This is a genomic window from Devosia sp. (assembly GCF_048261455.1).
Lineage (GTDB): Bacteria > Pseudomonadota > Alphaproteobacteria > Rhizobiales > Devosiaceae > Devosia_A.
Genome location: NZ_JBLXGA010000006.1, coordinates 54,136 through 95,080 on the forward strand (window position 1 = coordinate 54,136; position 40,945 = coordinate 95,080).

45 protein-coding genes (1 of these 45 cut by a window edge) are annotated in these 40,945 nt (G+C 65.7%); 24 read left to right on the plus strand and 21 right to left on the minus strand.

The features are described 5' to 3' along the window. The 5 genes in view from ACN0TK_RS08410 to coaA are tightly spaced (each overlapping or abutting the next) and all read left to right on the plus strand, a layout consistent with a single transcriptional unit that may run on beyond the window. Window positions 1-124: the 3' portion of a hypothetical protein gene (locus tag ACN0TK_RS08410; protein WP_417309028.1), read on the plus strand. Its footprint begins 101 nt before the window's first position; the window shows 124 of its 225 coding nt (coding positions 102-225); the start codon falls outside the window, past its left edge; it ends in the stop codon at window positions 122-124. Next, window positions 121-441: a hypothetical protein gene (locus ACN0TK_RS08415; RefSeq protein ID WP_417309029.1), complete on the plus strand. Its 321-nt coding sequence runs from the start codon at window positions 121-123 to the stop codon at window positions 439-441. Before ACN0TK_RS08410 ends, ACN0TK_RS08415 begins: the two co-directional genes overlap by 4 nt. Then, window positions 438-1,256 (plus strand): imidazole glycerol phosphate synthase subunit HisF, encoded by an 819-nt coding sequence (gene hisF / locus ACN0TK_RS08420; protein ID WP_417309030.1) that lies wholly within the window; start codon window positions 438-440, stop codon window positions 1,254-1,256. The genes ACN0TK_RS08415 and hisF overlap by 4 nt, the downstream gene beginning before the upstream one ends. After that, window positions 1,256-1,585, plus strand: a complete 330-nt coding sequence (locus tag ACN0TK_RS08425) for a phosphoribosyl-ATP diphosphatase (protein WP_417309031.1) — start codon at window positions 1,256-1,258, stop codon at window positions 1,583-1,585. The genes hisF and ACN0TK_RS08425 overlap by 1 nt, the downstream gene beginning before the upstream one ends. Further along, the gene (gene coaA / locus ACN0TK_RS08430; RefSeq protein ID WP_417309032.1) at window positions 1,582-2,526 is read left to right on the plus strand and encodes a type I pantothenate kinase; all 945 of its coding nucleotides are present in this window, start codon (window positions 1,582-1,584) and stop codon (window positions 2,524-2,526) included. Before ACN0TK_RS08425 ends, coaA begins: the two co-directional genes overlap by 4 nt. A gap of 2 nt (window positions 2,527-2,528) precedes the next feature. Here coaA and ACN0TK_RS08435 read toward each other — a convergent pair whose 3' ends face one another. Both ACN0TK_RS08435 and ACN0TK_RS08440 read right to left on the minus strand, forming a co-directional pair. Further along, the gene (locus tag ACN0TK_RS08435) at window positions 2,529-3,530 is read right to left on the minus strand and encodes an adenosine kinase (RefSeq protein WP_417309033.1); all 1,002 of its coding nucleotides are present in this window, start codon (window positions 3,528-3,530) and stop codon (window positions 2,529-2,531) included. 70 nt (window positions 3,531-3,600) lie between these two features. Next, window positions 3,601-4,185 (minus strand): TetR/AcrR family transcriptional regulator, encoded by a 585-nt coding sequence (locus ACN0TK_RS08440; RefSeq protein WP_417309034.1) that lies wholly within the window; start codon window positions 4,183-4,185, stop codon window positions 3,601-3,603. A 73-nt stretch (window positions 4,186-4,258) separates the two neighbouring features. On the opposite strand from ACN0TK_RS08440, the gene ACN0TK_RS08445 reads away from it, so the two are divergent. Beyond that, window positions 4,259-4,708: a DUF2214 family protein gene (locus ACN0TK_RS08445; RefSeq protein ID WP_417309035.1), complete on the plus strand. Its 450-nt coding sequence runs from the start codon at window positions 4,259-4,261 to the stop codon at window positions 4,706-4,708. On the opposite strand, the gene nth is transcribed toward ACN0TK_RS08445, so the two are convergent. After that, window positions 4,696-5,370: an endonuclease III gene (nth, locus tag ACN0TK_RS08450; RefSeq protein ID WP_417309036.1), complete on the minus strand. Its 675-nt coding sequence runs from the start codon at window positions 5,368-5,370 to the stop codon at window positions 4,696-4,698. The two genes, ACN0TK_RS08445 and nth, sit on opposite strands and share 13 nt — an antisense overlap. 63 nt (window positions 5,371-5,433) lie before the next feature. On the opposite strand from nth, the gene ACN0TK_RS08455 reads away from it, so the two are divergent. Both ACN0TK_RS08455 and ACN0TK_RS08460 read left to right on the plus strand, forming a co-directional pair. Continuing rightward, window positions 5,434-5,913 carry a DUF2244 domain-containing protein gene (locus ACN0TK_RS08455; RefSeq protein ID WP_417309037.1) on the plus strand — a complete coding sequence of 160 codons (480 nt, stop codon included), beginning with the start codon at window positions 5,434-5,436 and terminating at the stop codon, window positions 5,911-5,913. Window positions 5,914-5,977: 64 nt separating this feature from the next. Further along, a complete protein-coding gene (locus ACN0TK_RS08460; protein WP_417309038.1) occupies window positions 5,978-6,841 on the plus strand; it encodes a methylated-DNA--[protein]-cysteine S-methyltransferase in 864 nt (287 codons plus the stop codon). Window positions 6,842-6,845: 4 nt separating this feature from the next. On the opposite strand, the gene ACN0TK_RS08465 is transcribed toward ACN0TK_RS08460, so the two are convergent. From ACN0TK_RS08465 to pyrF, 3 genes are all read right to left on the minus strand, one after another. Beyond that, window positions 6,846-7,460, minus strand: coding sequence for a 2,3-bisphosphoglycerate-dependent phosphoglycerate mutase (locus ACN0TK_RS08465; RefSeq protein WP_417309039.1), 615 nt, complete (start codon window positions 7,458-7,460; stop codon window positions 6,846-6,848). After that, window positions 7,460-8,281: a 4-hydroxy-tetrahydrodipicolinate reductase gene (gene dapB, locus ACN0TK_RS08470; protein WP_417309040.1), complete on the minus strand. Its 822-nt coding sequence runs from the start codon at window positions 8,279-8,281 to the stop codon at window positions 7,460-7,462. The genes ACN0TK_RS08465 and dapB overlap by 1 nt, the downstream gene beginning before the upstream one ends. A 65-nt stretch (window positions 8,282-8,346) precedes the next feature. Beyond that, the gene (gene pyrF / locus ACN0TK_RS08475; RefSeq protein ID WP_417309041.1) at window positions 8,347-9,048 is read right to left on the minus strand and encodes an orotidine-5'-phosphate decarboxylase; all 702 of its coding nucleotides are present in this window, start codon (window positions 9,046-9,048) and stop codon (window positions 8,347-8,349) included. A 110-nt stretch (window positions 9,049-9,158) separates the two neighbouring features. Between pyrF and ACN0TK_RS08480 the strand changes: the two genes are divergently transcribed. Further along, a complete protein-coding gene (locus ACN0TK_RS08480; RefSeq protein WP_417309042.1) occupies window positions 9,159-9,617 on the plus strand; it encodes a MarR family winged helix-turn-helix transcriptional regulator in 459 nt (152 codons plus the stop codon). Window positions 9,618-9,672: 55 nt separating this feature from the next. Here the strand turns inward: ACN0TK_RS08480 and ACN0TK_RS08485 are convergent, their stop codons facing one another. Further along, window positions 9,673-10,233: a type 1 glutamine amidotransferase domain-containing protein gene (locus ACN0TK_RS08485; protein ID WP_417309043.1), complete on the minus strand. Its 561-nt coding sequence runs from the start codon at window positions 10,231-10,233 to the stop codon at window positions 9,673-9,675. A 349-nt stretch (window positions 10,234-10,582) separates the two neighbouring features. Beyond that, window positions 10,583-11,131 carry an NADPH-dependent FMN reductase gene (locus tag ACN0TK_RS08490; protein WP_417309044.1) on the minus strand — a complete coding sequence of 183 codons (549 nt, stop codon included), beginning with the start codon at window positions 11,129-11,131 and terminating at the stop codon, window positions 10,583-10,585. 137 nt (window positions 11,132-11,268) lie between these two features. On the opposite strand from ACN0TK_RS08490, the gene ACN0TK_RS08495 reads away from it, so the two are divergent. Next, the gene (locus ACN0TK_RS08495; protein WP_417309045.1) at window positions 11,269-12,075 is read left to right on the plus strand and encodes a protein phosphatase 2C domain-containing protein; all 807 of its coding nucleotides are present in this window, start codon (window positions 11,269-11,271) and stop codon (window positions 12,073-12,075) included. A 7-nt stretch (window positions 12,076-12,082) separates the two neighbouring features. Here ACN0TK_RS08495 and dnaJ read toward each other — a convergent pair whose 3' ends face one another. The 3 genes from dnaJ to dnaK all read right to left on the minus strand — a co-directional run bounded on the left by dnaJ (window position 12,083) and on the right by dnaK (window position 16,597). Then, complete coding sequence (gene dnaJ, locus ACN0TK_RS08500) at window positions 12,083-13,219, minus strand: molecular chaperone DnaJ (RefSeq protein ID WP_417309046.1); 1,137 nt, start codon at window positions 13,217-13,219, stop codon at window positions 12,083-12,085. Window positions 13,220-13,360: 141 nt separating this feature from the next. Continuing rightward, a complete protein-coding gene (locus tag ACN0TK_RS08505; RefSeq protein ID WP_417309047.1) occupies window positions 13,361-14,413 on the minus strand; it encodes an alpha/beta hydrolase in 1,053 nt (350 codons plus the stop codon). Window positions 14,414-14,680: 267 nt separating this feature from the next. After that, window positions 14,681-16,597: a molecular chaperone DnaK gene (dnaK, locus tag ACN0TK_RS08510; protein WP_417309048.1), complete on the minus strand. Its 1,917-nt coding sequence runs from the start codon at window positions 16,595-16,597 to the stop codon at window positions 14,681-14,683. 291 nt (window positions 16,598-16,888) lie between these two features. Here dnaK and ACN0TK_RS08515 point away from each other — a divergent pair, with 291 nt between their 5' ends. The 3 genes from ACN0TK_RS08515 to ACN0TK_RS08525 are packed head-to-tail and all read left to right on the plus strand — an operon-like array spanning window position 16,889 to window position 18,344. Next, on the plus strand, window positions 16,889-17,254 hold the full coding sequence (locus ACN0TK_RS08515; protein WP_417309049.1) for a hypothetical protein: 366 nt from the start codon (window positions 16,889-16,891) through the stop codon (window positions 17,252-17,254). A gap of 25 nt (window positions 17,255-17,279) precedes the next feature. Beyond that, a complete protein-coding gene (pncA, locus tag ACN0TK_RS08520; protein WP_417309050.1) occupies window positions 17,280-17,912 on the plus strand; it encodes a bifunctional nicotinamidase/pyrazinamidase in 633 nt (210 codons plus the stop codon). Then, window positions 17,913-18,344 carry a hypothetical protein gene (locus tag ACN0TK_RS08525; RefSeq protein ID WP_417309051.1) on the plus strand — a complete coding sequence of 144 codons (432 nt, stop codon included), beginning with the start codon at window positions 17,913-17,915 and terminating at the stop codon, window positions 18,342-18,344. A gap of 1 nt (window position 18,345) precedes the next feature. On the opposite strand, the gene ACN0TK_RS08530 is transcribed toward ACN0TK_RS08525, so the two are convergent. The 3 genes from ACN0TK_RS08530 to hrcA all read right to left on the minus strand — a co-directional run bounded on the left by ACN0TK_RS08530 (window position 18,346) and on the right by hrcA (window position 21,002). Beyond that, window positions 18,346-19,092 (minus strand): class I SAM-dependent methyltransferase, encoded by a 747-nt coding sequence (locus ACN0TK_RS08530; RefSeq protein ID WP_417309052.1) that lies wholly within the window; start codon window positions 19,090-19,092, stop codon window positions 18,346-18,348. 92 nt (window positions 19,093-19,184) lie between these two features. Beyond that, window positions 19,185-19,835 (minus strand): nucleotide exchange factor GrpE, encoded by a 651-nt coding sequence (gene grpE, locus ACN0TK_RS08535; protein ID WP_417309053.1) that lies wholly within the window; start codon window positions 19,833-19,835, stop codon window positions 19,185-19,187. Window positions 19,836-19,925: 90 nt separating this feature from the next. After that, the gene (gene hrcA, locus ACN0TK_RS08540) at window positions 19,926-21,002 is read right to left on the minus strand and encodes a heat-inducible transcriptional repressor HrcA (RefSeq protein WP_417309054.1); all 1,077 of its coding nucleotides are present in this window, start codon (window positions 21,000-21,002) and stop codon (window positions 19,926-19,928) included. Between the two features lie 124 nt (window positions 21,003-21,126). On the opposite strand from hrcA, the gene rph reads away from it, so the two are divergent. Genes rph through hemW form a run of 3 tightly spaced genes read left to right on the plus strand, consistent with a single transcriptional unit; the run spans window position 21,127 to window position 23,652 of the window. Further along, window positions 21,127-21,840 carry a ribonuclease PH gene (gene rph / locus ACN0TK_RS08545; protein ID WP_417309055.1) on the plus strand — a complete coding sequence of 238 codons (714 nt, stop codon included), beginning with the start codon at window positions 21,127-21,129 and terminating at the stop codon, window positions 21,838-21,840. After that, window positions 21,840-22,481, plus strand: coding sequence for an RdgB/HAM1 family non-canonical purine NTP pyrophosphatase (gene rdgB / locus ACN0TK_RS08550; RefSeq protein WP_417309056.1), 642 nt, complete (start codon window positions 21,840-21,842; stop codon window positions 22,479-22,481). Before rph ends, rdgB begins: the two co-directional genes overlap by 1 nt. Then, window positions 22,471-23,652, plus strand: coding sequence for a radical SAM family heme chaperone HemW (gene hemW, locus ACN0TK_RS08555; RefSeq protein ID WP_417309057.1), 1,182 nt, complete (start codon window positions 22,471-22,473; stop codon window positions 23,650-23,652). Before rdgB ends, hemW begins: the two co-directional genes overlap by 11 nt. 9 nt (window positions 23,653-23,661) lie before the next feature. Here the strand turns inward: hemW and ACN0TK_RS08560 are convergent, their stop codons facing one another. The 3 genes from ACN0TK_RS08560 to ACN0TK_RS08570 all read right to left on the minus strand — a co-directional run bounded on the left by ACN0TK_RS08560 (window position 23,662) and on the right by ACN0TK_RS08570 (window position 26,455). After that, on the minus strand, window positions 23,662-24,423 hold the full coding sequence (locus tag ACN0TK_RS08560; protein ID WP_417309058.1) for an ABC transporter ATP-binding protein: 762 nt from the start codon (window positions 24,421-24,423) through the stop codon (window positions 23,662-23,664). Further along, window positions 24,423-25,391: a FecCD family ABC transporter permease gene (locus tag ACN0TK_RS08565; RefSeq protein ID WP_417309190.1), complete on the minus strand. Its 969-nt coding sequence runs from the start codon at window positions 25,389-25,391 to the stop codon at window positions 24,423-24,425. Before ACN0TK_RS08565 ends, ACN0TK_RS08560 begins: the two co-directional genes overlap by 1 nt. Before the next feature lie 65 nt (window positions 25,392-25,456). Continuing rightward, on the minus strand, window positions 25,457-26,455 hold the full coding sequence (locus ACN0TK_RS08570; RefSeq protein WP_417309191.1) for an ABC transporter substrate-binding protein: 999 nt from the start codon (window positions 26,453-26,455) through the stop codon (window positions 25,457-25,459). 266 nt (window positions 26,456-26,721) lie between these two features. On the opposite strand from ACN0TK_RS08570, the gene ACN0TK_RS08575 reads away from it, so the two are divergent. The 6 genes from ACN0TK_RS08575 (at window position 26,722) to ACN0TK_RS08600 (ending at window position 32,277) form a co-directional block, all read left to right on the plus strand. After that, window positions 26,722-27,291, plus strand: a complete 570-nt coding sequence (locus ACN0TK_RS08575) for a nucleoside 2-deoxyribosyltransferase (protein WP_417309059.1) — start codon at window positions 26,722-26,724, stop codon at window positions 27,289-27,291. Between the two features lie 239 nt (window positions 27,292-27,530). Beyond that, window positions 27,531-28,682 carry an extracellular solute-binding protein gene (locus ACN0TK_RS08580; protein ID WP_417309060.1) on the plus strand — a complete coding sequence of 384 codons (1,152 nt, stop codon included), beginning with the start codon at window positions 27,531-27,533 and terminating at the stop codon, window positions 28,680-28,682. Further along, window positions 28,682-29,554: an ABC transporter permease gene (locus ACN0TK_RS08585; protein ID WP_417309061.1), complete on the plus strand. Its 873-nt coding sequence runs from the start codon at window positions 28,682-28,684 to the stop codon at window positions 29,552-29,554. The genes ACN0TK_RS08580 and ACN0TK_RS08585 overlap by 1 nt, the downstream gene beginning before the upstream one ends. Next, window positions 29,554-30,372, plus strand: a complete 819-nt coding sequence (locus ACN0TK_RS08590) for an ABC transporter permease (protein ID WP_417309062.1) — start codon at window positions 29,554-29,556, stop codon at window positions 30,370-30,372. Before ACN0TK_RS08585 ends, ACN0TK_RS08590 begins: the two co-directional genes overlap by 1 nt. 10 nt (window positions 30,373-30,382) lie before the next feature. Then, entirely contained in the window at window positions 30,383-31,429 is a 1,047-nt protein-coding gene (locus tag ACN0TK_RS08595; protein WP_417309063.1) for an ABC transporter ATP-binding protein, read from the plus strand. Window positions 31,430-31,434: 5 nt separating this feature from the next. Further along, window positions 31,435-32,277, plus strand: a complete 843-nt coding sequence (locus tag ACN0TK_RS08600) for a glycerophosphodiester phosphodiesterase (RefSeq protein WP_417309064.1) — start codon at window positions 31,435-31,437, stop codon at window positions 32,275-32,277. A 24-nt stretch (window positions 32,278-32,301) separates the two neighbouring features. Here ACN0TK_RS08600 and ACN0TK_RS08605 read toward each other — a convergent pair whose 3' ends face one another. Further along, a complete protein-coding gene (locus tag ACN0TK_RS08605) occupies window positions 32,302-33,117 on the minus strand; it encodes an inositol monophosphatase family protein (RefSeq protein ID WP_417309065.1) in 816 nt (271 codons plus the stop codon). A 215-nt stretch (window positions 33,118-33,332) separates the two neighbouring features. Between ACN0TK_RS08605 and ACN0TK_RS08610 the strand changes: the two genes are divergently transcribed. Together ACN0TK_RS08610 and ACN0TK_RS08615 are read left to right on the plus strand one after the other, a co-directional pair. Then, on the plus strand, window positions 33,333-34,457 hold the full coding sequence (locus ACN0TK_RS08610) for a metallophosphoesterase family protein (protein WP_417309066.1): 1,125 nt from the start codon (window positions 33,333-33,335) through the stop codon (window positions 34,455-34,457). Then, on the plus strand, window positions 34,454-37,087 hold the full coding sequence (locus ACN0TK_RS08615; RefSeq protein WP_417309067.1) for an AAA family ATPase: 2,634 nt from the start codon (window positions 34,454-34,456) through the stop codon (window positions 37,085-37,087). Before ACN0TK_RS08610 ends, ACN0TK_RS08615 begins: the two co-directional genes overlap by 4 nt. Before the next feature lie 51 nt (window positions 37,088-37,138). Here ACN0TK_RS08615 and ACN0TK_RS08620 read toward each other — a convergent pair whose 3' ends face one another. The 3 genes from ACN0TK_RS08620 to ACN0TK_RS08630 are packed head-to-tail and all read right to left on the minus strand — an operon-like array spanning window position 37,139 to window position 40,117. After that, the gene (locus tag ACN0TK_RS08620) at window positions 37,139-37,819 is read right to left on the minus strand and encodes an ABC transporter ATP-binding protein (protein ID WP_417309068.1); all 681 of its coding nucleotides are present in this window, start codon (window positions 37,817-37,819) and stop codon (window positions 37,139-37,141) included. Continuing rightward, window positions 37,816-39,021 (minus strand): ABC transporter permease, encoded by a 1,206-nt coding sequence (locus tag ACN0TK_RS08625; protein WP_417309069.1) that lies wholly within the window; start codon window positions 39,019-39,021, stop codon window positions 37,816-37,818. The genes ACN0TK_RS08620 and ACN0TK_RS08625 overlap by 4 nt, the downstream gene beginning before the upstream one ends. Before the next feature lie 4 nt (window positions 39,022-39,025). Then, a complete protein-coding gene (locus tag ACN0TK_RS08630; RefSeq protein WP_417309070.1) occupies window positions 39,026-40,117 on the minus strand; it encodes an efflux RND transporter periplasmic adaptor subunit in 1,092 nt (363 codons plus the stop codon). Between the last annotated feature and the right edge of the window lie 828 nt (window positions 40,118-40,945).

A 40,945-nucleotide genomic window follows, 5' to 3' on the forward strand; every position in this document is an offset into this window, starting at 1 on the left:
CATCAACCTCATCCCCACCCTGCTGATGACACTCTTCCTACTCGCTGCGGTGTTCTGGCTCGCGAGCCTCACCATGGCCGTAATCGCGAAACTGCGCACACCACATCCGGAGTCACGGTCATGACGGCGCAGTCCCGGTTCCCGATGATAGGCTACTGGGTCTGGCTGGCGTTCATCGTTTTGCCGTCGGCCGTGCCCTACCTGCTGCTCGAGTGGACTAATCTGGTGGGCCAGCTCTTCGGCTGCACGCCCAACTTCAAGATGGGGTCGGAGTGTCCCGAGCCTATCCAGAGCATAAACACGTGGTCGTTTATCGCGATGGCGCTCACCATCTGGGTGACCTTCATCGGCCTGCCGATCTGGTTAGTGACGCTCGCCGTGAATTATGGCCGCTGGCACCGAGCCAACGTCAATCGCAATCGTCCGGAGGCCCGGCCATGACCCTCAAGACCCGCATCATTCCCTGCCTGGATGTGAAGGACGGCCGCGTGGTCAAGGGCGTCAACTTCGTCGACCTGATTGACGCCGGCGATCCGGTGGAGGCCGCCATCGCCTATGACGCAGCCGGCGCTGACGAGCTGACCTTTCTCGACATCACAGCCAGCCACGAAGACCGCGACACGATTTTCGAGGTCGTGGCCAGGACCGCCGAGCATTGTTTCATGCCGGTGACGGTCGGCGGCGGTATCCGCAAGCTCGAGGATATCCGCAAGCTCCTGCTGGCGGGCGCCGACAAGGTGTCGATCAACTCGGCCGCGGTGAACGACCCGGATTTCATTTCCCGTGCCGCCGATAAGTTCGGCGACCAGTGCATTGTCGTCTCGGTCGATGCCCGCCGCCGGCTGGTGCAAGCGTCGGGCAGCGCCAATCGCGACGAATGGGAAATCTATACCCATGGCGGCCGCAACCCGACCGGTCTCGACGCAGTGGAGTTCGCCATAAAGATGGTGGAGCGCGGGGCAGGGGAACTGCTGGTCACCTCGATGGATCGCGACGGCACCAAGTCCGGCTTCGATCTGGAACTGACACGCGCCATAGCCGACGCGGTGCATGTGCCGGTCATCGCCTCGGGCGGCGTCGGCACGCTGGACCACCTGGTGGAAGGGGTGACCGAGGGCCATGCGAGTGCCGTGCTCGCCGCCTCGATCTTCCACTTCGGCACTTACACGATTGGTGAGGCCAAGGCACATATGGAAGCCGCCGGCATCGCCATGCGCCACGACCTGAGTGATTTTTCGAGCCCGGAGGCCGTCTGATGAGCTTCACCCTCGCCGATCTCGACGCCCGCGTCGCGACCCGCAGCGCCGCCGTCCCGAGCGAAAGCTACACCGCAAAGCTGCTGCAGTCGGGCATCGAACGTTGCGCCAAAAAGTTCGGCGAGGAATCGGCTGAACTGCTGATCGCCGCCGCCATCCGCGACCACAAGGGCACCACAGCCGAGGCCGCCGACGTGCTCTATCACCTGCTGGTTTTGCTGCGCGCTTCCGATGTGCCGCTCGACGAGGTCATGGCCGAGCTCGAACGCCGCACGGCGCAGACCGGGCTCGAGGAAAAGGCCTCGCGCCAGCCGGGGACCGGCGTATGAGCCGCACCAAGCTCGATCCCTATCACCACTTCACCAAGGCCGAATGGAGCGCGCTGCGCGCCGACGAGCCGATGACGCTCGAGGCTGCAGACGTCGAGCGGCTGCGCGCCCTCAACGATCCGATCTCCTTCGTCGAAGCCGAGGACATCTATCTGCCGCTCAGCCGGTTGATTTCGCTCTATGTCGAAGCGACGCAGGAGCTGCATCACGCCTCGACCCGCTTTCTCGGCGCCGATGGCCGCAAGGTGCCCTATATCATCGGCGTTGCTGGTTCGGTGGCGGTCGGCAAATCGACCACCTCGCGCATCCTGCAGGCGCTGCTGACGCGCTGGAAGAGTTCACCCAAGGTCGATCTGGTGACGACTGATGGCTTTCTGTTCCCCAATGCCGAGCTGGCCAAGCGCGACCTCGTCGATCGCAAGGGCTTTCCCGAAAGCTATGATCGCGCCGCGCTGATCCAGTTCCTGTCCGACATCAAGTCGGGCAAGGGCAAGGTCGAGGTGCCGGTCTATTCGCACCTCATCTACGATATCGTCCAGGGCGAGAGTGTCACCGTCGATCGGCCCGACATCCTGATCGTCGAGGGGCTGAACATCCTGCAGCCCGGCGAGCTGCCGCGCACCGGCAAGCCGGTGCTCTTTGCCTCCGACTTCATCGACCTGTCGATCTATATCGACGCGAGCGAGGACGACCTGCGGCGCTGGTTCATGGAGCGGTTCAAACGCCTGCGCGTCACCGCCTTTGCCGATCCGGCGAGCTTTTTTCACCGCTTCAGCAAGATGAGCGAAACCGAGGCCGAGAATTTCGGCATGTGGGCCTGGGACGAGATCAATGTTCCCAACCTGCGCGAGAACATCCAGCCGACCCGCGGCCGCGCCGATCTGGTGCTCACCAAGGGCACCAGCCACGGCATCGAGCGCGTGGCGCTGCGTAAGGTCTGAGGCTACAGCCCGATCTCGTGCTCGGTGATCAGTTCTTTCAGGTCGAGTTCCGGCCGGGCGCCATAGTGGCTGATGATCTCGCTGGCGGCGAGGCAGCCGGCCTTCAACGCCGTCTCGTGGTCGCGCCCGCGGGCATAGGCCAACAGGAACCCTGAGGCGAACAGGTCGCCCGCGCCGGTGGCATCCATCACATGCGGCACCGGATAGGCCGGCACGGTGATGATCTCGCCATTGTCGACCACCATCGCGCCATCGGCGCCCATGGTGATGGCCGCCAGCTCGGCGTCCTTGGCGATCGCCTGCACGGCATTATGGAAGTCGGTGTCGTAGAGCGCCTTCAGTTCCTCGACATTGCCGAACACGACATCGATGGTCTTGGAACGGATCAGGTCGAGGAATTCCTCGCGATAGCGGTTGACGCAGAACGGATCGGATAGCGTGAAGGCCGTCGCCCGCTCGTGCTTGTGGGCAAAATGCGCCGCATGGACGAACGCCTTCTTCGCCTCGGGGGGATCCCACAGAAAGCCTTCCATATAAGTGACGAAGGCACTGCCGATCTCGTCTTCCTTGATGTCGGAAACGGTCAGCTGGTGCGCGGCGCCCAGATAGGTGTTCATCGTCCGCTCGCCACCGGGCGACACCAGAATCATCGAGCGCGCCGTGGCCGCACCGCCATGCAGGCGCTCGACCCCGTAGTGGACGCCGATGCGGTTCAGGTCATTGGCGAAGACGTCGCCAAGCTCGTCATCGGCCACCTTGCCGACAAAGGCTGCCTTGCCACCGAGCTCGGCCACGCCCGCTGCGGTGTTGCCGGCGCTGCCGCCTGAGATCTGGCGCTTGCTGTCCGGCATCTGCTCGTACAGCGCTGCGCTGCGCTCGGCGTCGACGAGGTGCATGATGCCCTCGCTCAGGCCCTCACGTTCGAGAAAGCCCTCATCGATCGGAGCAATGACATCGACGATCGCATTGCCGATGGTGAGGACGTCGAACCGGGTGTCGGCCATCCGAATTCCTGTCATGTGAAGTCAAAAACCTCGCTGGCAATAAAGGACCGGCTGCCCGCGTGCAATCTTTCTAAGGCGCGCCATAGGCTTCCAGCCGCCGCCGCGACAGCCGCCGGGCCAGGGTACCGGCCGTTTCCATGCCGACACCGGGCAGCTGGCCATCGAGCAGCAGCATCGCGAGCCCATGGACGAACGCCCAGGCTTCGAGCGCCGCCTCGGCCGGGGCCTCGGGGTCGAGACGGCCCGCCACCGCCGCGAGGCTGCCATAGGCGGCCTGGCCTGCCGCCCGCAGCGCCGGGTCTTCCCCCGTGCCGAGCCCGGCGGAAAACATCAGCCTGAACAGCTGCGGCGTTTTGAGCGCAAACCCGACATAGGCGTCGGACATCGCGACCAGCTGCTCGCGTGGCGCGATATGTTCCTCGCGTGCCAGCTCCATCGCGGCGCGAAAGCGCTTGAACCCATCCGTCGCCACCGCGCGGTTCAGCGCCGCCAGATCCTTGAAGTGCCGATAGGGCGCCGCCGGGCTCACGCCGGCCCGCCGCGCCAGCTCGCGCAACGAGAGTTGCTTCCCTTCCTCTGCTTCCAGCGCCTCGAGCGCCGTCGCGATGAGGGCCTGGCGCAGGTCGCCATGGTGATAGTCGCGCGATGTTGACAATGTATACTTCCGGCAATAGTGATGCGAACGCTGTTAACATTGGGACGGCCGCAGTGCAATCGGCCGAAACACCATGCTGGATCTGAGCCTTGCCATCGCCCACCACCTGGCCGTCTTCGCCGTCGTGGCCATTTTTGCCGCCGAATGGTTGCTTTTGCGCCCCGGCCTCGACGATCAGGGCCTTCGCCGTCTCGTGATGATCGATCGGGCCTATGGGGCGGTTGCCGGCCTGATCATCGTCGTCGGCGTACTCCGGGTGATCTACGGCGGCAGCGGCTGGGACTATTATGCGGCCAACTGGGCCTTCTGGAGCAAGATGGCCGCTTTCGGAATCGTCGGGCTCGCCACTGTGCCGCCCACCATCGCCATCATCCGCTGGGCCCGCGCCCGCAAGGCCGACCCGCACTATCGGGTGGCGGCCGGCGCGCTGATGGCGCAGCGCCGCTATCTGTGGGTGCAGCTCGCCGCATTTGCCTGCATCCCCATCTTCGCTGCGGCCATGGCGCGCGGCTACGGCGTCTGAACCGCCGGCTTTCGCTTGCTCGCCTTGGGCTCGGGCGTCTTGGGCGTGAACCGACACCATTCGCTGATCACGCAGCGCCAGCACTCGGGCGTCCGCGCCTTGCACACATAGCGCCCGTGCAGGATCAGCCAGTGATGCGCGTGCAGCAGATAGGCGTCCGGCACCACCTTCAATAGACCTTCTTCGACGGCCAGCGGCGTCTTCCCCGGCGCGAGCCCGGTCCGGTTGGAGACCCGGAACAGATGCGTGTCGACGGCGATGGTCTTTTCCCCAAAGGCGATATTGAGCACCACATTGGCCGTCTTCCGCCCCACACCCGGCAGGCTTTCCAGCGCCGCGCGGTCGCGTGGCACCTGCGAGTCGAAGTCGGCGACCAGCCGCTCGCTCAGGGCGAAGACGTTCTTGGCCTTGGTCCGGAACAGCCCGATCGTCTTGATCCGCTGCTCGATTTCGTCGACCCCGAGCGCCACCATCTTTTCCGGCGTATCGGCCACGCTGAACAGCGCCGGCGTCGCCTTGTTGACGCCGGCGTCCGTCGCCTGGGCGCTCAGCACCACCGCCACCAGCAGCGTGAACGGGTTCACGTAATCCAGCTCGCCCTTGGGTTCGGGCATCGCCGCCGCAAAAGCGCCGAAGATCGCGTCTACATCGGCTCGTGGCATTCTCTTCAAATTTTGTCGCGCCATTTCCGAACTTCCGATTCTGGGCCTATAGTGTTGCCTGCGATGTCGACACAAACGCAAGCCAGACCGCTGTTTGCAGCCAAACTCACCCCCAACCGCTCGCTCGGGCGCAAGGGGCTGCGGATCGTTGTGGCCGCGATTGCGGTGCTCGCGACCATTCCCGGCATCATCTTCTTTTCGCTCGGCGCCTGGCCGATCGTCGGCTTCATGGGCCTCGACGTGCTGCTGATCTGGTGGGCGCTGTCCACCTCGATGCGCGATGGGCAGCGCTATGAGACCGTCACGCTCTGGCCCGACCAGCTCGAACTGAAGCAGGTCGACGGCAAGGGCAGCGAAGTGCTGACGCGTTTCGACCCCAATATCGTCAAGCTCGTCGTCGATCGCGACATCAACGAGAAGACGACGGGCCTCCACCTGCGCACTGCCGATCGAGATGTGGTCATCGGCGCGTTTTTGAACAACGACGAGAAATCGAGCTTCTCGAAGGTCTTCGGCACGGCGCTGAAGCGCGCGCGCCGCTGAGCCGCGCGACCGCGTAAAAATCGGGTCGCCGCGTGGCCTCTGCCACGCCTAGAGTGGCGCCATCATGACCCAGCACCAGTCCATCGTCGCCAATTCCGATTACGAAACCGTCCGCGCCGCGATCGCCTATCTCAGCGAAACGCCGGCCGATGATGTCGATCTGCCGCGTTTTGCCCGGGCGCTCGGCCTCACCGAGCGCCAGCTGACCGAACTCTTCCGGCGCTGGTGCGGATTGACCCCCAAGAGCTTCGCCCAGGCGGTGGCGCTCGATCACGCCAAGCGCCTCCTCGCCGAACGCCAGTCGGTGCTCGATACGACCTTCGAGGTCGGCCTCAGCTCGACCTCGCGGCTGCACGATCTGTTCGTCACCCACGAGGCCATGCCGCCCGGTGTCTGGCGCAATCGCGGCGAAGGGATCGAAATGGTCTGGGGCGTGGCGCCGTCACCCTTCGGCACGGCGGTGCTCACCACCACCGAATATGGCCTGTCGGGCATCGGCTTCGCCGACGGCGAGATCAGCGTACAGCGCGCTTTCGAGGATCTGCGCGATCGCTGGCCGGGCGCCAGCTATCGCCGCGATGATGCAGCGGTGGCGCCGATCGCCGCCCGCGTCTTCGATCCTGCCCGCTGGGACCCGGACCAGCCGGTCCGGGTGGTACTGATCGGCACGGATTTCGAGGTCCAGGTCTGGCAGACCCTGCTGCGCATCCCGGTGGGTGGCGCGACCACCTATCAGAGCGTCGCCAGCCACATCGGCCGCCCGACCGCCGCGCGTGCGGTCGGCGCCGCGGTCGGCAAGAACCCGATCAGCTTCGTCGTGCCCTGCCACCGGGTCGTCGGATCAAGCGGCGCCCTCACCGGCTACCACTGGGGCCTCCCCCGCAAACGCGCCATTCTCGGTTGGGAGAGCGGGGTCACGGGGGGCTGAGCCCTCAGATCTCGACCGTCTCTTCCAGCTTGCCGTCGCCGCTGATCTTGTAGATCACCGGTTCGCCGGTCGCGATCTCGCGCTTCAGGATTTCGTCGGGGCTGAGGCTTTCGATGTCCATGACGATCGAACGCAGCGAATTGCCATGCGCTGCGACCAGAACCGTCTTGCCCTGTTTCAGCAGCGGCAGGATCTCGGCCTCGTAATAGGGCAGGGTGCGCGCCGCGGTGTCCTTCAGGCTTTCGCCGCCCGGCGGGGGCGTGTCGAAGCTGCGGCGCCAGATATGCACCTGCTCGTCGCCCCATTTTTCCCGCGCGTCATCCTTGTTGAGCCCGGCCAGATCGCCATAGTCGCGCTCGTTCAGCAGCTTGTTGCGCACGATGGTCACGTCTTCGATGTCCATCTCCTCGAGCATCAGGTCCAGCGTGTGCTGCGCCCGCTTCAGGGCCGAGGTGAAATAGGCGTCGGGCACATAGCCGGCGGCCTTCAGTTTCTGCCCGGTGGCCTTGGCTTCGGCGATGCCCTTTTCCGTGAGGCCCGGGTTCTTCCAGCCGGTGAACAGGTTCTTGAGGTTCCATTCGCTCTGTCCGTGCCGGACGAGGATCAGCGTTCCACTCATCAGCTTTCCTTTTTGGTGAAGCCGAGCACGTCGGCCATTGAATAAAGCCCCGCAGGCTTGTCGGCGGCCCAGAGCGCCGCGCGCGCCGCGCCTTCGGCAAACAGCGACCGGTCATCGGCGATATGGCCGAGTTCAAGCCGTTCACTCGGTCCTGCTAGGATAACGGTGTGATCCCCGATGACGTTGCCTCCGCGCAGCGTCGCAAAGCCGATCTTGCCGGCCTCGCGCGCCCCGGTGTGCCCGTCGCGCACCCGCACCGACTGGCTAGCGAGATCGACGCCACGGCCCTCCGCCGCAGCTTCGCCCAGCATCAGCGCCGAGCCAGAGGGCGCGTCCACCTTGCGGTTGTGGTGCATTTCGAGGATTTCGACGTCGAAATCGGGCAGCGCCGCGGCCGCCTGCTTCACGAGGCCCATAAGCAGGTTCATACCCAGCGAGAAATTGCCGGCCTTGACGATCCGGGCACCCGCATTGGCCGCGTCGGCAATGGCCGCCTCGTCATCCGCGCTCAGCCCGGTGGTGCCGATGATATGGATCAGCCCGCGGGCGGCGGCGGCTTGCACCAGTGCAACCGTCGAGGCCGGCGCAGTGAAATCGATGATCGCGTCGACGCCGTCGAGCGCCGTGGCGGGATCGGTGGAGATCGTCACGCCCAGCGCCTCGATCCCGGCGACCTCGCCCACGTCGCGTCCGGCGAGCGGCGAGCCGTCGCGCTCGAACGCGGCGGCCACCACCATGCCATTGGCTTTGGCGACGGCGCGCACATTGGCGCCACCCATTCGCCCGCCCGCACCCGCGATCGCAACTCTCAGCTCAGCCATTACCGTCCCCGTCTTTGCCCTGCGTCATACCCGTCCCGGCGCTGGCGGGAAAGGGCGACGTCCGCTCAGGCGACCCGCGTGCCGCGATTGTGCATCTCGTCGAGGATCGAACGTGCGGCAGCTGCCGGGTCCGGCGCCGCAGTGATCGGCCGCCCCACCACGAGATGGCTGGCGCCTGCCGCGATGGCATCGGCGGGGCCCATCACGCGCTTCTGGTCGCCTACGGCACTGCCGGCTGGCCGGATGCCCGGCGTCACGATCTGCATCTTGAGCCCGACGATGCCGCGCACCATCTCCGCCTCATGCGGCGAACAGACCAGCCCGCCGATCCCCGCATCACGCGCCTGTCCGGCGCGCAGCGTCACCAGACCGGATGTGTCCCGCGCAAAACCCGCCTCGGCCACATCTGCGTCGTCCATCGAGGTCAGCACCGAAACCCCGAGAATGGAAAGGTCAGTCCCTTCAGCGCCCTTCACCGCCGCTCGCATGCATTGCGGATAGGCGTGAACCGTCAGCATGGTGGCGCCGGTGCCGGCGATCGCCGCCACGCCACGTTCCACCGTATTGTCGATATCGAGCAGCTTGAGATCGAAGAACACGCGCTTCTTGGCCGCGAGCAGCGCCTTGCCCAATGCCAGTCCGTCGCCGCCGTAAAACAGCTGATAGCCGATCTTGTAGAAGTCGACAGCATCGCCCAGCCGGTCGATCAACGTCTCGGCCGCCTCCCTGCTGTCGAGGTCGAGTGCGACGATCAGTGTGCCGGCCATTGCTGTCTCCTGGGTTTTCGCTTGCTCGCATATTCGCCGCATCCGGGCAAGCTTGCGGGCGATGCTATGCCGCCATAGCGTCGGGCTTCCGATTCGCCGAAAGGGTCATCATGCAGCAGCAGGCGCTCTCCGCCTTCGTCGCCTGGGTGCGACTCGATCGTGCGCTCGAGGCGTTCAACGCCCAGCTGCGCCGCGAGCATGGCATCACCGGTCTGCAACTTTCGGTGCTGCAGATCTGCGCCGAGCGTCCCATGCTGCCGCTGGCCGCGCTGCGCAAGGCGCTGGTCATGCATGCCGCAACGCTGGGGCAGGCGATCGATGAACTTCGCCGCAAGGGGCTGGTCATCGTCCGCACCGATCCGCGCGATCGCCGCGCCCGTATGGTCGGGCTCACGGATGCAGGTGCCGAACTGCTGGCGCGCGTCCCCCAGGCCGGGCCGAGCCGGTTGCGGGTGCTGGAAGCCGCCGACGCCACTCGCCTCGACCAGCTGCGCGCCGCACTCGACGATGCGATGGAGCTCTTCGGGCTCGAGGACTGGGATCCCGCCAAGCCCGACACTGCGCGCTAGCGCATGAAAAAGGGCGGCCCGAAGACCGCCCCTGTTCACTTCATCTGCGGCCCGATCAGGCGGCCTTGCGTTCGTGGCGGCCCTCACGGACCTCCTCGATGATCTTTTTGACGAAGGCATCGATATCGCCCGGATTGCGCGAGGTGATCAGCGCCTGGTCGACGACGACCTCGCTATCCTCCCACTTGCCGCCGGCATTGATCACGTCGGTCTTGATCGACGGGTAGGAGGTGACATTGCGGCCGCGCAGCACGTCGGCCTCCACCAAGAGCCACGGGGCGTGGCAGATGGCGGCCAGCGTCTTGCCCGAGTTGAAGAACTCGCGGACGAAGGCGACGGCCTTCGCCTCGACCCGCAACAGGTCGGGGTTGATCTGCCCACCGGGCAGCACAAGGGCGTCGAAATCGCTGGTGCGCACTTCGGACAGGGTCTTGTCGACGGCAATCGTCTCGCCCCAGTCTGTCTTGTCCCAGCTCTTGATCTCGCCGGCTTCCAGCGAAATCACGGTGACATCGGCGCCAGCGGCTTCGAGCTGCTTCTTGGGCTCGAACAGCTCGGATTTCTCGAAACCATTAGTGGCGAGAATGGCGATCTTGGCTTTGGAGATGTCGGTCATCTTGTGTCTCCTCTAGTGTGTGCCAGACCAACGTGACAGAGGGCTGCAGGTTCAGATCTTTTCGGGTGGTTAGAGGCCTGGGAGCCGATCACAATTTCGCGTCGTGCAGGGGCGCGCCGTGAACGAAGGCGGAATGCCAAGCGTCTTTATCCCCACACTTATCCACCGGGCCGGTGGATAAGTTCTGTTGCGACAGTTGGGCGCTCCGGGACGCGTCGACGCTTGGTTGCAGGGTGATTCGGCTGGCGGCGAAGGCTAGGCGTACAGTGCCCGTTCGCCGATTGTTCTCTTGGGGCGTGCGCGGACGTCCAAACCCGCCAAGCCCGCCGATCACATTTTCAGTGCCGGCTCAGATTCCGCCGCGCGAAAAATGCGTCAGCTCTTTCACCATCTGCCCGACCTTGTAGTTGATCGAGGATTCGACCGGTGCGCCATCGTCGAAGGCCTCGCTATGCGGCCCGACCCCGAGCAGTGTCGGCACCACCAGCCCGCCGATCTTGGACAGCGTGTCACGCAGGTGGGACTGGGCCCATATGGTGCCATACTTTCCCGAACTCACCCCGCCAATGCCGAACACCGGGTGGCGAAACGGGCTCGGCTTTTGCCGGCTGAGCCAGGTGATGGTGTTGACGATCAGCGGCGGCAGCCCGCCGTTATACTCCGGCGTTGCAATGAAACAGATGTCATGGGTCCGAAACGCCTCGGCCAGCCGACCGGCGCTTTCGGGCACGTGGTCGGGTTCCAGATGTTCGTGGTAGAGCGGCATCTCGAACTCCGCGAGGTCGAGATCGGCAACCTCCACCCCCGCTTCGCGCAGCTTCTGCGACACGTGCTGACGCAGGATTTCGTTGACCGAACCCGGGCGAATCGAGCCGCAAAGCGTGATGGCGGTGGTCATGACCTCTCCCAATCCAGAACTCTGAGGCAAACGTGCTGTGCCCATGCGATGGTTGCAAGGCCAAGCCGCAGATCTTTGCGCCTGTCTTTTCGGCTGCGGCGTGCGAAGCGAGACTGAAACGCGAAGGAGGCCGCGTGATGGGAGACGAACCGGAGACGGAAGAGGGCATGGCTCTGGTGTGGAGCGGCAGCCTTGAACCGTGCCTCAGTGCGCCGGTGATCACCAGGCAGCACCGGGCGACCCTGGGTCGGTATGGCGGCACGAGCGGCAAGAACGAAGACGGGGCCCTCGTCTGGAGCGAGAAGGACTGGACGTTCGCCGTCATCCTCGACGGGCACGCCAGTAGCGAAAGTGTCAATGCGGTGCTGGCAGTGTTCGAGGAGGCGAGATCCGATCTGCGCGCCATCTGTTCCGCCGTCGACGCCGGGCGGTTCACGGCGCTGCAGCGGGACCTGATCACGCTCCTCACCAGCCCGGACGTCACGCGCCGGATGGCGGCGGTTCGGGGTGAGACCGCCTGTCTGATCTGCTACCAGTCCGGCAAGCACCTGCTCTGGCTGTCGATCGGCGACGCGACGCTCTATCTGCTGCATCCAGAGCTCGCGCGATTGGGGCAGTATACGCTGACGACGCGCAATTTCTTCGAATGGATCGGTGAGCGGACCAGCGTTGCCGGTGCGCCGGCCTGCTTTTCGACCGGCATCCGCGAGTTGCGGCAGGGTCGGACCATCATCGTGCTCGTGACCGACGGCATTCAGGAACTGCCGACGGCCCCCTTTGACGCTGCCGCAGATTTTTCGGCGGCAATGCTGTCGCAACCGACGGCATCGGACGGTGTCGCTCACCTCCTGCAAAGCGCCGAGGCGCTGGCGTCGCCCGACAGCTGCACGCTGATTGCCTGGGAGGTGGACAATCCGGAACCGGCGCTGATGCCGAGCGGCTGAGCGCGGCTCAGCCTTCGAACATCTTCTTGAGCTTGTCGAAGAACCCGTCCGAGGTCGGCGAATTGTCCTGGGTGGATTCGCGGTCGAACTCTTCCAGCAACTCGCGCTGCCGTTTGGTCAGGCTCTGCGGTGTCTCGACGTCGAGCTGCACATAAAGATCGCCAAAGTCCTTGGACCTCAGGATCGGCATGCCCTTGCCTTTGAGCCGCACGCGCTGGCCCGGCTGGGTGCCCGGCGACACCTTCACCCGCGCCCGTGCCGCGTCGAGCGTCGGCACTTCGAACTCGCCGCCAAGCGCCGCCGTCGTCATGGCGATCGGGACGCGCGCGTAAAGGTCGGCGCCGTCGCGATGGAACAGGTCGTGCGGCTTCAGTGAAATGAAGATGTAAAGGTCACCCGGCGGTCCGCCGCGCAATCCCGCCTCGCCCTCATTGGCCAGCCGGATGCGGGTGCCGTCCTCGATCCCCTTGGGGATGTCGACGCTCAGCGTACGGTTCTGCTGGCGGCGGCCCTGGCCACCGCAATCGGTGCAGGGTTGCTCGAGAATCTGGCCGCGCCCGTTACACACCGGGCAGGTCCGCTCGATGGTGAAAAAGCCCTGCGCCGCGCGCACCTTGCCCTGGCCGTTACAATGCCGGCAGGTCGACATGCCGGTGCCCGGCTTGGCGCCCGTGCCTTCGCAGGTGTCACAGGCGGCCAGCGTCGGTACGTCGATATCGACGGTCTGGCCGGTAAAGGCCTCGTCGAGGGAAATTTCGAGATTGTAGCGCAGGTCCGAGCCGCGCAGCCGGCTCTGTCCACCCCGTCCGCGTCCGCCACCACCGCCACCCATGAAGTCACCGAAGATATCCTCGAAGATGTCGGACATCGACGAGGAGAATTCCGGTCCGAAGCCCGCCGGTCCGCGGCCACCGCCCTGCTCGAAAGCGGCGTGGCCAAACCGGTCATACGCTGCCCGCTTCTGCGGGTCCTTCAGCGTATCATAAGCTTCGCTGATCTCCTTGAACTTGTGTTCAGCCTCATCATTGCCCGGATTCCGGTCAGGATGGTACTGCATCGCAAGCTTGCGGTAGGCGCTCTTCAGCGCAGCGTCATCGGAGCCTTTCGGCACACCGAGAACTTCGTAGAAATCACGTTTCGCCAATCGGCAAATCTCCGTTCGCCCGCAGCCCCCGTCGCAGGCATCCGGTCTAGATAGGTATGGATGGGGGCTCTTACCATAGCGAGCGCGTGAGACAACCTATCGCAACCCGCCTGAGCGATGAAACCCCGGGGCCAAATGCCCTCAGTTGGTGATTTTCGGCAGCGGCGCCGCAAAACCGGCCTTGAGGTTGCGCGCCAGCTGCGTTTGGGCAAACAGCGCCTTGGTGACCACCCGGTGCAAACCGAAGAACCCGTGGGTCACGCCCTCGAAGATCGTCTGGTCCACCCGCACACCCGCGCCCTGCAGAGCCTTGCCCAGCGCTTCGCCTTCGGAACGCAGTGGGTCGGCCGAGGCAAGGATCAGTGTGACGGGCGGCAGACCGGCGAGATCACTGCGCCCGGCCGGGTTCATCCGCGGGTCACGGGCTTCCGCTTCGTCGGCGAACAGCCGCCGCGTCGCCCAGGTCAGCGTCGCGCTGTTGAACGGCGTGCCGCCGGCCATCTCGAGATGGGAGGGCAGGTCATCTCGCATGCTCGCCATCGGGGTCACGAGCCCGATGTGCATAGGCATCTGGTCGCCATCGGCGCGCGCCTGCAGCGCCAGCGCGAGCGCCAGATTGCCGCCAGAGCCTTCGCCGACGACGGCGAGTCGCTTTTCGTCGCCGCCCAGATTGCTGGCGTGTTCCACCAACCACTTCCAGATCGTCGTCGCGTCCTCATGCGCCGCGGGAAACTTGAATTCGGGTGCCTGGCGGTAATGCGCCGCGACGACGACCGCGTCGCACCGCAGCGCTATCTGCCGTGCCTGTCCGTCCACCTGGTCGAGCTCGCCGGTGACGAAACTGCCGTCATGCAGATAGAGCACCACCGGCCGTCCGCCACTCGGCGCCGTGCCGTCCGGCGTATAGATGCGCGTGCGCAGCGTGCTCGCGCCGTCCGGGATCGTGCCGAGTTCCATTGCCACACCCGTCTCCGCCGGCGGGTTACGCAAGATCCGGCTCAGCGCCGACTGCAGGGTCGGTTGAGCCCGCGCCTCGGTGATCGTGCTCTTTTCGAGCGGCAGGCCGCTCATATCGGCGAGCACCCGCAGCACATGCGCCATGTCCGTATCCAGCCGGTCCAGCGGGCCGGTATCGGATGCCTCCGGCTGAAGCCCCGCGCTTTCGGCGAGCCCCCGAACGTCTACCGATGACATGATGGTCCTTTCGTATGCACGTCTGCCCCGGCGCGAGGCCCGGGCCGCCCTGCTGCTGACAGGGGCTTTCACCGGCGCGGTTGGCGTGGCCGGTGTTCCGCCCGGCTTCTGCGCATCGGTTGCGGCAGATTTACGGCTTCATCGCGAAGGTTGAGAGCCGTCACCTGGCGTGGATTCACGTGAAACGCCCGCGCTTTGGGCACAATGCGCGGCGCAAAGAAAAGCCCGGCACGGGCCGGGCTTTTCGTGATCATGGTAAATTGGGCGTCAGGCCGACTTCTTGTCGTCGTCCTTCACTTCCTCGAACTCGGCATCGACGACATCGTCATCGGCTGCGTCGCTCTCGGCAGCGCCTTCGGCCTTGGCCTCGGCTTCAGCCTGGCTGGCCTTGTACATGGCCTCGCCCAGCTTCATCGACACTTCAGCCAGCGCGTTGGACTTCTGCTTGATCATTTCCGCATCGTCGCTCTCGAGCACGTTGCGCAGATCATTCAGGGCCGTCTCGATGGCCAGCTTGTCTTCGTCCGAAACCTTGTCGCCGTAATCCTTCAGCGACTTCTCGGTCGAATGGACGAGGCTTTCGGCCTGGTTCTTGGCTTCCACCGCATCACGACGCTTCTTGTCGGTATCGGCATTGGCCTCGGCTTCCTTGACCATACGCTCGATATCGTCGTCGCTCAGACCACCGGAAGCCTGGATGCGGATCTGCTGCTCCTTGCCGGTGCCCTTGTCCTTGGCGGACACATTGACGATGCCGTTGGCGTCGATGTCGAAGGTCACCTCGACCTGCGGCACGCCGCGCGGTGCCGGCGGAATGCCGGTCAGGTCGAAATTGCCCAGCGACTTGTTGTCCGCTGCCATCTCGCGCTCACCCTGGAACACCCGGATGGTCACGGCCGACTGATTGTCTTCGGCGGTCGAGAAGGTCTGCGACTTCTTGGTCGGGATCGTCGTGTTGCGGTCGATCAGGCGGGTGAACACGCCACCCAGCGTCTCGATACCCAGCGACAGCGGCGTCACGTCGAGCAGCAGCACGTCCTTGACGTCGCCCTGCAGCACGCCGGCCTGGATGGCGGCGCCCATGGCAACCACTTCGTCAGGGTTCACGCCCTTGTGGGGCTCCTTGCCGAAGAACTGCTTCACCGTCTCGACGACCTTGGGCATGCGGGTCATACCGCCGACCAGCACGACTTCGTCGATCTGGCTGGCCGAGACGCCGGCATCCTTGAGCGCCTTCTTGCACGGCTCGACCGTGCGGGCGATCAGGTCTTCAACCAGCTGCTCGAGCTTCGAACGGCTGAGCTTCAGCGTCAGATGCTTCGGGCCGGAGGCATCAGCGGTAATGAAGGGCAGGTTGATTTCGGTCTGGGTCGCGCTCGAAAGCTCGATCTTGGCCTTTTCCGCCGCTTCCTTCAGCCGCTGCAGCGCCAGCTTGTCGCCGCGCAGGTCGATGCCCTGCTCTTTCTTGAACTCGTCGGCCAGGTAGTCGACCAGACGCATGTCGAAGTCTTCACCGCCGAGGAAGGTGTCGCCATTGGTGGACTTCACCTCGAACACGCCATCGCCGATCTCGAGCACCGAGATATCGAAGGTGCCGCCACCGAGGTCATAGACCGCGATCGTGCCGGTGTTCTTCTTGTCGAGACCATAGGCCAGCGCAGCAGCCGTCGGCTCGTTGATGATGCGCAGGACCTCGAGACCGGCAATCTTGCCGGCGTCCTTGGTCGCCTGACGCTGCGAATCGTTGAAGTAGGCGGGAACCGTGATCACTGCCTGGGTGACGTTCTCACCCAGATAGGCTTCGGCGGTTTCCTTCATCTTGGTCAGAATCATCGCCGACACTTCTGCCGGGGAGGACTTCTTGCCGTCGACCTCGACCCAGGCGTCGCCATTGTCCGCTTCGACGATCTTGAAGGGCACGAGACCCTTGTCCTTGTCGACCATCGGATCCTTGTAGCGCCGGCCAATGAGCCGCTTCACGGCAAACAGCGTGCCTTCGGGATTGGTGACAGCCTGACGCTTGGCCGGCTGGCCAACCAGACGCTCACCGTCCTTGGAAAATGCAACCATCGACGGCGTGGTGCGTGCACCTTCCGCATTCTCGATGACCTTAGGCGACGAACCGTCCATGACGGCGACGCAGCTATTGGTCGTACCGAGGTCGATACCGATAACTTTACCCATGCTTAGCCTCTTTCCTAGCGAACCCGGATAGAACCCCGTCCGGCAGTTCCTTGCCCTCTGGTAGAGGGTTCGGGTTCCTCTTGGTGTGTTTACGCGATTTGACCCGGTCACGGGCCGTTGAGGGCTATATAGGAGGGGGGTCCGAACCCTGCAAGCGCTCCTGCCCTCTAAAAAGCGCCGCCCGAATGAAGGGTGGACATCCCTTGCCAACTGCATGTGGTGGCGGGCTTGTGGCTTTGCAACGGCTTATGCTCTAACAGGGCCTTCCGCTGCCGCGTTTTTCGGAACCGCATGCCCACTTTACGTATCCCCACTGTCCTCGCTTTTCTTGCACTCGCCCTGCCTGCAGCCCAGGCCCAGCAGCTGCCGGCCACCGCCAGCCGCGATTTCTGGTGTGGCATCGCCTTCGAGGTGATGACTCGCGACGTCCCCACCGATCCCGATGACGAGCGCGCCGCCGCCGCCCAGATCTATGTCGAGGGCAGCCGCCTGCTGTTGCAGCGCGCCATCCCGATCCTGCTTGAATCCGGCTATGACGACGATTCGCTCGCCCGGCACCGCCGCGACGTCACGGCTGCGGTCACCCGCGCCATCGTCTCCGGAACAGGCAAGCCGGACTATTCGTTTCAGGAATGCTCAGCCCTGATCGGGCAATAACGCCGTCCGACGAGGAGACCCGCCAATGGCCATCACACCCCGCCCCGACGATCTGCTGCTCGTCGTCGACGTGCAGTATGATTTCCTGCCCGGCGGCAATCTGGCCGTCGCCGATGGCGATGCGGTCATTCCGCTCATCAACGGCCTCGGCCGCAAGTTCACCAATGTGGTGATGACCCAGGATTGGCATCCGGCCGGCCACATCTCCTTTGCCAGCTCGCATCCCGGCCATGCGCCCTTCGATCTCATCGATCTGCCCTACGGGCCGCAGGTGCTCTGGCCCGATCACTGCGTGCAGGGCACGCATGGCGGCGAGTTCGCCGAAGAACTCGACCTGCCGCACGCTCAGCTGATCATCCGCAAGGGCTACAATCCGTCCGTCGATTCCTACTCGGGCTTCCAGGAGGCCGATCGCACCACCAAGACCGGCCTCGCCGGCTATCTGCGCGAGCGCGGTCTCGGCCGCGTCTTCGTCGTCGGGCTGGCGACGGATTTCTGCGTCGCCTGGACGGCGCTCGATGCGGTCGCAGCGGGCTTTGAAACCTTCATCATCGAAGATGCGACCCGCGCCATCGACTCCAATGGCTCGCTCGACAAGGCCTGGGCCGATCTCGGCGCGGCCGGCGTCACCCGCATCACCACGGGCGAGATCGCCTGAATGGCGCGGCGCGCGGCCCGGCTGGTCGTCGCGGCGCTGCTCTTCGCCATGCCTGTGACCGCCCATGCCGAAGCCGTCATGGTCGAACCGCGTGTTACCGCCCCAGACGACGCGGTACTTTCTCAAGATGCGGCAGAACTCTTCTGGTGCGCCAGCACGCTCTACTGGCTGATGACCGACGCCTATGATTCGGGCGATCTCGCCCAGGCGCAGGATTTCGAGGCCATGGCCGGCCGATTCGCCACCGCGGCCACCGACGCAGCGACCGGGCAGGGTTATGATCTCGAAGCGATCGGCGCCATCGGTGCCGGCTACGACCAGCAGGCCCTCGACGATCTCGCCGATCCCGCCAGCTTCAACCGGATCGCGCTCTGCATAAGCCGCGACGCGGCGCGCGAAGCGCTGCCTGCGGAACCCGCAGTCATACCCTGATTCATCCAGCGACGCCGCACACGCAGATCTGACGCCGGCTCTTGGCGCTCAGCGGGGAGCCGTCGAAATCGCCATAGCGCTGCAGCAGTGTGAACCCATGCGCAGCCAGCAGCACCGGCATTTCCTGCGGAAAGATCTGGCGCATGTCGAGCCGGTGCCGCCAGAAGTCGGGCGCGTCGGCCCGGCTCCAGATCCACTCCACATGACTGACCTGGGAAGTGGGGTCGTAGTGGATCGTCTCTTCGACCCTCGCCGCATTATCGCCCACGCCAAACGCGCCGACGGGATGCCGTTCCGTGGGGGATCGCGACAGCATGCCGACGCTGGGCACGAAGGCGTCGAAGATCAGCTGCCCACCGGGCGCCAGATGACGGGAAACGGATGAAAAGAACCCCGCGAAATCGTCAGGGCTATGGAGGTGTAGTATCGAATTGGCGGCGAGGATGATGCTCTCGAAGCGGCCCTCGAGCGAAAAATCCCGCATGTCGAGCTGGTGGAAGTCGATTGCGACGCCTGTGGCCCGGGCCTCGGCGCGGGCCCGCTCCAGCATCGGTACCGACAGATCGCCTGCTGTCACGTCCAGCCCCGCCTGCGCCAGCGGCAGCGTGAACCGCCTGGTCCCGCAGGCCAGGTCCAGTACCCGTCCGCCGCGCGCCTTTGCCAGCTCGACATAGAACCGCGTCCACACGGCGTCCGCGGGCGACATCAGGTCATAGAGTTCTGGCCGGTCGTAGAGGCTGTCATCCATTCTCAAGTGCTAGCTGACATTCCGAAAAAGCAAAAGGGCGCCCCTCGGGGACGCCCTTGAACCGTTCGGCGCTGGTCGTTCCAGCCGGCGCGTCAGACGCTCTTGTCGATACCCTCGTCATCGGGGGCCGCAGCGGCGGTGCCGCCCTTGGCAACGCCGACCATCGCGGGCCGCAGCACGCGCTCGCCGATGGCGAAGCCGGCCTGCACCACCTGAACCACCGTGCCCTCGGGCTTGGTCGGATCGGGCACTTCGAACATCGCCTGATGTTTGTGCGGATCGAACTTTTGGCCTTCGGCCTCGATCGGCTTCACGCCATGCTTGCCGAGCAGGCGCTGCATTTCGCGCTCGGTCATCTCGATGCCTTCGATCAGCGACTTCATCGTCGCGTCGGCGCTCTCGCGCGCTTCCTGCGGTAGCACCATCAGCGCGCGGCTCAGCGAGTCGGTCGCCGTCAGCATGTCGCGGGCAAAGCCGGCGATGGCATAGGAGCGCGTATCGTTGATCTCGCGTTCGGTCCGCTTGCGCAGGTTTTCCATTTCGGCCACCGAGCGCAGCACGCGGTCGCGCAGATCCGCGTTCTCCGCCTTCAGCGCCTCGATCGGGTCGACTTCGGGTTCTGCAGCACTCTCGGCCTCCGAAGCGGCGGCTGTTGCCGCCTCTGCGACGGTATCCTCGGTATTGGTCTCGGGCGCGTTGGCCTCGGCCGATGTGTCCTCAGTCTTGCTGGTTTCGTCGGTCATCTTTGCCTTGGAGTTTTGAAGCGCCACCCTGGGCGCCGGGTCTGGCCCCGCATATCGGCCAACACGCCGTCTATTTCAAGTCTCGCCTGCTCAGCCGTTGCGGCGGAACATGGCTGAAACGACATTGGCCGTGTAGTCGACCACCGGCACGATGCGCGCATAGTTCAGCCGCGTCGGCCCGATCACCCCGATAACGCCCACCACTTTCTGGTTGGCATCCTTGTAGGGGCTGAGGATCACCGATGAGCCGGAAAGCGAGAACAACTTGTTCTCCGAGCCAATGAAAATCTTCACGCCCTGCGCCTTGTCGGTGTCACCGAGCAGTTCGATCAGCCCCTCGCGGCTTTCGAGCTCGTCGAACAGCTGGCGGATCTTGTTGACCTCATCGGAGGCCATCGTGTCGTTGATGAGGTTGGCGCGTCCGCGCACGATCACCGTCGGCGGTGCCGTCGCGCCATTATTGGTCACCGTCGCCATGCCGGCTTCGACGAGGCTCTGCGTCAGCGCATCGAGTTCGCTGCGCATCCGGTCGCGCTGCGCGCGCAGCGTCTGCATCGTCTCGTTCAGCGTCTTGCCAACGGCGTGATGCGCAAGAAAGTTCGATGCCTGCGTCAGGGCGCTCGCGGTCAGGCCCGGCGGCAGCGGCACGACACGGTTTTCGACGGATCCGTCTTCACCCACCAGCACCACCATGGCGCGCTCGGCATCGAGCCGGATGAACTCGATGTGCTTCAAGATGAGGTCGGATTTCGTCGCAATGACGACGCCCGCGCCGTGACTCAGCCCGCTCAGCAGCTGGCTGGCCTCGGTCAGAACGTCCTCGACCCGTCCGTGTCCGGTCACGCCGCTCTGGATCTGCTTGGCGATCGAGGCCTTCTCGGCTTCGTCCACCGCGCCGACTTCCAGCATTGCATCGACGAAGAATCGCAGCCCCTGCTGCGTCGGCAGCCTGCCCGCCGAGGTATGTGGCGCCGCAATCAGCCCCAGATCCTCGAGGTCATGCATCACATTGCGCACCGAGGCGGGCGACAACCCGACCGAAAGCATGCGCGCAATGTCCCGCGAGGCCACCGGCGACCCGGTGTCCAGATAGCGTTCCACCAGCTTGCGGAAGATGTCCTGGCTGCGGGCATTCAGCACCGACATCACGTCTTCCGGCACTTTCATCGAATCCGTCATATTCACCATTTAGGCACAAAGCCCTGTGTCGCCAAGCATGCGACGCTTGTAGGCGCCACCCCCGCAAGGTTAAGACCCCGTTAACAGCAATGCTACGGAGTGATTTGACCTTATGCGGCCATCAGGCAGGCAGCCCGACGAAATGCGGGCCGTGACCATCGAACGCAATGTGGCGCCGAAAGCGGAAGGCAGCTGCCTCATCAGCTTCGGCTCGACCCGGGTGTTCGTCACCGCATCGGTCGAAACCAGCCTGCCGCCTTGGCGGCGCGGGCAGGGGCTCGGCTGGGTCACCGCCGAATATGGCATGCTCCCGCGCGCCACGGGCTCGCGCAACCGGCGCGAAGCGACCGCCGGCAAGCAGACCGGCCGCACCCAGGAAATCCAGCGACTCATCGGCCGCTCGTTGCGCGCGGTCGTCGACATGGAAGCGCTCGGCGAGAATCAGATCACACTCGATTGTGATGTACTCGAAGCCGATGGCGGCACCCGCACCGCCTCGATCACCGGCGCCTATATCGCGCTGGCCGACGCCATCAAGTGGCTCGAGGCCCGCAACCTGACCAAGGGTCAGGCGCTGCGCGATTCGGTTTCCGCCATTTCCTGCGGCATCTATCGCGGCACCCCGGTGCTCGATCTCGACTATCTCGAGGATGTCGAGGCCCATACCGACGCCAATTTCGTGCTCACCGGCTCCGGCAAATATGTGGAGATCCAGGGCACGGCCGAGCAGGTGCCGTTCTCGCGCGCCGAACTCGAGACCCTGATGGGTCTGGCCGAAAAGGGCACCACCGAACTCACCGCCATCCAGAAGGCGGCGCTGAGCTGATGGCCGGCAAGCTGACATTGCGGCGGGGGGACCGTCTGGTGATCGCCACGCACAATGCCGGCAAGCTGGAAGAATTCCGTGCGTTGCTCAGCCCCTACGGGCTCGACATCGTGTCGGCGGGCGAGCTTGGCCTGCCCGAGCCTGAAGAAACCGGCACGACCTTCGTCGAAAACGCTCGCCTCAAGGGTCATGCGGCCGCCAAGGCGGCTGATTGCATCGCCCTCGCCGACGATTCGGGCCTCTCGGTCGATGCGCTGGACGGCCAGCCCGGCGTCTACACCGCCAACTGGGCCGAGACCCCGACCGGCCGCGACTTCGATCTCGGCATGCGCCGGGTGGAGGACAAGTTGACCGCGGTCGGTGCCATCGAGCCGGCACAACGCAGCGGCAGCTTCAACGCGACCTTTTGCCTGGCCCATCCCGATGGCCGCGACGACATCTTCACCGGCAAGGTCGATGGCACGCTGGTCTGGCCGCCACGCGGCGATAGCGGCCACGGTTTCGATCCCGTCTTCATGCCGCGCGGCTACGACATCACCTTCGGCGAAATGCAGTCTGCGGTGAAGAACGGCATCAGCCACCGGGCCCGCGCCTTCGCCGAATTCGTCACCGGCGCGCTGGGAGGTGATATTGAGCACTGAAGGCCACAATTCACGCGACCCGCGCTCCAACGGCCTGTTCGGCATCTATGTCCACTGGCCCTTCTGCGCCGCCAAATGCCCCTATTGCGATTTCAACTCGCACGTCCATCGCGGGCCCTTCGACGAAGTGGCCTATGTCGAAGCCTACGCGCAGGAACTCGCCTGGTTCGCCCGCCAGACGCCCGGCCGCACCGTGCAGTCGATCTTTTTCGGCGGCGGCACGCCATCGCTGATGCAGCCGCGTTCGGTCGAAACCATCATCAACGAGATCGGCAAGCACTGGACCATCGATCCGCGGGCAGAAATCACCCTCGAGGCCAATCCGACCTCGGTCGAGGCCGACCGCTTCCGCGGCTACCGCGCGGCGGGCGTCAATCGCGTCTCGCTCGGAGTCCAGTCGCTGCGCGAAAAGCCGCTGGCCGAGTTGGGCCGCCGCCACACCGTGGACGAAGCCGTTGCTGCCGTGCGCCTCGCCCAGTCGATCTTCGACCGCACGAGCTTCGACCTCATCTATGCGCGCCCGCACCAGACCCTCGAGGACTGGCAGGATGAGCTCACCGAAGCGCTCTGGCTCGCCCAGGGGCACCTGTCGCTCTACCAGCTCACCATCGAAATGGGCACGCGCTACTACGACATGTTCAATGCCGGCAAACTGCAGATGCCCAATGAGGATCTCAGTGCTGATTTCTACGAACTGACCCAGGAGCTGGCCAACAGCGCCGGGCTCCCGGCCTATGAGATCTCCAACCATGCCCGCCCGGGCCAGGAGAGCCGGCACAATCTCATCTACTGGCGCTATGGCGAATATGTCGGCGTCGGCCCCGGCGCCCATGGCCGTCTGCTGATCAACAACCAGCGCCACGCCACTGCCACCGAGAAAATGCCCTTCGACTGGCAAAAGCGCGTCGCCTCGCGCGGCCATGGCATGGTCACCGACGACGTGCTGACCTGGGAAGAAGAGGGCGACGAACTGCTGGTCATGGGCCTGCGCCTGCGCGAAGGCATCGACCCGCGCCGCTTCTCCATGCTGTCGGGCCGGGCCATTTCCGAAAAGCAGATCGACGAGCTCAAGGCTATCGGTTTCGTTGAAACCCTGCCCAATGGCTTCATCCGCGTCACCGACAAGGGATGGCCCGTCCTCGACGCCGTCGTCGCCGATCTCGCCGCCTGATCGGCTTCGTCAGATCAGATAGTGGATCTGCAGCCGCCCATGGTGCGGCGAGACATCGACGCGCGCCTTGACCCTGAAGATCTCGGCCAGCAGCGCTTCGGTCAGCACCTCGGCCGGCGTGCCTTCGGCCACCAGCCGCCCGCCATCCATCACCATCAACCGGTCGCAGAACATCGCCGCGTGATTGAGATCGTGCAGCGCCACGACGCTGGTCAGCTTCAGCTCCGACACCAGCCGCAGCAATTCGATCTGATGCTGGATATCGAGGTGATTGGTGGGCTCGTCGAGCAGCAGTTCGCGTGGTGCCTGCGCCAGTGCCCGCGCGATATGGACGCGCTGGCGCTCGCCACCGGAAAGGCTCTGCCACAGCTGTTTGTCACGATCCTGCATGCCGACGCGCGCCAGCGCCGCATCCACCGCTTCGACATCGGCATGCGTCGCGCCGGCCAGCATCGCCTGATGCGGTATCCGGCCGAGCGCCACCACGTCGCGCACCCGCACCGCTGATTCGGTCGCGGCATGCTGTTCGACCAGCGCCACCCGCCGCGCGATGGCCTTGCGGCTCAACTGGCGCATGTCGCGCCCATCGAGCGTCACCTTGCCCTCGGCCGGCTGGCGCAGGCCGGCGAGGAGCCGCAGCAGCGACGACTTGCCGGAGCCGTTCGGCCCTAGCAGGCCCAGCATCTGCCCGGGCCGCGCCTCAAGCGAAACGCCATTGAGGATGCGCTTGCCGCCCGCTGACCAGATCAGGTTTTTCGCCTTGATGCTCATCAGCCGCGCCTGCTGCGATACAGAATGATGGAAAAACACGGCACGCCCACCAGCGCGGTGACGACGCCGATCGGCAGCACCTGCTGGGTCAGCGCCACGCGCGACACGATATCGGCCAGCACCATGAAGATCGCGCCGGTCACCACACAGGTCGGCAGCAGCCGGCTATGGGTCGGGCCGACGATGAAACGCGCCGCATGCGGCACCACCAGCCCGACGAAGCCGATCGAACCGACCATGCTGACGATCGTCGCGGTCATCACCGCCGTCACGCCGAACAACACCAGCCGTACCGTGCCGACCGGAATGCCGAGCGATGCCGCGGCATCCTCGCCAAAGGCAAAGGCATCGAGCGCCTTGGTGAAGAACATGCAGGCGAAAAAGCCGATCACGACGACCACGAACACCAGCTGCAGCTCCGGCCAGCGCACGCCGCCAAAACTGCCCAGCAACCAGAACATCACGTCGCGCGCCTGCTGCGCGCTGGCCGAGGTGCTGACAATGTAGGAGGTAAGGGCGTTGAACAATTGCGAGGCCGCGACTCCGGCCAGGATCGTGCGGGTCGCGCTGCCGCTGGCGCCGCGTGACAGCAGCGCCACGAAGCCGAAGGCCACGAAGGCCCCGACAAAGGCGCCGGCCGACAGCGTCACCGCGCCGGCTCCGACACCGAGGACGATCACCGCCACCGCGCCCGTCGAGGCGCCCGCCGAAATCCCCAGCACATAGGGCTCGGCCAGGGCATTGCGCAGCAGCGATTGCAGGATCGCGCCACACAGCGCCAGTCCCGCCCCGCAGCAGGCCGCCACCAGCGCCCGGCTCAGCCGGTAGTCCCAGATGACGCTTTCATGGATCGGGTCGAGCGCCACATTGATCCAGCCGAGCCGCTTGGCGACTGCCAGAAACGTCGTGTCGAGCGGAACCGGCAGTTCGCCGATGCCGGTGCCCAGTCCAATTACCAGCACCAGCAATCCTGCGGACAGCAAGAAGAGCAGACCGAGCCCGGCCTGCTCCCCGAATCTGCGGACGTGTTGCGTCACTTGATCAGGCCAAGCTCTTCCAGCTGCGCTGCCACCTGCTCGGCGCCATAGAGCGTGCGGATCGTCGGGTTCATCGCCTGGCCGTCCATGACGACGATATGGTCCTGCTGCACGGCGGGCAGCTGGCTGACGGCCGGATCGCCCTTCATGAAGGCGATCTTTTCCTCCGCGCTGTCGAGCACCCAGCGGTCGCGATCGAGCGTCGCGACAACGATCACCGATGGATTGGCCGCGATGATGCCTTCCCAGCTGACCGTGGGCCATTCGACATCGGTGCTGATGGCATTGTGACCGCCCAGCAGGTCGGCGATGAAGGCCGAAGCGCCCTTGCCGCCACCGAGATAGGCGTCGTCGGCGGGGGAGGGGCTGGAGAACCAGAAGACAAAGCTCAGGTCGCTCTCATCGGTCCCGACCCGAGCGCGCAGCGCGGCTTCGCGCGCCTTGAAATCGGCAATCAGCGCGTCGCCGCGATCGGCGACATCGAAGATCTGCGCCAGCTCACCGATCTCTTGGTAGAGCAGGTCCATGTTCCAAAGCTCATCGCGCGCGCCATGCACGTCACCGGCGTCGTGCCGTGTTGCGCATACCCCGGGGGACACGTAGCTGGGAATGCCCAGCTGCGCGAAATCCTCGCGCTTGGCGACCTTGCTCTCGGGGCCCAGCAGATTGAGCAATTGCGCCGCGACGAAGTCCGGCCGTTCGGCCAGAATGCCCTCGAGCGAGGGCGATTCCACCGTCAGCAGCTTCACCTGCGCATTGGCCTCGGCCAGCTCCGGCATCACCTTGCTCGGCCAGAAGGCCGTCGCCGCCATCCGGTCCTCGAGCCCGAGCAGCAGCATGATCTCGGCGCTGTTCTGGCCCAGCGCCACGGCGCGTTCCGGCGCCGCGTCGAACGTCACCTCGACGCCGCAGTTTTCAAGCGTCAGCGGATAGCTGGTCGATGCCGCCTGCGCTCCGGCGACGCTGCATGCCAGCGCAAATACCGACGCACTCAAGACCCTGCGAAATGTCAAAACCAGCTCCTTCACGATAGTGGCGGGCCCCAAACGGCACCGCTTTCAAAAACACGCGGAGTGCTAGCCGAGCCCGATTTCAAAAACAAGAGTATTCTAGTCATGTTTGGATTATGGGCAGATCCGCTGCCGATTCACGTGAAACAGCCCGCCGTGCAAACCCGCCCTGCGCCCGCGCCCATTCCCGCCCGTCCACCGGCCTGCTATGGCGCCATAGTGTCCCCTGCCGCATTGTGGAGAACCGCGTCGTGGCCAAAGCCGTCTATCTCGCCGGGCCGGAGGTCTTCCTGCCCAATGCCCGCGCCATTCTCGACGAAAAGATCGCGTTGACCCGCGCCGCCGGCCTCGTCCCGGTCGCCCCGGGCGATCTCGAATTCCCGCCCACCGACACGCAGTGGCAGCTCGGGCTCGCCATCTCCGCCATCGATGAAAAGCTGATGCGCTCGGCCGACGCGATCATCGCCAATCTGACGCCGTTCCGTGGCCTCGCAACCGACACTGGCACCGCCTTCGAACTCGGTTTCATGTGCGCGCTGGGCTGTCCGGTCTTCGCCTATACCAATGTCGCTCAGACTCACGGCGAGCGCGTTCGCGACCACTATGGAGATTTGTGCGTCACCGACGATGCCGGACGGCTGCGTGGGCCCGACGGGCTCGCCATCGAGGATTTCGGCTTTGCCGACAATCTCATGCTGCATGGCGGCGTGCTCAATCGCGATGGCGCTGTGGTGATCGGCAATGCCGCGCCCGGCACCGAACTCACCGACCTCACGGCCTTCCGCGAAATCCTCGCCATCGCCGCCGCGCGCCTCGCCTGAATCTGCGCTGTCGGCACCACTTCGCCGCAGCGTCGTCCAGTGGTCATCCAGCCGTCATTCAGCTGTCATGGCTTTCCGGTTTACCACGCCCCGCTGACCCGCCGCTCCCGGCCCGGTCGCGGTGAAGCTGTGCCGATCCCGCCTTCGCCAGTCCCGCATTCTAAAGGATGCGTCCCCGACACGATCGGCTGACAACCCATGGCCGTCGCCCCTCCGCCCGGCCACACAGGGAGACAGACATGAAACGTCGCGCTTTCGTCATTTCCGCTGCCGGCGCCGCCGCCGGCATGGTGCTGCTGCCACGCCTCGCCTTCGCCGAGGAAGGCCGGATCGACTGGTACACCTCGTCCGACACCAACATTCTCGATTTCTGGGCCAATGTGGTCGCCCCCAAGTTCGAGGCTGCCAATCCGGGCGTGAAGCTCAACCTCGTCGATGCCGGTGACAATTCGGGTCAGCTGTCGATCGCCGACCGCGCCCTCGCCGCCATGCAGACCGGCACCGATCCGCAGGCCGACTACTTCGAAAACCTCGATCCGCGCCTGCCCGCCGGTGCCATCGAAGCCGGCCTTTACGTCAACATGCAGGAAGCCGGGCTCGAGAACTGGTCCAAGGTCAACCCGCTGGCCATCGACACCGACTACGCGCTGCCCTATCGCGGCAGCCAGGTGCTGCTCGCCTACGATACCACCAAGCTCGATCCCGCCGATGCGCCCAAGACCTGGGACGCGCTAGTCGCCTGGATCAAGGCCAACCCCGGGCAGTTCATCTACAATCGTCCGGACAAGGGCGGTTCGGGCGGCAATTTCGTGCGCCGCGCCATCCTCGAAGTGAACGGTCGCAATCCGTCCGCCTTCACCGTCGACAACTTCACCCCCGAGGCGGCCGAAGCGGCGCTCGCCCCGGCCTGGGAGCTGCTCAACGACCTCGCCCCGTCGCTGTTCGATGGCGGCGCCTATACCGGCGGCAACACCCCGTCGATCCAGCTGCTCAACCAGTCCGCCGTCACCATGATCCCGGCCTGGTCCGATCAGACCCTGTCGGCCATCTCGCAGGGCGCGCTGCCCGAGACCACGGGCCTCGTCCAGCTCAGCGATCTCGGCTTCCCGGGCGGCTTCTCGCGCTCCGTCGTTCTCGAAAACGGCACCAACCGCGACATGGCGCTCAAGCTGGCCGACTTCCTGCTCTCCGAGGAAATCCAGTCCGCCGTCCTCACCGAGCTCGGCGGCTTCCCCGGCGTCTCCTGGGACTATGTCTCGGCCGATCTGCGCGAGAAGTACAAGGACGTTATCCCCGCCTCCATCCCCACCTTCCCGGGTGGCGAATGGGAAGTCGCGATCAACGACGGCTGGTATCGCAACGTTGCGCCGAACGTGGACCGCAACAGCTGATGCCATCGACGACCAGCGACACGGCCGGTCATCCGGCGGGCAGGGGGCTTTTCGGCCTCCTGCTCGTCGCCATCCCGGTGCTTCTTGCCGGGTGGATGGTGATCTGGCCTATTCTTTCGGCGCTCGTCCGCACTGTCTGGGTGCCCGATGCCGACGGTATCCCCGGCCTCAGCTTCGACAGCTACGCCTTCTTTTTCACCGACGGCTACAGCCTCGCCAATCTGTGGGTCACGCTGTGGACCACGGCGCTCTGCGGCGCCCTGCTGCTCGTCATCTGCCTGCCCATCGCGCTCTATCTGCGCTTTTCCACCAATCGGCTCGCCGCCTATGTGCAGGGCCTCGCCATCTTCCCGATGTTCGTGCCCTCGATCATTCTCAGCTACGCCTTCATCCGCGTTCTGGGCCCCAATGGAACGGTCGATCTGCTGCTCAACGCCGTAGGCCTGCCGCGCATCCGTTCGCCCTATCTGACGCCCTGGGGGCCGGTGATCGGCCTCGTATGGGACAATATCCCGCTCACCGTGCTGATTCTCGTCTCCGGCCTCGGCAATGTCTCGAACGCCGCCGTCGAGGCCGCGCGTGACGTCGGTGCCGGCGCGCTGCATGTGCTGTGGCACATCGTGCTGCCCCGCATTTCCAATTCCATCCTCGTCGCCGTGTCCTTTTCCGTGCTCGGCATCTTCTCCGCCTTCACGCTGCCCTATGTTCTCGGCCCCGCCGCACCGGAAATGATGGGCCCGTTCATGCAGCGCACCTTCCGCGACAACAACGATCCGCAGATGGCCATCACCCAGGCCGTCATCACCTTCGCCTTCTGCATTGTGTTCGGATTGTTCTACGTGCGCTCCGTCGCGAAAAACCGGACACCCTGATGGCCGCCCTCACCACCCGCCGCATCGACTGGACCGGCATCGCCTTTGCGGCCGTGCTGACCATCGTCATCCTCGGCCCGCTGCTCGTTGTCGGCACCTGGGCCTTCTCCAACGTCTGGCGCTTTCCCGCCGTCATTCCGCAGGAATTCGGCCTGCGCTACTGGTTCGCCACCCTGTCGCGCGCCGATGTGTGGTCCAGCCTCACCATGAGCCTCAGCCTTGCGACCGTCGTGACCCTGCTCTCGGCGCTCGTCTGCCTGCCTGCCGCCTATGCCTTCGCCCGGCTCGATTTCCCGGGGCGCGACGTGCTGTTCTTTTCCTTCCTCGTCGGCCACGCCTTCCCGAAGTTCGGCCTCCTGGTCGCCATCGCGGCCATCTTTTTGCAGCTCAACCTTATCGGCACCTTCTGGGGCGTCGTCCTCATCCAGCTGGTGGGCACCCTGCTGTTCATGATCTGGATTCCCGTCGCCGCCTTTCAAAGCGTCGACCGGCGCATGGAAGAGGCGGCGCGCGACGTCGGCGCCAGCCCGCTGCGGGTCTTCTGGTCCATCACCCTGCCGCAGGCCGGCCCCACCATCGCAGCGGCCATCCTGCTCAGTTTCGTCGGCACCTTCTATGAAACCGAAGGCGCCTGGCTCATCGGCGCACCCCAGGTGCGCACCCTGCCTGTGCTGATGATATCCTTCATCAACAATCAGCCGGTCATCCAGTACGGTGCGGTCCTATCCGTCCTGCTCTGGGTGCCGTCCTTCATCGCGCTGCTGTTCGCCCGTAGGGTGATCAACTCGGGCGCCTTCGCCCGCGGTTTCGGCGGCTGAGAGAGTACTAATGTCTGTTCTGGATATCGCGTCCGTTTCGAAACGCTTCTCGCCCACGGTCATGGCGGTGGATGATTTCACCCTCACCGTCGGCGATGGCGAACTCGTCTGTCTGCTCGGCCCCTCGGGCTCCGGCAAATCCACGCTGCTGCGCATGATCGGCGGCTTCGAAACCCCCACCGGCGGCAGCATCCGTATCGATGGCGAAGAGGTCACCCGCCTGTCGCCCGACAAGCGGCCCACCGGCATGGTGTTTCAAAGCCACGCGCTGTGGACCCATATGAATGTGTTCAACAACGTCGCCTTCGGCCTCAAGCTGCGCCGCCTGCCAGCCGCCGAAATCCGCGAGCGGGTCGAGGCCGTGCTGGCGCTGGTCGGCCTCGCCGGCTACGGCAATCGCGGCACCGGCCAGCTCTCGGGCGGCCAGCAGCAGCGCGTCGCGCTTGCCCGCTCGCTGGTGCTCGAACCAAAAATCCTGCTGCTCGACGAACCCTTCGCCAGCCTCGATCAGCACCTGCGCGAGCGGCTGCGCGAAGAGGTCCGCGACATCCAGCAGCGGCTCGGCATCACCACGCTCTTCGTCACCCACGGACAGGATGAGGCGCTGGCGCTCGCCGATCGCATCGTCGTCATGCGCAATGGCCGCACCGAACAGGCAGCCCCGCCAGATCAGGTCTATCGCGAGCCCGCCACGCCCTTCGTCGCCGGGTTCATCGGCTCGATGAACCTCGTCGAAGGTCAGATCGCCAGCGGCGAGTTCGCCCATTCGGCCTTCCGCGTGTCCGTGCCGGTGGCCGATGGCCCGGCCGTTCTCGCCGTCCGCCCCGAAGCCCTGCACATCGCCCCGGCAAGCGGCGAGGGCATGGCCCGCATTCGCCGCATCACCGATTTCGGCACCCACGCCATCGTCGATATCGACCTGCCCGATGCAACACGGCTCAAGGCCATGGTGCCCGACGCAAGGCACTGGCAGCCCGATAGCGCGGTCGATCTCAAGCCGCGCGCCTTCGCCGTCTATCGCGACAATGCCGCCATCCATCGCAGCACGCCCGAGTGACCTTCATGACCACCGACACCGCGCCCGTGGCGATCACCCGCGACGGTCACCGCACCGCTCTCAAATGGCATCGCGGCCGCCGCACCGGCACCGATCCGGTCTTCACCGGGCGCCGCATTCTCGAGGGCATGCGGGCTGGCGCCAGCGTCGAGGTCGACCTGGTGATCCACGCCGATAACGGCATGGCGGTGCTGCACAATCTCTCGCTGGAGCGCGAGACCACCGGCACCGGCCGTGTCCGCGACACGTCTGCCGCCACGCTGCGCCAGCTGCAGCTGCGCGACAATGCCGGCCGGCCGATCGCCGATCGGGTCTTGCTGCTCGAGGATCTCGCGGCGCTGATCGCTCGCGACGGGGCCCATCCCGATGCGCTGCTGCAGCTCGATTTCAAGGAAGACGCCGCCGCGCTGACGCCCGAGGTCATCGCCGGTTTTGCCGAGGCGCTTGCCCCGGTGGCCCGCCACTTCATCCTCTCCTCGGGCGATGCCGAGGCGGTCCGCCTGCTGGCAGCTCCGGTCCCCGGGCTGCGCATCGGCTACGATCCCTGCCACAAGGGGGCCATCGACACCCTGCGCGCCACCGGCGACTACGCAGCCTTCCTCGCCTCGGCTGTCGCCGATTCACCCGATGCGGAACTGGTCTATCTGGCCTACGAGCTGGTGCTTGCCGCCGAGGAGGCCGGCTTCGATCTCGTCGCCGCCTTCCACGCCCATGGGCGCCGCATCGACGCCTATACGATCCGCGCCTCCGATCCCGCCTCGCTCGGCATCGTCGAACGCCTGCTGGCGCTGCGGGTCGACCAGATCACCACGGACGATCCCGAGGGCCTGCTCGCCGCCCTCGGGTGAGGTCTGCCGCTCGTGCGGGCTGGGTCAGGCCGGGTCCTTCATCGGCACGTCGCGCAGCTTTTCCATCAGATAGGCATGCGTGGCCGGGTTGGCGACGATCAGCGTGCCGGTCCGCTCATAGACCTCCGGGCCACGGCCCCACCAGTCGGTGACCACGCCCCCGGCCTCTTCGACCATCAGAATGCCCGCCGCCGTGTCGATAAACCCGGTCTCTTCATAATAGCCGGTCAGCCGTCCCATCGCGACATAGGCGCACGAATTGGCCGCGCTGCCGACAATCCGCACCGCACCGATCGGCGCGCGGATCGCGTCGAGCCGCGCATAGGCGCCGGGGTAAAGCGACAGGTTCGGCGTCGGCAGTCCGGTGCCCACGCACATCAGCCCGATATCGGTCTGCTGGCTCACGGTCATCCGCTCACCATTCAGATAGGCGCCATCGCCCTTGAGCGCGGTGAACATCTCGTCCGCCGCCGGATTGTACAGCACCCCACACACCGTCTCGCGCCCGCGCCGCAGCGCGATCGAGATCGTGTAATGCATGCCGTTGATGAAATTGGTCGTGCCGTCGATCGGGTCGACCAGCCAGCGGTGCTCCGCGTCGGTGCCGTCAACCGGTGGAAATTCCTCACCGGTCAGGCTCCAGCCCGGATAGCGCGACAACAGCCGGTCGCGGATCAGGAGCTCCGATTCTTTGTCTGCATCCGACACGAAATCCGCCGGTCCCTTGATGCCGATCTCGAGCTCGCGGAAGCGCGCGAAATGCCGCTGCGTCAGCGCCCCGGCTTCACGTGCTGTTGCCACCATCTCGTCCAGAATGCGCGCATAGGAATCCAAAATCATGCCCCCGGGGTCCAAGTCCCGCGCGCTCTACGACGCTTGCATGACGCCCCGACGACAGCGGGCCGCCCGGCGCAGGAAAATCGGGCGGAGGGACGTGCTCGGCGCCTCAAGCGCCAGTGCCCTCGGATACGGCGCCCACACCTATCCCCGGCCTTCGTCCGGCAAGGCCCTGAGCCCGGTTGCTTTTGCCGCCGGCATGGGGCTTGGGTAGTGCGATGTTTCGTTTCGTCCATAGCTCCGATCTGCATCTGGGCAAGCGCTTCGGCAATCTGCCCGAGGATCTGCGCGGCCGCTTGCGCGAGGCCCGGCACACGGCCATCTCGCGGCTGGCAAGCGCGGCCCGCACCCATGGCGCGACCCATGTTCTCCTCGCCGGCGACACCTTCGATACCGAAACCCCCAGCCCGGCGATCCTGCGCCAGGCGCTGACCGAAATGGGCCTTCACGCCCCGCTCACCTTCGTGCTGCTGCCGGGCAATCACGACAGTCTCCTCGCCGATCAGCTGTGGGATGCCGCCCACACGGCAGCGCCGCAAAATGTCATCATCGCCGGCACGGCAGAACCCATGTCCCTGGCGTCCCATGTCACGCTGTTGCCTGCGCCCTGTACCGCCCGCCGCCCCGGCCGCGATCTCACCCAGTGGATGATGGACGCGCCGACACCCGATGGCACCCTGCGGCTCGGGCTTGCCCATGGCGCCATCCAGCAGTTTTCCGAGGATGCAGCGGCTTCCGATGTCATCGCCCCCGATCGCGCCAGCCGCGCCGGGCTGGACTATCTGGCACTGGGCGACTGGCACGGGCAGATCGCCGTCAATCCGCGCACCTATTATAGCGGCACGCCCGAGCCCGACCGCTTCAAGCACGAGCGGCCCGGCAGCGCGCTGTTGGTCGAGATCGCCGCCCCGGGCGCCCCGCCTGAGGTCACCACGGTCGAAACCGCCAGCTTTACCTGGCGCGATCTGCCGCTCGAACTCCTCGCCGGCGAAACCGGTGCCGACACCCTCGAGCCGCTGCTGCCGCCGGTTCCGGCGCGCCGCCAGACGCTGTTGCGCATCACCGCCACCGGCCGCACCCGCCTCGCCGATCGCAGCGCGCTCATGGCCGCCATCGCTGCGCTGGAGCCCGATTTCGCCCATCTCGAAACCGATCTCACGGGCCTCGCGACCGATTGCGACGCCACCGATCTCGACCATATCGATCATGCCGGGGCGCTGCGCACGGCCGCCGAGGCCCTGCTCGCCGAAAGCGAGGATCCCGCCCTGTCGGCCGAAGCCCGCGACATCGCCCGCGCCGCGCTGGTCCGGCTCTTCAGCTATTGCGAGGCCATCGCTCCATGAAGCTGACGGCCCTGCGCCTCCACAATGTCCGCCGCTTCGGCGGCCAGGGCGTCGCCATCGAAAACATCGGCGACGGCGTCAATGTGCTGACCGCCGCCAATGAACACGGCAAGTCGACCGCCTTCGAAGCGCTGCACGCGCTGTTCTTCCAGCCCCACACCGGCACCGCGAATGCCGTCAGGCAGCTGCGCCCCTATAGCGGTGGCAACCCGCTGATCGAGGCCGATATCGAAACCGCCGACGGGCGCTATCGCCTCACCAAGCAGTTCTTCGGCGGCAAGCGCGCCAGCGTGCGCGACCTGGTCAGCGGCCGTCTCATCGCCCAGGCCGACGAGGCCGAAAACTTCATCTCCGAACTGACCCGCGGGGGCAGCGCCGGACCGGCGGGCCTGCTCTGGGTGCGCCAGGGCCTCACCGGGATGGAGCGCCAGACCAACGCCGAGCTCGAAAGCGACAAGCGCGTTCGCGAAACCCTGCTCACCTCGGTCCAGGGCGAAGTCGAAGCGCTCACCGGCGGCCGCCGCATGACAGAAATCCTCGCCGCCTGCGAGGAGGAACTGGGCAAGCTCGTCACCGCCACTGGCCGTCCCAAGTCCGGCGGCCGCTATGCCGCAAAGCTCGAAGAGGCCGCGGCGCTCGAAACTGCCGAAGCCGAGCTCGCCGCCAAGGTCAGCTCCCTGCGCGAGGCGCTCGATCAGCGCCGCCAGGCCCGCAGCCGCCTCGCCGAAATCGACAAACCGGACGAACAGGCCGCCCGCCGCGCGGCCATCACCGCCGCCGAAACCGCCTTCGAAGCCGCCAGGCGCCACGCCGATGCGCTGAAGAGCGCCGAAGCCGAAGCGGCGCTCGCCCGCAACCATCGCGACAGTGCCGCCAAAGCTCTCGACGATTTCAAGGCTGCAGAGCAGCGCGACGCGGCACTGCAGACCGAACTCACCGGCCTGCAGTCACGCCGCGATGCCGCGCTCGCCCGGCGCACCGAAGCCACCACCGCCGCCGATGCCGCCCGCGCCGCCATCGCAGCCGCCGAAGCTGAGGAGCGCGAACAGCGCGACCTGCTCACCCGGCTCGACGCCGCCCTGCGCGCCCGCGATGCCAGCGAGCGGCTCACCGCGCTCAAGGCGCAACTGGCGACCGCCGAAACCGCCCGCGCCGATGTCGAGGCGCATGATGCGGCGCTCGCTGCGCTCAGCATCTCCGACAAGGCCATCGCCACGCTGCAGGCGACCGAGGCCAACCTTCAGCGCCTCCGCGCCACGCAGCAAGCCAGCCTCCCCACGCTGCGCGTCGATTACGCCCCCGGCACCACGGGAACGGTCAGTCTCGGCGACACGCTGCTCGAAGACGGCCGCGAGCTCGGCTTTACCGATACCGCGACCCTCGAGATCGCCGGTGTCGGCCGCATCACCCTGCGCTCCAACCGTCCGCCCGAGGCCGGCGCGGAAATCGCTGCCGCCGAGGCGCAGCTGCGCGACCAGTTCGCCGCTCTCGGCGTCGACAGCCTGGCCGCTGCCCTGCAACGCCGCACCGAGGCGCAAACCCGCACCGCCGCGCGCGATCTGGCGCGTCAGCGCCTCGCCGATCTTGCCCCCCGGGGCATTGCGGCGCTGCAGGCCGAAATCGCCCGCCTCACCGAACAAAGCGCCGGCGCGCTCGAACTGAAGGGCGATCCAGTTGCCGCGCGGGCCGCGCTCGAAGCGGCCACGGACCGGGTCGCCACGACGCGTAACAGCGCCCGCGAGCTCGAGCCGCAGCTCGCCCAGGCCGGCGCCGCCCTCCTCGAAGCGGAAACCGCTTACGCCCGCATCGCCAGCGAAGCCGCCAGCCTCGACGCCCAGCTCGGCCCCAGCGCCGATCGTCCGGCGCGGCGCGCGCAGCTCGAAACCGAGCACGCCAATCGCGCCACGGCTTTCGCCGCTGCCGAAGCCCGCGCTGCCGAGCTGCGCCCGTTGGCCCACGATTTGGCCGCCGCCGACGCGACGCTCAAGCGCCTCCGCTCGGTCGATGCCGCGGCCGCGCAGGAGGCCGCGCAATTGCGCGAAACTCTCGCCGTTCTCAATGGCACGATCAATGCGCAGGCCGAGAGCGCCGTCGAGGAAGCCTGGCAAGAAACCCGCGAGACCCTCAGTACCGCGCGCGCCGCCGTCACCCGCTTCGAAACCGAAATCGCCGTCCTCACCCGCCTGCGCGCCGAACTGACGTCGGCCCGCTCCGCCGCCCGCGATCTCTATCTCAAGCCCGTCGTCACCGAGCTGCTGCCGCTGCTCAACCTGCTGTTCGACGATATCGCCATCACCTTCGACGAAACCACGCTCCTGCCGCACACCGTGCGCCGCAACGGGCTCGACGAGGAGGTCGACCGGCTGAGTGGCGGCATGCGCGAGCAGCTCTCGATTCTCACCCGCCTCGCCTTCGCCAGCCTGCTCGCCCGCGACGGCCGGCCCGCCCCGGTGATTCTCGATGACGCGCTGGTCTATTCCGACGACGACCGCATTGAGCGCATGTTCAACGCGCTTCACCAGCGCGCCCGCGACCAGCAGATCCTCGTCTTCTCCTGCCGCCAGCGCGCCTTCGCCCAGCTCGGCGGCAACGTCCTGCGCCTGCAGCCCTGGACCCCACCCGACGCCTGACGCGTAGGGCGGTCCACCAGACACAAAGGTCTGCGTTTGCGCGCTCTGCCCTCAGGCGCTGGTCACCTTGCCATCGCGCACCAGAACGCGGCGCCGGCAATAGTCGGCAATCGTCTCGTCATGGGTAGAGATGAGGAAGGTCGTCTGCTCTTCCCGATTGATCTCTTCAATCAACTCCATCACCTGGCCGGCCGCTTCTCGGTCGAGATTGCCGGTGGGCTCATCGGCCAGCACCAGTTCCGGCTTGTTCATCAGCGCCCTGGCAATGGCGACACGCTGCTTCTGTCCACCCGAGAGCTTTGGCGCAAGGAACGATATGCGTTCTTTAAGACCGACGCGGACCAGCAATTCCTCCGCCCGCTCGCGGGCGGCTGCCGTCTCGCGCCCGGCTTGCACGGCGGTGGGGAACATGACGTTCTCGAGTGCCGTGAAGTCGGGCAGCAGATGGTGGAACTGGAAGACGAAGCCGATGTGCCGATTGCGGAAATCGGTGAGCTCGGCGTCGCTCGCCTGTGTTAGGTCGCGATCGAGCATGCTGTGCTGGCCCGATGTCGGCTTCAGCAGCGTGCCCAGAATGGTCAGAAGCGTGCTCTTGCCCGAACCGGAGGGGCCGAGCAGCGCCGCGAGATCGCCGGTCTCCAGCTTGAGATCGAGCGAGCGGAGCACCTGCGTTGCCGCTTCGCCTTCGCCGAAGGTCTTGACCAGATCCTTGACTTCCAAAAGCACCGTCACTGGCCGATCACCGAAACGGGGTCGACGCGGGCCGCGGACCGGGCCGGCAGGATGGACGCCAGAATAGCGCCGACCGTGGTCAGAATGATCGCGAGGCCATAGGCACCCTGCCGCACATCGACCGGCAACCCGCCGGGGGGCGCCAGCTCGGGCACCGGGAAGGGCGACAGCGCCAGATAGCCGAGCCCCGCGCCGATCAACCCGCCGAGGAGGCCGATCGCCGTGCCCTGGGCAACGAAGACGCCGACGACGAACAGCCGGCTGGCGCCCATCGCCCGCATGATGCCGATTTCGGGACGCCGGCGATAGGTCGAGAGCAGCAATGCGCTCGCCACACCGATTACGATGGTGATGAGCGCGAAGCCCTTGATCAGATTGCCCGAACTGGCCTGGGCCCGCAGGCCGTCGAGCAATTGGGCATTTCCCGCGGTCCAGGGGGTCGCCTTGAGGCCGGTGTCTGCCGCGATTCGCTTGGCATAGCTGTCGGCCGCATTGAGATCGGCCAGCTTGATCTCGATGCGCGACACACCCTGCGGCAATTCGAACAGTGTGCGCGCCGTCGACAGGCTCACGAAAGCCGAACGGCTGTCGAGGGTATCGACGCCGATCTCGAAAATTCCGGTGACCACAAGGCTGCGTTCCACATCGCGATCCGACTCGAGTCGCACCACCTGTCCCACGCCGATCCCCAGGTCGTCAGCCAGGCCGCTGCCGATGATGACCCCGGAATTTGTCAGTTCGGTTGTGCCGGCAATCAGCGCCTTGGCGATATTGGCAATGGCCGAAACCTTGCCGTTTTCCACCCCCGTGATGCCGACTGGCGACCGCGCCTGACCACGGACGACAAAGCCGTTGCCGACGATCTGCTGCGAGGTGGCCGTTACGCCGGGCATAGCTGCGATGACGGGGAGAAAGGCATCGGCCGTTCGCAGCAGGTTGCGCTGGTTGCTGGCGTGTTGCTCGACCACCAGCACACCCGCACTGTCGGGCAGCAGCGACGTCGCATCGCGGCTCGGCGCTTCGACGGTGACATGCGCAATGTCGCCCACCGTGCGCTGCACCAGAAACTCCGCGAGACCGCCGATCAGCGCGCTCATGAAGATGAACACGAACACACCGACCGCCACGCCCGCCACCAGCAGGCCCGTCTGTGCCTTGCTGGCGGTGAGATAGCGGATGGCGATCTTGAGGCCGTACAGCATGGGTCTACGCCGCCTCGGCGGCCTGTCCGGGAACCACCGTGCTGGGGTCGAGAATCACGCTGTCGCCCACGGACAGTCCGGACGTCACCAGCACCCGCTCGGCCGGCCAGTCTTCGAAGACCACGGGTCGCGACACGACCGTCCCGTTTTCGATCACCAGCACATGGCTCTGCGCGCCCTCGGTCACGATGGCGCCGCGCGGCACCGAGATGGCCGACTCGGTTTCCGAGACGATGATATTGGCATTGACGGTTAGCCCGACCGGCAGATCGACCGGCGTGTCGAAGTCGATCTTCACTGCGCGGCCACCCGTCGCCGCATCGACCGTGGGAGCCGCAAAGCTCACCGTGCCCTCTCGCGCCACGCTTTCGCCGGCGGGCTTCAGCAGTGCCTTCAGTCCCTTGCGAATACGGGCAGAATAGATCTCGTCCACATCGGTCTCGACTACCAATTGATTGAGATCGGCAATGGTGAACAGCTGGCTCTGTGCATCCACCAACTGCCCGCGATCGACGGATCGTGTGAGCACCACCCCCGTCATCGGCGAAGTGATGGTGTAGAGCGCCAGCTGGCTTTTTGCTTCGTCGAGCGCCGCTTGCAGCTGTGCCACTTCGTTCCTGGCGGTGGTCAGTGCCCGCTCGGCGTCTTCACGCGCCACGCGGGTGGCATTGTCGCCCAGCGCCCGTGCCCGCTCCGCATTGGCCTCGGCCTGCTGTTGCTGCACCATGCCGGCGTCGAGCGCTGCCTGGGCCTGATCGACGAGCGCGATGGGCTGGCTGGAGTTGAGGCGCACCAGCAGATCGCCTGCTGCGACGGCATCGCCCTCGTCGGGTCCGACGTCGAGGGCCTGCGCCGCAACGAGCGAGCGGATGTTCACCGTCTGGCGCGCGGCCACCCGGCCATTGACCGCGAGGACCTGCGAAACGGGCCCGAGCGACACCACCTCCACAGCCACCGTTGCAGCACGCTCCTGCCACGGCTGGGCCACCAAGGCATAAACGACACCCAGCACCACGACGGCAAGCACCCCCCACATCCACCAGCGCTTCCGGCTGCGCGACGGGGCGACACTTTGGGGCTTTGAACTGTCTGGCATGGGACTTTGTGCAATAACTTGGTGGGTGACGGAATCTCCCTCGAGATTGCGCCTGAACCAAAAGACACCATGAACGCCTGCACCCGCAATGGCAGGCTGATCAATTCTCCTGCGCACCACGGCGCGACGTCCGCCGGCTTCGAACAACCGGCTGACTTGAGCATTGCCCCACCAGCGCGTGCACGCGCGTGAGGGGCATATGTGCACGGGATTCGCCGGCTTTTTGGGCCAGCGGACTACAAGAAACCCCGACCTCGCAGAGGTCGGGATTGATTGGTCGGAGTAGGGCGTGTCGAACACCAGACCCCTTGTTCCCGAAGTAGCCCCTTCACATCAACCCCCCCGAAACCGGGCGTTCTGAGACCGCAAAGTCGTGAAGGACACCACATCCTGCCCAAAAACCTGTCCATAATCCGTCGGTGGAAAGCTGCCTAACGGACGAAGGCGTCTCTGCCGCTTTTCGGAGCTGGAGCCTCGCGAAACGGCTCGCGCACCGGGCTAGAATATCGGGCCGATGAAAATCGCCTGGCCGTCAATTTCCGAAAAACCGAATCTCGGACCTGTTCATTCGTAATGATATAACATACTAGCGAGGGTGGCGGCCGGAGGGTCGCGTATCGATCACCGAGACGGCCCACATGTCACGACCCCACTGCACGCCCCCGGAGAGTGGCACGCCTTGCCATGCTGCCACCTGTGGGTATGCCGCGTGACGCTGGGTAGTCACACACCTGCGTCGCTGAGGGCGGGTGCGGCGAATCACCCGCTCCAACGCGCCGCGCTTCGCCGGCGCCGGAGCGCCCGTATCCTTGGACTGGTCGCGCTGCT

Excerpts from the sequence above, each read along its gene's own strand:
- ACN0TK_RS08530 (WP_417309052.1), bottom strand. The coding sequence starts at position 19,092 with ATGGATGACAGCCTCTACGACCGGCCAGAACTCTATGACCTGATGTCG.
- ACN0TK_RS08585 (WP_417309061.1), top strand. The coding sequence starts at position 28,682 with ATGCCATCGACGACCAGCGACACGGCCGGTCATCCGGCGGGCAGGGGG.
- ACN0TK_RS08515 (WP_417309049.1), top strand. The coding sequence starts at position 16,889 with ATGCCCACTTTACGTATCCCCACTGTCCTCGCTTTTCTTGCACTCGCC.
- ACN0TK_RS08485 (WP_417309043.1), bottom strand. The coding sequence starts at position 10,233 with ATGACCGACATCTCCAAAGCCAAGATCGCCATTCTCGCCACTAATGGT.
- grpE (WP_417309053.1), bottom strand. The coding sequence starts at position 19,835 with ATGACCGACGAAACCAGCAAGACTGAGGACACATCGGCCGAGGCCAAC.
- ACN0TK_RS08490 (WP_417309044.1), bottom strand. The coding sequence starts at position 11,131 with ATGACCACCGCCATCACGCTTTGCGGCTCGATTCGCCCGGGTTCGGTC.
- ACN0TK_RS08480 (WP_417309042.1), top strand. The coding sequence starts at position 9,159 with ATGCAGCAGCAGGCGCTCTCCGCCTTCGTCGCCTGGGTGCGACTCGAT.
- ACN0TK_RS08630 (WP_417309070.1), bottom strand. The coding sequence starts at position 40,117 with ATGCCAGACAGTTCAAAGCCCCAAAGTGTCGCCCCGTCGCGCAGCCGG.
- ACN0TK_RS08625 (WP_417309069.1), bottom strand. The coding sequence starts at position 39,021 with ATGCTGTACGGCCTCAAGATCGCCATCCGCTATCTCACCGCCAGCAAG.
- ACN0TK_RS08425 (WP_417309031.1), top strand. The coding sequence starts at position 1,256 with ATGAGCTTCACCCTCGCCGATCTCGACGCCCGCGTCGCGACCCGCAGC.
- ACN0TK_RS08455 (WP_417309037.1), top strand. The coding sequence starts at position 5,434 with ATGTCGACACAAACGCAAGCCAGACCGCTGTTTGCAGCCAAACTCACC.
- ACN0TK_RS08415 (WP_417309029.1), top strand. The coding sequence starts at position 121 with ATGACGGCGCAGTCCCGGTTCCCGATGATAGGCTACTGGGTCTGGCTG.
- ACN0TK_RS08435 (WP_417309033.1), bottom strand. The coding sequence starts at position 3,530 with ATGGCCGACACCCGGTTCGACGTCCTCACCATCGGCAATGCGATCGTC.
- coaA (WP_417309032.1), top strand. The coding sequence starts at position 1,582 with ATGAGCCGCACCAAGCTCGATCCCTATCACCACTTCACCAAGGCCGAA.
- ACN0TK_RS08580 (WP_417309060.1), top strand. The coding sequence starts at position 27,531 with ATGAAACGTCGCGCTTTCGTCATTTCCGCTGCCGGCGCCGCCGCCGGC.
- ACN0TK_RS08560 (WP_417309058.1), bottom strand. The coding sequence starts at position 24,423 with ATGAGCATCAAGGCGAAAAACCTGATCTGGTCAGCGGGCGGCAAGCGC.
- hisF (WP_417309030.1), top strand. The coding sequence starts at position 438 with ATGACCCTCAAGACCCGCATCATTCCCTGCCTGGATGTGAAGGACGGC.
- rph (WP_417309055.1), top strand. The coding sequence starts at position 21,127 with ATGCGGCCATCAGGCAGGCAGCCCGACGAAATGCGGGCCGTGACCATC.
- dnaK (WP_417309048.1), bottom strand. The coding sequence starts at position 16,597 with ATGGGTAAAGTTATCGGTATCGACCTCGGTACGACCAATAGCTGCGTC.
- ACN0TK_RS08505 (WP_417309047.1), bottom strand. The coding sequence starts at position 14,413 with ATGTCATCGGTAGACGTTCGGGGGCTCGCCGAAAGCGCGGGGCTTCAG.
- ACN0TK_RS08605 (WP_417309065.1), bottom strand. The coding sequence starts at position 33,117 with ATGATTTTGGATTCCTATGCGCGCATTCTGGACGAGATGGTGGCAACA.
- ACN0TK_RS08600 (WP_417309064.1), top strand. The coding sequence starts at position 31,435 with ATGACCACCGACACCGCGCCCGTGGCGATCACCCGCGACGGTCACCGC.
- nth (WP_417309036.1), bottom strand. The coding sequence starts at position 5,370 with ATGCCACGAGCCGATGTAGACGCGATCTTCGGCGCTTTTGCGGCGGCG.
- ACN0TK_RS08460 (WP_417309038.1), top strand. The coding sequence starts at position 5,978 with ATGACCCAGCACCAGTCCATCGTCGCCAATTCCGATTACGAAACCGTC.
- rdgB (WP_417309056.1), top strand. The coding sequence starts at position 21,840 with ATGGCCGGCAAGCTGACATTGCGGCGGGGGGACCGTCTGGTGATCGCC.
- ACN0TK_RS08595 (WP_417309063.1), top strand. The coding sequence starts at position 30,383 with ATGTCTGTTCTGGATATCGCGTCCGTTTCGAAACGCTTCTCGCCCACG.
- ACN0TK_RS08590 (WP_417309062.1), top strand. The coding sequence starts at position 29,554 with ATGGCCGCCCTCACCACCCGCCGCATCGACTGGACCGGCATCGCCTTT.
- ACN0TK_RS08615 (WP_417309067.1), top strand. The coding sequence starts at position 34,454 with ATGAAGCTGACGGCCCTGCGCCTCCACAATGTCCGCCGCTTCGGCGGC.
- dapB (WP_417309040.1), bottom strand. The coding sequence starts at position 8,281 with ATGGCTGAGCTGAGAGTTGCGATCGCGGGTGCGGGCGGGCGAATGGGT.
- hrcA (WP_417309054.1), bottom strand. The coding sequence starts at position 21,002 with ATGAAAGTGCCGGAAGACGTGATGTCGGTGCTGAATGCCCGCAGCCAG.
- ACN0TK_RS08610 (WP_417309066.1), top strand. The coding sequence starts at position 33,333 with ATGTTTCGTTTCGTCCATAGCTCCGATCTGCATCTGGGCAAGCGCTTC.
- ACN0TK_RS08445 (WP_417309035.1), top strand. The coding sequence starts at position 4,259 with ATGCTGGATCTGAGCCTTGCCATCGCCCACCACCTGGCCGTCTTCGCC.
- ACN0TK_RS08525 (WP_417309051.1), top strand. The coding sequence starts at position 17,913 with ATGGCGCGGCGCGCGGCCCGGCTGGTCGTCGCGGCGCTGCTCTTCGCC.
- pncA (WP_417309050.1), top strand. The coding sequence starts at position 17,280 with ATGGCCATCACACCCCGCCCCGACGATCTGCTGCTCGTCGTCGACGTG.
- pyrF (WP_417309041.1), bottom strand. The coding sequence starts at position 9,048 with ATGGCCGGCACACTGATCGTCGCACTCGACCTCGACAGCAGGGAGGCG.
- ACN0TK_RS08495 (WP_417309045.1), top strand. The coding sequence starts at position 11,269 with ATGGGAGACGAACCGGAGACGGAAGAGGGCATGGCTCTGGTGTGGAGC.
- ACN0TK_RS08465 (WP_417309039.1), bottom strand. The coding sequence starts at position 7,460 with ATGAGTGGAACGCTGATCCTCGTCCGGCACGGACAGAGCGAATGGAAC.